The organism is Microbacterium sp. NPDC090225, assembly GCF_044772365.1.
Taxonomy (GTDB): Bacteria; Actinomycetota; Actinomycetes; order Actinomycetales; family Microbacteriaceae; genus Microbacterium.
This window is the reverse complement of sequence record NZ_JBIVYS010000001.1, coordinates 2369665-2424259: the sequence shown is the minus strand read 5'-3', so window position 1 is coordinate 2424259 and position 54595 is coordinate 2369665. Positions and strand designations below refer to the sequence as shown.

Below are 54595 nucleotides of genomic sequence, written 5' to 3'. Positions count from 1 at the left end.
TGGCGATGAGGGTGATGAGGCGGCCCGGGTACGGCAGGCGGTACGGGATCGGGTCTTCGCCGATGAGCGTCAAGACGAAGAGGTAGCCCGAGATGAGGAAGTGGATGACCATCCACTCGTGCCCGAGGTGCTCGAACATCGACCAACGCACGAGGTCGGTGAAGTAGAACGCCCACAGCGACAGGATGAAGATGCCCGCCGCGACGAACGGATGCGTGACCACCTTCGAGAACGGCGAGTGCACCGCCCAGAGGATCCACTCGCGGCCGCCGCGCGTGCCGTCGTCGCGCTTGTGGATCGCGCGCAGCGCCAGCGTCACCGGGGCGCCCGACACCAGCAGCAGCGGGATCGCCATCGACAGCATCATGTGCCCGAGCATGTGCACGCTGAACAGGTACTCCTGGTACGCGTTGATCGGGCCGCAGGTGACCCAGACCAGCAGCAGCATCCCGAGCACCCAGAAGACGGTGCGGTGGATCGGCCAGCGGTCGCCGCGGCGGTGCAGACGGATCACGCCGGCGATGTAGAGGAAGAGCCCGAACCCGGCGGCGACCAGCCACAGGATGTCGAGGTCCCACGAGGTGAACCAGCGGTCGAGGGTGAACTCCGGCGGCACATTCGAGCGGGTCAGCACCTCGGCGGGGGTCTGCGCGAACGCGGCCTCCTCACCGGTCGGCGGAGGCGTGCGGGCGAGGGCCGCGGCGGCACCGGAGGCGAGGCCCATGAGGGCGACCTCGCAGAGCACGAGCATCCAGAACCAGGCGGATGCCCGGGGGCCGTCGAGCTTCGGGATCAAGCGTGCGCGGTACCAGGCGCCGAGCAGGCCCATGCCGCCCAGCAGCACCACCTTGGCGAGCAGGATCGCGCCGTAGGGGGTCCACAGCTGGCTCCAGTCGCCGAGCGCGACGACCGAGCGCGCGACGCCCGAGATCGCGACCACGAAGAACGCGGCGATCGCGAGCGACGAGTAGCGCCGCACGAGCTGCGCACTGTCGATGCCGTGACGTCCGCGCAGCAGCACGATCAGCAGCAGACCGCCGAGCCACACCGCCGCGCCGATCGTGTGCAGCAGGATCGAGTTGACCGCGACCGTGTGGCCGGCGAGGTCGCCCGAGTGCCCCTGCGTCGCGAGCGGGAGGAAGGATGCCGCGGCCAGGAGCGCCGTGATGAGCGTCGGTGTCCAGGTGCGCCACGCGAAGGCGAGCACCGTGATCACGGAGCCGAAGATGGTCGTGATCAACCATGACTGGCCGAGGGCCGTCTCGAGCAGATACCGCCCGAGCTGCGAGCCGAACTCGCGCTCGATGCTGAGCTGCGGGTTGAACGCGGCCATGAACGTCAGGAACGCGGTGAATCCCGCTGAGATCGTGAAGACCGCGGCACCGATGGAGGCGATGTTGAGGGCCGTGTCGAACGACTTCTCACCGCTCTTGAGCGCGAACAGGGCGAGCACGAGCGAGCCGAGCATCGCGGCGGCGGCGACGTTCATCGTGAGCTTGACGATCGGGGTGGCCCACATGACGAAGGGGCCCGGATCCTGCAGCAGCAGCGGCGCCGCTCCCCCACCGACGATCAACGCGGCGACGACGCCCACGATCGCGGCGACGGCGAGGATTCCGATGCCGGCGAGGCGGTAGGCCGACGCGCTCGATCGGGTCGTCGCGGCGCGGGTGTTCACCCCTCCAGCCTAAGCCGCGGCATCCGTGCCGGCTGACGTGGTGCTGGACGCCGTGGGCTCACTGCCGGGAACGCCGAAGGCCGCCACCCCGAGGGGCGGCGGCCTTCGTCAGGAAGCGTCTTACTTGACGGCTGCCTTCAGCTTGGAACCAGCGGTCACCTTGACGCGCTTGCCGGCCGGGATCTTGATCTCGGCGCCGGTCTGCGGGTTGCGGCCGGTACGAGCGGCGGTGTCGACCTGCTCGAACGAGATCCAGCCCGGGATCGAGACCTTGCTGCCCTTGGCAACGGCGTCGGAGACCGTGGAGAACAGCGCGTCGAGGACACCCGAGACGGTGGCCTGGCTCTGGCCGGTGGCGCTGGCGATGCTCGCGACGAGCTCGGTCTTGGTGATGGACTTGTCAGCCATGTCATCCTCCAGCGACGAGGATCTCGTCGCATCGTTGTGTGGATCGGAGCGGATGCCCCTGGTCGAGTGACCGCCTTGAATGTATCAATGACCACCCCCATTTCCGCGTCATTTCGCGGGTTTTGGTCATTTATTGGGCGTGTTGCACGACTTTTGTCACTCCAGTCACAGGTTTTCGGGCGTGTCCCGACCCTTTTCAGGGCCGGTGCGCCGCGATCACGGCCCGCGCCGTGCGCTCGAAAGCGGGCGATACGCGGTCGTCTCCGTCGAGGTATCCGCCCACGAGAGCGGCGTCGCGGAGAAGCACGAGTGAGGCCGCGACCTCGGCCGGGCGCTCGAGACCCGCCGCGCCGGCGACCTGCTCGAGCGTGCTGCGGAACCACTCGCGGTGCTCGTCGATCATGGTGCGCACGGGCCCCTCGCCGTCGGGGTACTCGGCCGCGGCGTTGATGAAGGGGCAGCCGCGGGTGTGCCGCAGGCGGATGTCGGCGACGATGCCGTCGATGACGGCGTCGATGAGACGTGCGGGATCGGTGACGGAGGATCCCGCCTCGGCGAACATGTCGCGCAGCATCCGATCCTCGTTCTCGAGGTAGGCGAGCACGAGGTTCTCCTTGCCGCCGAACTGCTTGTAGAGCGTGGCGCGGGTGACCTCGGCCTCGGCGATCACGCGGTCGACACCGACGGCGTGGATGCCCTCCTCGTAGAAGAGGCGCGTGGCTGCGTCGATCAGACGTGCGCGGGCGGGGCTCGGGCGCTTCGTGGTGTCGGTGCTCATCTTCTCGGTGCTCATCGTGGGTTCTCCCTTCATCGTGGCATCCGTTCGTCGATTTCTCGATCTTCGGGAATATCTTGCAGTAGATAGAACGTTCGGTCTACTATCAGCGTAACGCACTTCAGACCCGCAGGACCGAACCGCACGACCGAACACAGGAGAAAGATCATGAACAGTACCGACAAGACCCCCATCGTCCTCATCCACGGACTCTGGATGACCCCGAAGAGCTGGGACACGTGGGCCGACCGCTTCCGCGCCCAGGGCCACGAGGTCATCGTTCCCGGATGGCCCGGCATCGACGATCGCACCGTCGACGACATCCGCCGCGACCCCTCGGCCCTCAAGGGCATCGGCCTGAAGCAGATCGCCGACAACTACGAGCGCATCATCCGCGCCCTCCCCGTGAAGCCCATCATCATGGGCCACTCCTTCGGCGGCGTGCTCACGCAGATGCTCGCCGACCGCGGCCTCGGCGTCGCCTACGTGGGCGTCGCCCCCGGGCAGACCGCCGGCGTCACCGCCCTCCCCCTGTCGACCCTCTGGACCGGCACCCCGATCCTCTCGAACCCCTTCGGACGCAACGGCGCCAAACCCCTCTCGAAGCGCCACTTCCACTTCACGTTCGGCAACGACCTGCCGCGCGCGGCATCCGACGCCCTGTGGGAGGAGTACGCCGTGAACTCGTACAACCGGGTGTTCTTCGAGGGCGTGACCTCGGTGCTCAACGAGAAGGGCGGCGTCACGCACGTCGACTACGCCCGCGCCGACCGCGCCCCGCTGCTGCTCATCGCCGGCGAGATCGACCACGTCGTGCCCCCGGCCATCGTCCGCGCTCTCGAGAAGAAGTACCTCTCTTCCGGCAGCCCGGCCGTCGTCGACTACATCGAGTACCCGGGACGCACGCACCGCCTCGTCAGCCAGGACGGCTGGGAGCAGATCGCCGACCACGCCCTCGCCTGGGCGGTGCAGCACGCCGAGGCATCCGTGGCGTGAGGGGTGCGTGCCCCCACACCCCGTTGGGCGGAGAACTCACCGTTGGGCGGAGGATCGGCTCTCGATTCTCCGCCCCACACGGAGTTCTCCGCCCGTCTCACGACGCAAGGTGGAGCCTCTGGGCCACGGCGGCCAGAATCTGGGCCTGGACCGATGCCCACTGGTTCATGAGCTGGTCGTATCCGATCCGGATGACGTGATAGCCACGCAACATCAACTCCGCATCGTGAGCGATGTCGCGCGATCGCTGAACCCCGACGTGGTGACCACCATCGACCTGAATCACGAGACGCTCGCCGATCACGAAGTCCACGCGGTGACCGAACAACCACACCTGCGGCGTGATGGGGAGCCGCAGCCACGCGAGCCGAGTGCGGAAGATCGTCTCGGTCCCTGCATCCGCGAACGGCGTCGCATCCGCGAGCAGCCGACGCGCCGCGGGAGGCAGACGCACCCGGGCGAACGCGTCCGGATCGACTACCCGCATCCGCAGCGCGGACTCCCAGGTCGCGAGCGCATCTTCATGCGGCTGACAACGCGCGATGAGGACCAGCGCATTCTCGATCGAATCCTCGAGCACATCCGGATCTCGGAGGAAGAGGGGCTTGCTCCAGTGCACGACCTCCTGGCCGGCGCCGGCGTGACCTGATGCCGGGGGAGCGGCGACGTGCACACCGTCGGCACTCGAGACCCAGAGCCCCCGACGCGCCGCGAGCGTGATGCAGCTCAGCACCACACCGCGCTTCGCCGCCGCGATGAGCATCGGATCGCAATCCGGGCGCGCCACCCAGCCGCGGCACACCGAGAACACGGCACCACTGCGGATCGCCCGCCGCAACGAGTGCTCCGAGACTCCAGCCAGACGCAACGTCGAGATACGGGCGATGCCCCCTCGCGCAACGACTTCTCTCACCGCATGCATCCGTCGAGGATGCCTGTTTCGCACGTCTCTTCAGGCACGATGGCGCGGATTCTGTGGACAAACTGACGTTCACAGCGAATGTGGAGAGCAACACGTCGGGCGGAGAAGTCCTTGTGGGGCGGAGGTCTCGACTCCAAGCATCCGCCCCACGCGGAGAAGTCCGCCCATCGCGGTGCTGCACGAGACCCCAGACACGCAGAAGGGGCGAGGATCCGAAGATCCTCGCCCCTTGTGAAGCGGGTGCTTACCAGCTGGACTTGGTCACGCCGGGCAGCTCGCCACGGTGCGCCATGTCACGGAAGCGGACACGCGAGATGCCGAACTTCGTGAGGACACCACGGGGGCGGCCGTCGATGACGTCGCGCGAACGCACGCGAGCCGGCGACGCGTTGCGCGGCAGCTTCTGCAGGCCGAGGCGCGCGGCCTCACGGGCCTCGTCGGTGGCGTTCGGGTCGACCAGGGTCTTCTTCAGCTCGGCGCGACGCTCTGCGTAACGCTCGACGATGACCTTGCGCTGCTCGTTGCGAGCGATCTTGCTCTTCTTAGCCATTGATCAACGCTCCTCTCGGAATTCGACGTGCTTGCGGACGACCGGGTCGTACTTCTTGAGCACGAGGCGGTCGGGGGTGTTGCGGCGGTTCTTCTTGGTCACGTACGTGTAGCCCGTACCTGCCGTCGAACGCAGCTTGATGATCGGACGTACGTCCTGAGCCTTCTTGGCCATTAGAGCTTCACACCCTTCGCCTGGAGGTCCTTGACCACGTTCTCGATGCCGCGGACGTCGATCACCTTGATGCCCTTGGCGGACACGTTGAGCGTGATCTTACGACCGAGCGACGGAACGAAATAGGTCTTCTTCTGCACGTTCGGGTCGAAGCGACGCTTCGTCCGGCGGTGCGAGTGCGAGACGTTGTGACCGAAACCGGGAACAGCTCCGGTCACCTGGCACACTGCTGCCATGATGACTCCTTCTATACCGTGAGGCCGGACGGCCCCACCCAAGATCCCTTGTCTGCACGCCATCCGCCCGACCCTTCGACGAGCTCAGGGACCCAAACGGAACAGCATGCGAACTGCGCACAGGAGTGTGCACAGACAATCGCCAATGCTATCACAGGCCGAGCGTCCGTTCGGAACGCCGAAAGGCCCGCGGATGCCGGAGCACCCGCGGGCCTTCGGGAACCGGAGAACCTACTCGGTGACCGGGATCGACGCGGACTTCAGCGCGTCGACCGTGGAGGTCTGCGCGTCCTTCAGCGCGTCGGCGAGGGTGCCGCTGCCGCTGACCGCACCCTTGAAGCCGTCGGAGACGTCGGCGTAGGTCTGCGTCATGGTCGGGCCCCACACGAAGTCGGGCGAGACCTGCGTGGCCGCCTCGGCGAACACGTCGTAGATCTTCTGGCCGCCGTAGAACTCGACGCCGTCGGCGTAGACCGGCAGCTTCAGGCCGGCGGTGGTGGCCGGGTAGAGGTTCGCCGCCTCCGCGAGAGCGGTGAGCGCCTCCTCGGAGGTGTTCAGCCACAGCGCGAACTTGGTCGCCTCGTAGACGTGCTCGCTGCCCTTGAGGACCGCGGTCGACGATCCGCCCCAGTTGCCGGCGACGCTGTCACCCGCGCTCCACTGCGGGAGCGGCGCGACGGCCCAGTTGCCGGCGGTGTCGGGGGCACCGCTCGAGATGGAGTTCGCACCCCAGACGGCGGAGTTCCAGGTCCAGACCTCGCCCGAGTTGTAGGCGTTGTTCCACTCGTCGGTCCAGGCCGGGACGGTGGCGACGAGGTCGTCGTCGAGCAGCCCCTGCCAGTAGTCGGCGACCGAGACGGACTGCTCGCCGTCGAGCGAGACGGTCCAGCCCTGGTCGTCGCTCGAGAACCACTGTCCGCCGTCCTGCCAGACGAAGCCGGCGAACTGGTTGATGTCGGACTGCGAGAAGTTGGTGATGTAGCCGCCCAGCGCGCGGATCTGCACCGCGGCCTCGCGGTACTCGTCCCACGTGGTGGGGATCGGGATGTCGTTCTGCTCGAACAGGTCGGCGCGGTAGAACAGCGCCATCGGGCCGATGTCCTGCGGGATGCCGTAGACGCCCTCGGTTCCGAGCGTCACCTGGCCCCACGCCCAGTCGACGAAGTCGCCCTCGGCGGCCACGACGTCTTCGCAGGCGCTGAGGTCTTCGATGCCGTCCTGCACGAGGAAGTTCGGCAGGGCGTCGTACTCGATCTGACCGAGGTCGGGGGCGTCGCCCGCCTGGATCTGGTTGAAGAAGTTCTGATACGTGCCACCGTTGCCGTTGGGGCCGGTCTGCACCTTCACCTGGATCTCGGGGTTCTCGTCGTTCCAGATCTTCACCACGTCTTCGATCCCGGGGATCCACGACGTGAACTCGAGCGTGACGTCGCCGTCCGCCGGGGTGCAGGCGGCGGCGTCGCCCCCTGTCGAGGTGTCTCCGCCACCGGCGGAGCATCCCGTGAGCACGAGCGCCGCGATGGCGATCGCGCCGGCTGCCTTCTTCTTCGAATGCTGCATTTCTGACCTTTCTCGGGTGGTGCATCGCCGGACGGTCCATCCGCCCGGCAACCTGCTCACTTCAGGGCGCCGGCGCCCAGACCGTTACGCCAGAAGCGCTGGAGCAGGAGGAACGTGATGATGAGGGGGATGACCGACAGCAGGGCGCCGATCAGTACGAGGCCGCGCAGCTCGGGGAGCTGGTTCAACTGGTTGTTCCAGTTGTAGAGGCCGTAGACGACGGGGAAGAGCTCTTCGCTGCGCAGCATGATCATCGGCAGGAAGAAGTTGTTCCAGATCGCGACGAACTGGAAGAGGAACATCGTCACCAGCGCCGGGGTCATCAGGCGGATGCTGACGGTGAAGAACGTGCGGATCTCCCCCGCCCCGTCGAGACGGCTCGCCTCGAGGAGCTCGTCGGGCACCGACGACGCCGCGAAGATGCGCGCGAGGTACACGCCGAACGGGCTGACGATCGAGGGCAGGAACACCGACCAGAAGGTGTTCGTGAGGTTCGCCTGGCTGAAGATGAGGAACAGCGGCAGGGCGAGCGCGGTCGCGGGCACGAGCACACCGCCGAGCACGATGTCGAAGAGCGCGTTGCGCCCCGGGAATCGGTACTTGGCGAGCGCGTACCCGGCCATCGCGGCGAGGAGGGTGGCGATCGCGCCGCCGAGCGCGGCGTAGAGCACCGAGTTCAGCATCCACTTCAGGTAGACGCCGTCGCGGTAGGCGAACAGGTCGACGATGTTGTCGAAGAACTTCACGTCGGCGAACCACAGCGGGGCCGTCGTGAGGATGTCGCTGTTGTCCTTGCTCGCCGCGACCAGCAGCCACCACAGCGGCAGCAGGAAGTACACGGTGAACACGGCCATGATGAGCATCGCGGCACCGCGCGAGAGGCCCGATTCGCGGGCGGCGCGTCCGGTCGAGCGGCGCGCGCCGATGATCGTCGCGGTGGTCATGCGTTCTGCTCCTTGCGCTGCATGTACTTCATGAATCCGAACGAGAGCACGAAGGTGGTCACCGCGAGCACGACCGAGAAGGCCGCCGCGAGGTTCGTGTTCGGGATGGATGCCGTCGCGAACACGGTCATGTTCGGCGTGAACGTGCTGGTGACCGCCGAGCTGAACGAGCGGAAGACCTGCGGCTCGGCGAGCAGCTGCAGCGTGCCGATGATCGAGAAGATCGCGGTCATCACGATCGCCGGTCGCACGAGCGGGATCTTGATCGACCAGGCGATGCGCCACTGCCCGGCGCCGTCGAGGCGGGCCGCTTCGTAGAGCTCGGTCGGGATCGACAGCAGCGACGAGTAGATGATGAGCATGTTGTAGCCGACGTAGACCCAGGTCACGACGTTGGCGATCGACCAGAGCACCAGATCGGCGCCGAGGAAGTCGATGTTCTTGGTGATCGCGGTGAAGGGCGACAGGTTCGGCGAGAACAGCGAGCCCCACATGATCGCGGCGATCACGCCGGGCACCGCATAGGGCACGAAGAACGCGAGTCGGAAGAAGCGCTTGCCCTTGACCAGCGGCGAGTCGAGCAGCAGGGCGAAGAGCAGCGCGAGGCCGAGCATGATGGGCACCTGCACGACGCCGAAGAGCAGCATCCGCCCCATCGAGTTCCAGAAGGCCGAGTCCTGGAAGACCTGCACGTACTGGGCGAAGCCGCCGAAGACGAGCTCGGCCTTGCCGAAGGTGCCCTCGCGGCGCACGACCAGCAGCGACTGCCAGAACGCGTAGGCGATGGGGGCGACGTAGAACAGCGCGAACAGCACGCCGAACGGCAGGAACAGGAAGGCGATGGCGCCCTTGTGCGGGATGCGGGATCGACGCCGACCGGGCGCCGCGCCGGTCTTCGCCGGCGCTGTGAGCGTGGTGGTCATACATCCTCCTTGATGATGCGGACCGCCCCGGCGGGGACGGTGATGATGCCGGTGACGGCGGAGCCGGTGAGGAGCTCGGTGCCGGTTGCCGCGACCTCGACAGGGTCTGCGCCGTGGTTGATGACGAAGCGGTAGGCGGCATCCGCTCCGACGCGGCGCACCACGTCGACGTCGGGTCCGGCACCGGGTGCCGCGGCGATGCCCGCCGCGTCGGCGAGCCGCGTGACGAGCGCGCCGTAGGCCTCGGGCGACGGCTGGGTCGCGAGGTACCAGGCCTCGCCGGCGCCCTGGGCGCGGCGGGTGATCGCGGGGTGACCGGCGGAGGGCCCGTCGACGAAGGAGGCGATGGCCTCGGCATCCGTCGTGCGCATCCGCTCGCTCCAGACGGATGCCGTCGAGCCGTCGCTCAGCGCGACGCTCTGCCCCGGCACGAGAGGGGCGAACTCCTCGGAGCGGATGCCGAGCAGCTCGCGGAACGCGCCGGGGTAGCCACCCGTGCGCACGCGATCCTCGGCGTCGACGATGCCGCTGTAGAAGGTGACGAGCACGGTCGCTCCGCGCTCGACGGCGCGGGCGATGACGGCCGCCTCCTCGTCGCGCACGACGTGCAGGGCCGGCACGACGATCAGGCGGTAGTCGTCGAGGGCGGCGCCCGGGCGCACGATGTCGGCGACGATCCCGGCATCCGCCAGCGCGGTGTGCGCGGCGTGCACCTGGTCGAGGTAGCGCACCTCTTCGCTCGGGCGACCCTCGTTCTCGACGGCCCACCAGTTCTCCCACGAGAACAGCACCGCGGCGTCGGCGACGACGCGGGTGCCGGCGACCTCGCCGAGGCTCTCGAGCATGCGCCCCAGGTCGACGGTTCCGCGCCACAGGTCGCTGTCGGTGCCGGCGTGCGGCAGCAGGGCGGAGTGGTACTTCTCGGCGCCCTGGGTCGAGGCGCGCCACTGGAAGAAGCAGATGCCGTCGGCGCCGCGGGCCACGTGCGAGGCGACGTTGCGGGTGAGCTCGCCCGGGGCCTTGGCGAGGTTGACCGGCTGCCAGTTGACGGCGCTGGTCGAGGTCTCCATGAGCAGCCAGGGGTCGCCTTCGGCGAGGCCGCGGGTGAGGTCGGCGGCGAACGAGAGCTCCTGGCGCGGGTTCTCGAGGCGGCGGTCGAGGTAGTGGTCGTTGGCGACGAGGTCCATGTCGGCGGTCCACGACCAGTAGTCGAGCGCGCGGATGTGGGCGGTGACCATGAAGTTCGTCGTCACGGGGATGTCGCTGTGCGCGCGGATGATGTCCGCCTCGGCGCGGTAGAGCGCGAGCTGCTCGTCGGAGCTGAAGCGCTGGAAGTCGAGCACCTGCCCCGGGTTGCGCAGCGAGAGCGCCTGCGCGGGCACCTGCACCTCGTCGAACGAGCCGTAGCGCTGGCTCCAGAAGCTGGTTCCCCAGGCGGTGTTCAGCGCGGCGATGTCGTCGGCGTAGCGCTCGCGCAGCCAGGCGCGGAAGGCGGCGGTGCTGGTCTCGCAGTAGCAGAGGGCGTTGTGGCAGCCGAGCTCGTTCGAGACGTGCCAGAGGGTGACGGCCGGGTGCGAGCCGTAGCGCTCGACGACGCGGCGGGTGACCTCGGCGGCGTAGGCCCGGAAGACGGGGCTGCTCGGGCAATAGGCCTGACGGCCGCCCTGGTGGAAGACGGTGCCGTCGATGCCCTCGGGCAGGATCTCGGGGTGCTTCGTCGTGAGCCACGGCGGCGGGGAGGCCGTGCCGGTGCCGAGGTCGACGCGGATGCCGGCGGCGTGCAGCTGAGCGACGATCTCGTCGAGGCCGGAGAAGTCCCAGCGGCCCTCGCCCGGGTTGATCGTCGACCAGCCGAAGATGTTGATCGCGACGAGCCCCACGCCCGCTTCGCGCATGAGGCGGATGTCTTCGGGCCAGACGCTGCGATCCCACTGCTCCGGGTTGTAGTCGCATCCGAAGACGAGACCCTCCCCCTCGGACAGAGAGGAGATGAGGGTGGGCGCGGCGGCGGGCATTCGGTTTCGCTCCTTTGCGGAAGAGATGTGTGCACGTGCACAGTTTGGTTCACGAAAAGATCGGGATGATTTTCTGTGAACGTGCACACATCGTCACATGTCGGGCGGCTCGACGTCAAGTCCAGTCGCTAGGCTGTGGAGCATGAGCTCCCATCCGCGCCGTCGCAGCACCGTGCACGACGTCGCGCGCGTGGCCGGCGTCTCACGCGGAACGGTGAGCCGCGTGCTCAACGGGGGCTACGTCTCGGACTCCTCCCGCACCGCGATCGAAGAGGCCATCCGCGAGGTCGGCTACGTGCCCAACACCGCCGCGCGCAACCTCGTGCGCCAGCGCACCCAGGCCGTCGCGTTCATCGTGCACGAGCCGCACGCGCTGTTCCTCGAAGACCCCAACATCGGCGCGATCATGCTCGGCACCAACGAGACGCTCTCCGAGGCCGACTACCAGATGGTGTGCCTCGTGGTGGATTCCGACCGGGACACCGAGCGGGTCGCCCGCTACCTCAACGGCGGTTTCGTCGACGGCGCCGTCATCGTCTCGGCCCGCGCGCAGGACCCCATCACGAAGGCCGTCATGCGCCTCGACCTGCCCGTCGCCTACGTCGGGCACCCGCCCGACGTCGACGCGGCGTGGGTCGGCGTCGACAACCACGGCGCCGCCCGTGCGATCACCTCTCGCCTGCACGCGACCGGGCGCCGCCGCATCGGCATGATCGCCGCCGCCCTCGACCGCGACTCGGGCGCCGACCGCCTCGCCGGATTCACCGAGGCGCTGGGCGACGACTTCGACCCCGGTCTCGTCGAACCCGTGCCGCTGTACTCCTACGCCGACGGCGCCGCGGCCATGGGCAGGCTGCTCGAGCGCGCCCCCGACATCGACGGCGTGTTCGCCGCATCGGATGCCGTCGCCGCCGGCGCGATCTGGGCGCTGCGCGAGGCCGGTCGCCGCGTGCCAGAAGACGTCGGCATCGTCGGCTTCGACAACAGCACCTGGGCGTTGCGCACCACTCCCCTGCTCTCGACGGTCGACCAGCCCGCCGAAGGACTCGGCGCGGCAGCCGCGGCATCCGTGCTCGCGCAGCTGCGCGGCGACGAGCCCGCCGCCCGCACCGGCATCATGCTCGACACCCCCGTCGTGTGGCGCGACTCCGCCTGACGGGTGTTTCGGCGCGGGACGCTTCGACAGGCTCAGCGACCCAGTGGTGCGGCGTCCGTCCGGGGCGGGACGCTTCGACGAGCTCAGCGACCCAGTGGTGCAACGGCCGTCAGGAACTGGGTCCCTGAGCCTGTCGAAGGGCCCCACCACGCGACGCGTCCTCGGCGCCGCGGCCCCAGCGGAACGGCGAGACCGTCGGGTCGCCGGCGATCCAGAAACGCCAGGGAAAGGCATCCGTCCCCGCGATCCCGGCCACGCCGACCCGCGGGCCCGACGCGACGTCGACCGGCTCGTCGCTCAGCCACAGCTCGGCGCGCGCGCCGTGCCACTCCGCACCCGTGACCGCGTCGATGCCGTCGTGGAGCGGATGCTTCAGCCCCACCGCCTGCCCGAACCGCCCGGGTCCGCGCGCGAGATCCCGTCGCACCCGGGGCGTCAGCGCCGCGTCGATGCCGCGGCGGTGCGCGACGGCATCCGCTCCTTCGACGACCTCCCCGGCGCGCAGCAGCACACCGCCGGCCACCCCCTCGGGCCCGCAGACGACGTTGACGCACGAGTGGATGCCGTGGCTCAGGTACACGTAGAGATGCCCGGGCTCACCCCACATCGTGGCGTTGCGGGCGGTACGTCCCATGCGGGCGTGGGAGCCGGGATCGACCTGCTCGCCGGTGCCCTGCCCGTGATACGCCTCGACCTCGGTGAGGCGCATCCGCACCTCGACGGCCGGCTCACCGGGCACCGCGACGACCGTGCGCAGCTCGGCGCCCAGCAGCCGCGGGGCGACGTCGACCGGCAGACCGCTCAGCTCGTCGCGGGTCGCCCGGTGCAGAGCTCCGACCATGTCAGAAGCGCGGAGCCGTCTGGCACCACGAGGCGTCGAAGCCGGTGAGAGCCACCATCTCGTCGCCCGTGCGCAGGTCGATGAGGTGCGTCTCCATCTTCTTCGGCAGCGGGAGCAGCATCTCGTCGTAGGGGTTGTCGGTCATGTTCGGGGCGATCACCACCGCCGCGTACTGGCCGCTGGGCGAGGCGCACGCCTGCAGGATCGAATCCGTCGAGGGAACCTCGATCAGCGGGCTCGCCGTACCTTCGTCGTCGACCTTCACGACCGCCTGTCCGGTCGGGATGCCCAGGTCGTTGCGCTGCACGACGTGCCGCAGTGTGCCGCCGGGGAACGGCGTGATGGTCGAGGCGATGCCGTAGTCGGGGTTCGAGGCGGCGAGCGGCTGCTCCGATCCGTCGGCCAGATTGAGCTCGACGACCGTGCCGTCGAGGCGCTCGACGATCGCGGTGTAGGTGCCGCGGCTGATGCCCTGGATGTTCGCGGCCAGGCCGAGCGACTGCACTCCCGCATCGCTCGAACGGTCGACGAGCGACAGCGCGCCGTCGAAATCGATGAACAGCACCGCGGCGCTGTCGGGCACGAACTGCCACGCGAAGATGCTGGCCTCGGCGTCGCCGACCTCGATGATCTGCGGCTCGGAGTCCTTGTCGTTCAGCGACTGGGTCACGAGCACGCTCGCGCGCCCCTCGGTGTCGCTGAGCTCGCGGTCGGAGTAGCTGTAGCCGACGAGTCCGCCGCGCTCCGACACCTGGATCGATCCGACGTACCCCTCGCCGGGCAGCGGCAGCTCGCGCTGATTGCCGCCGTCGTGGTCCATCACGAGGATGTGCGAGCCGTCGTCCTGCTCGACCGTGACGACCAACTGCGACGAGGTCGCCCGGAAGTCGTTGATCTTGTCGGCGGCGAACACCGGCACGCCGTTCTCGCCGGTGAGGTCGGTCTGGAAGATCTTGTCTTCCTTGTCGCTGCGGTTGAGCAGGAAGATGGTCGAGGGCGGCGTGGTGAACGTCGTCGTCAGGTCGTTCTTCGGCCCGCCCGATGCGCCGGTCGCGTCGGCGACCGTGACCGTGTACTCGGTCTCATCGTCGAGCGGGACCGTGAATCGGATGCCGATGCCCCGGCCCGCGGCATCCACCGTGAACGGCACCGACGGCTCGACCGTCACCTGCGCGGGGTCGATCGCCGCGAGCGACTGGTTGGCCGTGAGGATGAGCCGGCTGCCCGAGGCGTCGATCGCGTGCGCCGGGTCGACCTGCACCTCGGTGATGCGCGGACCCTGCGTGAGGCTCACGACGCCGAGACCGGCGCCCACCAGCACCAGGATGCCGAGCACCGCGGCGAGCGCGATCCCGAACCGGCGGGAGCGCTTCGGCGGCTCGGGAGCCGGGCCGCTCGTTTCGGGGGCCGAAGCGACAGATGTCGGACGGTCCGGCTCAAGAGGTCCGACATCCGTCTTCTCGGCCCCCGAAGTGACGGGCGCCTCGTAGGACGAACGGCGCGCCGGTACGGTGTGCGCCTCGGAACCGGGTCCCGGGGCTGCCGCTGAACCGGGTCCCGGGGCTGCCTCGGAACCGGGTCCCGGGGCTGCCGCTGAACTGGGTCCCTGAGCTTGTCGAAGGGCCCCACCCCGAGACTCCTCCGCAGCCGACTCCTCCGCAGCCGCCGCGGCGGCAGCCTCGCGGGCGGCGCGCATCTCGGCGCGCGTGCGCGGGACGGCGGGGCCCTCGGGCCGCTCGTCGTCAGTACTCATACGGGTCTCCCGGCTCGTCGATCGCGACGACCTCGGTGGGGACGATGCTCAGTTTGCCGTCGGCATCCGTCTTCACCGTTCCCGTGACCTCGACCCACTGGCCGGTGTCGTACGCGCTCGCGTCGACGTCGACCGGCAGGGTCGCCGGCTGCGCGTCGATCACGCAGTGCGTGATGACCATGCGGGTGAGGTTGACCTCGCCATCCTTCACCGCGTCGGGGGTGACGAAGCCGACGAGCGAGACGGATGCCCCGTCGTAGGCCGCCGTGTTCGTCGCCGTCGCGAACACGCTGGCCCAGTCCCCCACCCCGAAGGTCGAGGTGTCGGCGATGCCGAGCGTGACGTCGTCGGAACCGGCGAAGAGCGCTGTCTGCTCACCGACGCGCGACATCGCGAGCTCGACCGACAGTGACGCCGGCGGCAGCACGAGCGCCGCCGCGACGACGCCCGTCGCGAGGATGCCGCCGGTCACCGCTCCGGCGGCGGCGAGGGCTCGGCGCGGGGCGGGCGCGGCATCCGCCTCGTCGTGCGCGGTGCCGTGATCATGACCGTGATCGGACTCTTCACCCAGCGGCAAGGTGCACGACCAGATCTCGCCCAGCAGCGTGACGACGGCCGCAGCGCACGCGAACCACACCGACTCGGGGCTGATGTAGAGGGTGAGGCGGCCCGTGACGCCGAGGCCGAGCGTGACGATCGACACGAAGGTCGCGAGTCCGATGCCCAGCCACCGCGTGCCGAGCGCGCGCAGGCGGGAGCGCGAGGGCGCGTTCTCAGCGGTCACTTTCTCAGACAAGGACGTTCACCCCGATCCCGATCGCGAAGGCCGAGGCGACCACGACGCCGACGATGCCGAGCAGCGTGCGCGCCGTGAAGGTCGTACGCATGAGCGCGAGCATCTTGACGTCGACGAGCGGGCCGACGAGCAGGAACGCGACGAGCGCGCCCGACGAGAAAGTCGAGGCGAACGACAACGCGAAGAACGCGTCGACGTTCGAGCAGATCGCGACCGTCATCGCGAGCGCCATCATCGCGACGATCGACAGCACCGGGTTCGCGCCGATCGCGAGCAGCATGTCGCGCGGGATGAGCACCTGCACGGCCCCGGCGAGCGCCGAGCCGATCACGAGGGCGGGCATCACGGCGCGCAGCTCGATGAGGAACTGCGTCAGGCTGCGCTTGACCGGGGTGCCGTGCTCGTGGGTGACCCGGTCGCACGTGTCGATGAAGCGCTGCGTGAGCATGGCGTCGGGCGAGGGGTGGCGGCTGTAGATCCAGCCGATGAGGTTCGCGATCAGGTAGCCGCCGACGAGACGGGCGACGAGAATCCCGCCGTCCCACCCGAACGCCGCGTGGGTGGTGAGGATCACGATCGGGTTCACGATCGGCGCCGCGATGAGGAAGGTCATCGCCTCGGCCGGCGCGAGGCCGCGCATCATGAGTCCGCGAGCGAAGGGCACGTTGCCGCACTCGCAGACCGGGATCAGCATGCCCAGCAGCGACAGCACCGCGCGGCGGGCCCAGGCGCGCTTCGGCAACCAGCGGTGGATGACGTCGGCCGGCAGCCACACCTGCACCACGATCGACAGCAGCACGCCGAGGATCACGAACGGCAGGGCCTCGATCAGCACGCTGAGCGCGAGGGTCAGCCCGTCCTGGGCGCGGGTGGGCAGCGAGGCCGGGAACAGCGACGGCAGGAACGCGTCGACCAGGAACAGGGCCGCGATGATCACGGCCCCCAGAATCAGTCCGATCCACGCCGAACGCGGCGACGCGCTCGGGCGATGCGTGTGGCGCTGCGGAGTGAGCAGGGTCACGCGGTCGCGGCCCTCTCGGCGTCGCGCTTGTTGGTGCAGGGGGCGCACAGTCCGAAGATGTCGACGACGTGCGCGGCATCCGTGAATCCGTGCAGCGCGGCCGTGCGGTGCGCCCACTGCTCGACGTCCTTGGCCTCGATCTCGACCGTGAGACCGCAGTTGCGGCAGATCAGGTGGTGGTGGTGACCCTGCGTGGTGCAGGCGCGGTAGAGCGCCTCGCCCTCGGGGCTCTGCAACGAGTCGGCGTCGCCCGAGGTCGCGAGGCCCGCGAGCGCACGATAGACGGTGGCGAGGCCGATGCCGGTGTTCTCGTCGCGCAGCGAGGCGTGCAGGGTCTGCGCGCTCACGAAACCGCGCGCGTCGGCGAGTGCTTCGCGCACGCGTTCGCGCTGCCAGGTGTTCCGCTGAGCCATACCGACGATTCTAGGCGTCGGGGATCGGCGAGGGCTGGGAGTCGCTCACGTCAGACCCGCACCCGCCGTACGCGCGCCCGAGCCTTCTGCACCACCCAGCACACGACGTAGATCGTGAACGAGAGCGTCGTGATGTACGGGCTGACGGGCAGGGTGCCGGCCAGGGCGAGCAGGATGCCGCCCACCGCCGAGACGAAGCCGAACAGTGCGGCGAGCAGCGGCACGGCCACCGGTCCCGCGGTCACGCGCATCGCGGCAGCGGCGGGGGTGACCAGCAGCGCCATCACGAGCAGCGCACCGATGATGTGCACGCTGACGGCGACGATGAGGCCGAGCAGCACCATGAACAGCAGGCTCACGGCGCGCGTCGGCACACCGCGGGCGGCAGCCGACTCGGGGTCGAGCGAGTCGAAGCGCAGCGGGTTCCACATGATGAGCAGCCCGAGCAGCACGACCAGGCTGATGCCCATGAGCCAGCCGAGGTCGGGGCTCGACACCGACACGATCTGCCCGGTGAGCAGGCTGAACCGGTTGGCGCTGCGGCCGTCGTAGAGCGACAGGAACAGGATGCCGAGGCCGAGGCCGAACGGCATGAGGACGCCCACGATCGAGTTGCGGTCACGGGCCTTCGCTCCGAGGACGCCGATCAGTATCGCCGCGACGAGGGCTCCGCCGAGCGAACCGAACACCACGCTGCCGCCGAACAGCAGCGCGGCCGCGGCGCCCGCGAACGACAGCTCGCTCACGCCATGCACGGCGAAGGCGAGGTCGCGCTGCATCACGAAGACCCCGATGAGTCCGCCGACGATGCCGAGCACGGCCCCCGCGATGATCGAGTTCGAGAGCAGGGCCACGAGCTCGCCGTAGTCCTGGAACGAGAAGACGTCGCTCCAGTCGACGAGGGGCCTCATGCTGCTCCTCCGTGCGCGTGCTCGTGGTCGCCATGGTCGTGGTGGGGCTCGGCATCCGGAACACCGACGACCACCAGCCGGTCGCCCGCGCGGAGCACGAACACCGGGGTGCCGTAGAGGTCGGTGAGCACACGGGTCTGCAGCACCTCGTCGGGGGTGCCGAGCAGGAACCGCCCGCCGGCGATGTAGAGGATGCGGTCGACCTTGCCGAGGATCGGGTTGATGTCGTGGGTGACGAACATCACGGCGGCCTCGCGCTCGCGGCGCTGCCGGTCGATGATGTCGGTCACGGCGACCTGGTTGGCGAGGTCGAGATTCGACAGCGGCTCGTCGCACAGCAGCAGGGCCGGCTCGTCGGCGAGGGCCTGGCCGACACGCAGCCGCTGCTGCTCACCGCCGGAGAGGAGTCCGACGCGGCGATCCGCGAAGTGCGCGGCCCCGACCGACTCGAGCAGGCGGTCGACCTTCGCGCGGTCGCCGCGATGCGGCACCGGGAACCCGAAGCGACTGCCGTGCACGCCCAGGGCGACGAGGTCGCGGGCCCGCATGCTGGTATCGGGGGCGAGCGAGCGCTGCTGCGGGATGTAGCCGATGCGGGAGTTGCCGCGGTGCACGGGCTCTCCCGCGACGCGGATGGTTCCCGATGACAGCGGCTGCAGCCCCAGGATGCTGCGCAGAAGGGTGGTCTTGCCCGAACCCGAAGGGCCCAGCACGGCGATGAACTCGCCGGGCTGGACCGTCAGATCGAGTCCCGACCAGAGTTCGCGGTCTCCACGGTGGAGCGAAGCATCCGCGATCTCGAGGACGGGGCGCCGACTCACGACTCGGTCGCGGCGGCGAGGCTCTGGATCGCGTCACTCATCCACTCAGAGTACGACGATCCGTCCTCGAGCAGCTCCGTGAAGGCGACGACGGGGATGCCGGCGTCCTTCGCGGCGTCCTCGACGCGCTGCGTCTCGGAACCACCGGTCTGGGCGTTGGTGAGCAGCGCGGTGACCTCGCCGCTCTCGATCACGTCGAGCGCCTGCAGCAGAACCGCGGGGGCGACATCCGTGCCCTCCTCGACCGACTCGGCGAAGCCCTCGGGCGTGACGTCGGTGAATCCGGCGGCCGCGGCGAGGTAGCCCGGCAGCGGCTCGGTGATGAAGACATTGACGCCCGTGGCATCCGCCTTGATGGTCGCGAGGTCGGCCTCGAAGCCCTCGAGCTCCGCCGTGAGCTCGGCCGCGTTGGCGGCGAACTCCTCGGCGCCCTCGGGGTCGAGCTCGGTCAGCTCGTCGGAGATCGCCTCGACGACGTGGATCATCGTGTGCGGATCGAACCACACGTGCTCGTTGAAGCCCTCGATGTGGTCGTGGCCCTCGTGGCCTTCTTCGCCCTCGGCGTGCTCGTGGTCGTGCTCCTCCTCGGCGGGCGCCTCCGTCGCTTCGTCCTCGTCGGCGTGGTCGTCGTGCGCCTCGTTGCCGGGGTAGTCGTGCGAGTACTCGACGGCCGTGACGACATGGGGGTCGTTCGCGTCCTGCAGGAGCGTGTCGATGAATGCGTCGTAGCCGCCGCCGTTCTCGATCACGAGGTCGGCCTTCTGCACCGTGAGGCGGTCGCGGGCGGTGGCCTCGTAGGAGTGCGGGTCCTGCGAGGCCGAGGTGATGATCGACTCGACGTCGATGCGGTCACCGCCGATCGTCGAGGCGATGTCGCCGTAGACGTTGGTGCTCGCGACGACCGTGATGGTGCCGTCGTCGCTCGCGCCCTCTCCCGCAGCGGCGGTGGAGCATCCGGCCAGCGTCAGGGCGGCGACGGATGCGAGGGCGAGAACGATCACGGGCTTCTTCATGCTCTCACTCTAAACGCTAATGAGAACCATTATCAAATCGGCGCTCACGCCCTTCGTCTCGCTCCTCTCGCTCAGGAACCGAGGAGACGACCCGGTTCCTGAGCGAGGAGCGGAGCGACGAGACGAAAGGCCCGCCGAGAACGTCAGGCGAGCAGCGACGCCGGGGCGATCCAGACCGTCGCCTCACCCGGCAGCATCGCGCCGTCGAGCGCCCTGCTCGTGAGCACGACGTCCGCGGCCTCCGCTCCCAGATCGAAGGGCTCGGTGCCGAAGTTCGTGACGATCTGCCAGCCGTTCGGACGCGCGAAGCGCAGCACGTCGGCGCGACCGGTCTCGACCCACTCCAGCGTCTCGGCCGTCTGCAGCGGATGCCGCAGGCGCAGCGCCTCGCGGTACAGCGACAGCGTCGATGCGGGATCGGATGCCTCGGCATCCACCGCGTGATCGGCGAACCACTCCGGCTGGGGCAGGTGCGCGGCAGCCGCGCCGAAACCGAACGAGACGCCGTCCGCGGTCCACGGCAGCGGCACGCGGCATCCGTCCCGACCCAGCCCGTCGAACTCGGCCCCGCGGAAGAACGCCGGGTCCTGTCGCTGCTCGGGCGAGATCTCGGCGACCTCGTGCAGTCCGAGCTCCTCCCCCTGGTACAGATAGGCGCTGCCGGGCAGGCCGAAGAGCAGCAGCGAGGCGGCCTTCGCGCGACGCAGACCGCGCTCGCGATCGAGCAGCTCGGCCGGGCCGCCGGCCGCGACCCACTCCGTGCCCTGCTTCACCGCGCGACCCTGCAACGGCGCGAGTCCGTAACGGGTGGCGTGCCGGGTGACGTCGTGGTTGGAGAGCACCCACGTGGTCGACGAGCCGCTCTGCTGCGCCTGCTCGAGGTTCTCGACGATGACCTCGCGGAACTGCGCGGCGTCGAAGTCGGCCTCGAGCAGGTCGAAGTTGAACGCCTGCCCGAGCCCCTCGGCCGAGGCGTAGCGGGCGCGACGCTCGGGCGTATCGACCCACGCCTCGGCGACCGCCGTGCGCGGCGGGTCGTACGAGTTGAAGACCTGCCGCCACTCGGCGTAGATCTCGTGCACGTCGTCGCGGTCGATCAGCGGGTGCGAGCCCGAGGAGCGATCCATCGCGTCGAGCTCGGCGCGCGAGGGCAGCGGCTCGCTGAGGTCCTTGGTGAGCATGTGCGCGACGTCGATGCGGAAGCCGTCGACTCCGCGGTCCGACCAGAAGCGCAGGGTCTTCAGGAAGTCCGCGCGCACCTCCGGGTGGTCCCAGTTGAAGTCGGGCTGCTCGGTGGCGAAGTTGTGGAAGTACCACTGGCCGTCCTCGACGCGCTCCCACGCCGAGCCGCCGAACACCGAGACCCAGTCCGTGGGCGGCTCGGCGCCGTCGGGTCCCGTGCCCTCGCGGAAGATGTACCGCTCGCGCGCAGCCGAACCGCGGCCGGCGGCGAGCGCCTCCTGGAACCACGCGTGCTGATCCGACGAGTGGTTCGGCACGATGTCGACGACGACGTGGATGCCGCGGGCGTGCAGCGCCTCGACCATCGCGTCGAAGTCGGCCAGGGTGCCCAGGCGCGGGTCGACGTCGCGGTAGTCGGCGACGTCGTAGCCGCCGTCGGCGAGCTCGGACGGGTAGAACGGGCTCAGCCAGACCGCATCGATGCCGAGCGCCGACAGGTAGTCGACGCGCGACAGGATGCCGGGGATGTCGCCGAGTCCGTCGCCGTTGGCATCGGCGAAGCTGCGGGGGTAGATCTGGTAGACGGCGGCCTGCCGCCACCACGCTGCCGTCTTGTCGTCTTCGCGGGTCTCGGTGAGAAGCGAATCGGTCATATCGGGGAGTGCTCCTTCGTTTCTTGCGGTGGTTCTCGTGGGGCCCTTCGACAGGCTCAGGGACCCAGTGTTGGGTTGCTGAGCCTGTCGAAGCATCCCTAGCCCTTGACGGCGCCCTGCGTGACGCCCTCCATGACGAAGCGCTGCGTGAACAGATAGGCCAGGATCGCCGGGGCCATCGCCATCAGGTACGAGGCGAACGACACGTTGTAGTTGTTGCTGAACTGGGTCTGGAACAGGTTCTGCCGCACCGGCAGCGTCTGCAGCGCCGGGTCGGAGATAATGAGCGACGGCATCATGAAGTCGTTCCAGGCGTAGAGGAAGGCGAAGATGCCGACCGTCGCGCTCATGGGGGCGAGCAGCGGGAAGATCAGCTTCCAGAACGTCTGCCACGTGGTGGCGCCGTCGATGCGGGCGCTCTCCTCGAGCTCGATCGGGATCGACCGCAGGAACGCCGTGAACAGCAGCACGCTGAAGCTCAGCTGGAACATCGTCGCGAGGATGATCACGCCGAACGGGTTGTCGAGCCCGAAGCGTCCGGTGAGCTGGATCTGCGGCAGGGCGACGACCGGGAACGGGATGAACATCGCCGCGAGCAGGTAGAAGAACGAGTAACGGAAGAGGCGGCGGTCCCAGTTGCGCACGATCGCGTACGAGGCGAAGGCCGCGAGCACGATGGTCGCGATCACGGTGCCGGCCGTGACGAGCAGGGAGATGCCCGCGCCGACCGGGAACTTCGTGAGGTTCCACGCCTCGACGAACCCGTCGATGCTGAACGGCGCCGGCAGCGAGAACGCGTTGCCGTCGACCGCCTGGCCCGTGGTCTTGAACGCCATCGAGAGGGTGACGTAGAGCGGGAGGAGAACGGTGACCGCGCACAGGATCAGGATGATCGTGCCCGACCAGTTGACCCGTTCCATGCGCACGCGGGGCTTCTTGCCCGCGACCTGTGTGGTGATCGTCTGCGTCGACATCAGAGTGCGTTCCTTCCGCGCGTCAGCGACAGCTGGAGGAGGGAGATGAGCACGGCGACGATGAAGAAGATGGTCGCGTTGGCCATCTGATAGGCGTAGTCGCCGCCGTTGAAGCCCGCGATGATCGTCATCGCGACGCTGCGGGTGGAGGTTCCGGGGCCGCCGTTGGTGAGGCCGACGATGATGTCGTAGGCGTTCAGGAAGCCCTTGAACCCGAGGATGACGTTGATCACGACGTAGCCCATGACGAGCGGGAGCGTGATGCGGGTGAGCTGCTGCGTCTTGCTCGCGCCGTCGATGCTCGCCGCCTCGTAGACCTCGCCGGGCACCGAGAGCAGGCCGGCGATGTAGATCAGCAGCGTGCCGGGAACGGCCTGCCAGGCGGTGACGATGACGATCGCCACCCAGGCCAGGTCGGGGTTGGCGAGCAGGCTCGTCTGCAGCCACGGGATGCCGGTGGCCGCCCCCGCGGCGGGGATCGAGTTCGAGAACAGGAAGTTGAAGACGTAGGCGATGATGATGCCCGAGATCACCATCGGGATCACGAAGATCGTGCGCAGCCCCGTCTTGAAGCGGATGCGGGAGGTGAGGCCGACCGCGAGCAGGAACGCGACCACGTTGACCACGATGACCGTGGCGATCGAGAACCCGAACGTGAAGAGGTAGCTCTGCAGGATCGCCGGGTCGCTGAACATGGCGATGTAGTTCGTGAAGCCGTTGAAGCTCCACTCGCCGATGCCGATCGAGTCGGTGAAGCTGAAGAAGATGCCCATCACGCCGGGCACCGTGATCGCGAGGGTGAAGATCACGAGCGTCGGCAGCAGGAACAGGTAGTAGATCGGCTCGACCCGGCGGCTGCGGGGACGGATGCCGCGCTTGCTGCCCGTGACGATCGCGGTCGTGTCGGTGAGTGCGGTCGGAGTGGTGGTCATGATGCCGGCTCCTCTGCCGAGGCGTTGTCCTGCGTCGACGGGATCGGCGCACGGAACGCGATGCGCGCCCAGTCCGCATCCATGGTGCGCAGGGTGTTCTGCGTCGAGGCGCCCAGCACCATCGCCTGCGCGTAGTTGAAGATCGGCAGGGTCTTGGGCACGAGCACCGAGGGGCCCTGGTAGATCTTGCCCTCGTCGTAGTACTCGATCATCCCCTCGATGCGCGGGTCGTCGGGGGCCGGGGCATCCGTCGTCGGGGTGAAGCCGAGCTGCGAGGCGTTGTACTCCTCGATGTTCTCGGGCTGATACAGGAACTCGAGGAAGTCGCGGGCGGCCTCCTGGTGGCGCGACCCCTCGGGGATCATCGCCGCGAGGTCCATGTTGACGCGCACCTCGAGGTCGTCGGGGTCGTCGGTCATCGGCAGCGGGAACGTTCCGAGCTGCAGTTCGGGTGCGGTCTTCGCGATCTCGCTGAACGCCCACGGCCCCTGCAGGTACATGGCCGCCTCGCCCTTCGCGAAGGCGAGATTGCCGTCGCCGTACGCCCTGCTCGCGGCATCCGCGTTGGTGTAGTTCTCGGCGAGCTGCATCATGCGATCCATGGGCTCGGCGAAGTCCTTCTCGAACGAGACCGGGGCGTCGGGCCCGACCTCGGTGCCCTCTTCGGCGAGCGCGTCGAAGAAGTCGATCACGTCGACCGATCCGCCGGCGGTGTAGTCGTACCAGCCCTGACCGACCGTCCAGTCGTCCTTGAAGGTGCCGTAGAACGGGTCAATGCCCGCGGCCTTGAGCTGATCGCAGACGGCGATGAGCTCGTCCCACGTCTTCGGCACCTCGAGGCCCTGGGCGTCGAAGATCTCCTTGTTGTAGATGACGGATGCCGCCATGACCGAGTACGGCAGCGCGCTCGTGCGGCCCTCGCAGGAGCCGTACTGGTCCATCAGCGGCTGCAGGTCGTCGCGGATGGTCGCCGCGGCGTCGGTGCCGGAGAGATCGGTGAGTGCGCAGCGCTGCACGAACCGGGCGATCTCGTAGTTGTAGTTGCCGAGCATGATGTCGGGCGGGTTGCCGCGCACGAAGCTGGCCGAGACGACGTCGACGCCCGAGGTGTCGATCTCGACCTTCACGTCGTCCTGCGAGGCGTTGTACTCGGCGACGCGTTCGGTCATGAACTCGATCGCCTCGCGCTTGCTGAAGGTGAAGCGGATGGTCTCCGCTCCCGAGCCGGCTGCGCAGCTCGTGAGGGCGGCACTGACCAACGTGAGGGCGAGGCCCCCGGCGATCAGCCGCAACGCGCGTGTTCGTTCTCCAGACACCGTCGTCCTTCCGGTTCTTAGATCCGACTACTAAATCTAATGAGCGAATTTACTCCGCTGGAAGGTACTCTCTCATTCAGACGACAGGAAGGCAAGGGCGTGGCAGAGATCTCCGCGGGGCTCGGCACGGGGCGCGCCAGCGTCGGCGCCGTGCTCGACTTCGCCTGGAGTGCGGGCGAGTTCACCGCCACCGATGTCATGGCCGCGACCTCGCTGACCCGCTCCACGGCCATCGACGCGATCGACACGCTCGTCGGTGCGGACGTGCTGCGCGAGCTGCCGAACGCCCGCGTGGCCGGCAGCTATCGCTCCGGCCGACCCGCCCGGCGCTTCGCGCTCTCCCCTGACCTCGGCGTCGTCGTCGGGATCGACGCGGGCGACACGCACCTCTCCGTCACCGTCGCCGATCTGCGCGACCGGAACCTCGTGCACCATCGCGTCGAGGTGTCGCAGACGCAGCCCGCCTCCGAGCGTCGCGCGCTCATCATCGAGCACCTGGGCGCCGCCCTCGACGAGGCCGGGGTGTCACCGGAGCAGGTGCTGGCCGTCTGCGCCGGTGTCGCCGCCCCCGTCGACCGCAACGGCATCTCGCCCCCGCACCCCGACGGCTTCTGGGAACGCACGAACCCCGGGCTCGCCGAGGCGCTGAGCGGCTGGGCACCGGTCGTGCACGTCAAGAACGACGCCCAGCTCGCGGCGATCGCCGAGGGCGCGGTCGGCGGAGCGATCGGATGCCGCGACTACGTCGCCCTGCTCGCCAGCGAACGCTACGGCGGCGGCGTGGTCGTCGACGGGCACGTGCTGCACGGCGCCCACGGCGGCGTCGGCGAGGGCGTCGTGTTCGACCACATCATGGGGGTCGGCTCGGCCGTCGGCCTCCCCTACTCGGTTCAGGATGCCGCGCGGGATGCCGTCGCCTCGGGGATCGTTTCCTCTTCATCGGCGCTGGGGAAGCTCGTCGCCGAAGAACGCATCGACCCCCGCCTCGTGCTCACGCTCGCGGCGTCGGGCGACCCCGATGCCCTGCTCGTCACCGAGCACGTCGGAGCCGTCGTCGCCCGCATCGTCGGCGTGCTCGGCAGCATGTACGACCCGGCCCGCGTGATCGTGTGCGGTGCGGTTGCCGAGAGCATCGAACCCGTGCTCGAGGTCGCGCGGCGACTCTTGCCCTCGGAGCTGCACCTTCCCGCGCCCGTCGTCCTCGCCTCCGACCTCGGGGCCGAGGTCGTATCGGTCGGCGCCGTCGCCACCGCCCGCCGCGCGGCGCACGAACTGTCCGTGCCGCGCCTGGCCGAAGAGCGGCTGTCGGTGCTCGCCTAGCGTCTCGGTATCCGCTTCCGACCGTGAGGGGTCACGACACGCCTCGAGCGGATGCCGCGGCACGGCGTGTCTTGACCCCTCACGGCATAATCGGGTCGTGCAAGAGACGCAACTGCGGAGGTCGCCGTCGACGATCGAGCTGCTCCTCGACGCCGACGCCGAAGACGCGGTGCGGGCCGAGTGGGACGCCCTCGCCGCACTCGGGGTGTCGAGCCTGGCGGGCCACACCTCGCCGAGCAACCGCCCGCACATCACCGTACTCGCCCGCGTCGACCTCCCTCCGCTCGACGACGGCGTTCTCGACGGCATCCGGTCGTTCCCGATCACCCTGGGCGCCCCGCTGCTCTTCGGCTCCGGCGATCGACGCGTGCTGGCGCGCGGCGTCGTGCCCACCGCCGAGCTGCTCGACCTGCACGCGCGGGTGCTCTCCCTCGCCGGCCCGGGAGAGGATGCCCCGCACATCGCTCCGGGCGAGTGGACCCCGCACGTCACCCTTGCCCGCCGGTTGCGCGTGGCCGACCTCGAGGCTGCGCTCGCGGTCGTCGGCGGCGACATCCGCGGTCACGTCGTGAGCGTGCGGCACTGGGATCCCGGCACCGCGAGGATCACCACGCTCGCGACGCTGCCGCTGGGTCAGGTGGAATAGCCCCGCGGAGACCCGTCTGCCTTGTCACTGCGATCCACCCCCGGCCAGGATGGATCCCATGAGGCGCGTGCTGGTCGGAATTCTCGCCGCGGGCGCCTTGCTGCTCACCGGATGCGGCACGACCCAGTCCGCGGCCAACGAGGTCGTGCAGGGTCTGCCGGATGGCTGGAGCGGGCCTCAACCCGACCTCATCGCGACAGAGCCCGTCGCGGGATGGGTCGACGGCGACGACTCCTTCGGGATCGTGACGTTCGGCAGTTCGAGTTGCCCGCTCGTCGCCACCTCGGTGTCGGCCGAGGACGCCCGTACGGTCACCGTCGAGTTCCGATACTCGTCGAACAACCCCTGCACGGCGGACATGGCGATGACCACTCACGTCTTCACGCTCCCGGCGGACATCACGCAACGGCCCGTGACCGTGGACTTCGTCCTCGATGGCGAAACCGTCGGCCTGGACCTCCTGGGCTGAGCCGGGGCCCTCGGCGGGCCGGGTCGTCCCGCGCCGTCGATGAGGTATCAGTCGACGAGCAGCGCGGGCTCCTCCAGCACCGACGCCACGTCGGCGACGAAACGGCTCATGGCGTCGCCGTCGACCACGCGGTGATCGAACGATCCGGCCACCGTGGTCACCCACCGGGGGCGCACCTCGCCGTCGACGACCCACGGCTTCTGGCTGATCGTGCCCATGGCCACGATTCCGGCCTCGCCGGGGTTGATGATCGGGGTTCCGGCGTCCATCCCGAACACGCCGATGTTGGTGATCGTGATGGTGCCGCCCTGCTGGTCGGCGGGCGAGGTCTTGCCCTCGCGGGCCGTGAGGGTGAGGCGGTTGAGCGCCCGGGCGAGGTCCTTCATGCCGAGGTCCTGCGCGTCCTTGATGTTCGGTACGAGCAGTCCGCGGGGCGTGGCCGCGGCGATGCCGAGGTTCACGTAGTGGCGCACCGCGATCTCTGCACCGTTCTCGGTTTCGACCCACGCGGCGTTGATCATGGGCGTGCGACGCGCGGCCCAGATCACGGCGCGGGCCATGATCAGCAACGGCGACACCTTGATGTCGGCGTACTCGGGCGCGGCCTTCAGGCGCTTGACGAGCTCCATCGTGCGCGAGGCGTCGACCTCTTTCCACACGGTGACGTGCGGGGCCGAGTAGGCGCTCTGCACCATCGCCGACGACGTGGCCTTGCGCACGCCCTTCACGGGGATGGACTCGGTGCGATCGGCGTCGGAGGCGGAGGCGGATGCCGCGGCCGGGGCGACCCCGCGGGCCAGGCCCGCCGGGGCGATCTGCGGCGCGGGAACGGTCTCCTCGCGCACGGCACCCCACTCGGGGGTCTCGATGTTGCGGAAGACGCTCGCCTGCGAAGCGTGCTTCATCACGTCGTCGCGGGTGACCTCGCCGTCGGCGCCGCTCGGGGTGACCGTGGTGAGGTCGACACCGAGGTCGCGGGCGAGCTTGCGGATCGGGGGCTTCGCGATCACGCCCACCGAGGAGCGCACCGGGCGCTCGGCGGGGCGCTTGCGGCGCGAGGTCGCTCCCCCGCCGGTGCCGTAGCCGACGAGCACCGATCCGCCGCCCTCTTCGGGTGCGGGGGCTTCGGCCGTCACGACCTTGCCGGCGCCGGCGTCGTCGTGCTCGTCCGTCACGAAGGTGATGATCGGCGCGCCGACCTCGACCGTCGCCCCCTCGGCGACGAGCAGCTCACCGACCGTTCCCGCATGCGGCGAGGGCAGCTCGACGAGCGACTTGGCCGTCTCGATCTCGCAGATGACGTCGTTGATCGCGACCCTGTCGCCGGGCGCGACCTTCCACGTGACGATCTCGGCCTCGGTCAGGCCTTCGCCGACATCCGGAAGGGTGAAGTTCTGCGTGCTCATCTGCGGTCCTTTCGGAACGTCTCAGTACTTTCGGAACAACTCAGTAGGCGAGTGAACGGTCGACGGCCTCGAGGATGCGGTCGGCATCCGGGAGGTACGAGCCCTCGAGCTTGGCGGGCGGGAACGGGGTGTCGAAGCCCGACACCCGCAGCACCGGCGCCTCGAGGGCGTAGAACGCGCGCTCCATGACGGTCGCGGCGACCTCGCTGCCGATGCTGCCGAAGCCCTGCGCCTCCTGCGCGTAGACCATGCGTCCGGTCTTGCGCACCGAGTCGAGGATCGGCGCGTAGTCGATCGGCGAGATCGAGCGCAGGTCGACGACCTCGCAGCTCGTGCCCTCGGACTCGGCCAGCGCGGCCGCCTGCAGCAGCGTCGTGACCATCGCGCCGTGGCCGACCAGGGTGACGTCGGAGCCGGTGCGCACGACCCGCGAGGAGTGCAGTGGGGCAGCGGATGCCTCGAGCTCGACGTCGCCCTTGGGCCAGTAGCGGCTCTTGGGCTCCATGAAGATCACGGGGTCGTTCGAGGCGATCGCCTCCTGGATCATCCAGTAGGCGTCGTTCGGCGTCGACGGTGACACGACCCGCAGGCCCGGGGTGTGCGCGAAGTACGCCTCGGGGCTCTCCTGGTGGTGCTCGACCGCGCCGATGTGCCCGCCGTAGGGAATGCGGATCACGATAGGCAGGCTCAGCGCACCCTCGTGGCGGTTGGTGAGCTTGGCGAGCTGCGTGGTGATCTGGTCGAAGGCGGGGAACACGAAGCCGTCGAACTGGATCTCGACCACGGGGCGGAACCCGGCCATGGCGAGGCCGATCGCGGTTCCGACGATGCCCGACTCGGCGAGCGGGGTGTCGAGCACGCGCTTGTCGCCGAAGTCGCGCTGCAGGTGCTCGGTCACGCGGAACACACCGCCGAGCTTGCCGATGTCCTCGCCCATGAGCAGGACCTTGGCGTCGTCTTCCATGGCCTTGCGCAGACCGGCGTTCAGAGCCTTGCTGAACGGCATCGTCTCGAGGGTCACTGCGCTCCTCCTTCGAACGACGCTTCGTAGCGCGCGAGCCATTCCTTCTGCTCGGCGATCAGCGGGTGCGCCTCGCTGTAGACGTGGTCGAACATCCTGCCCACGGGCGGCGGGCCGAGTTCGACCGTGCGGGCGCGGAGATCCTCTGCGGCATCCGCGCCTTCGGCGTCGACGTCGGAGAAGAAGGATGCCCCTGCTCCCCGGTTCTCGAGGAACGCGCGCATGCGGGTGATCGGGTCGCGCTGCGCCCACGATTCCTCTTCGTCGTTACCCCGGTACTTGGTGGGGTCGTCGCTGGTGGTGTGGGCGCCCAGGCGGTAGGTGACGGCCTCGATCGCGCGCGGCCCCTGGCCGGTGCGCGCCTCGTCGAGCGCGGCGCGCGAGACGGCGTAGCTGGCGAGCACGTCGTTGCCGTCGACCCGCACGCTGGGGATGCCGTAGCCGGCGCTGCGCTGCACGAGCGGAACCCGGGACTGCGTCGCGACCGGGACGGAGATCGCCCAATGGTTGTTCTGCAGGAAGAAGACGGTCGGCGACTGGTAGCTGGCGGCGAAGACCATCGCCTCGTGCACGTCGCCCTGGCTGGAGGCGCCGTCGCCGTAGTAGACGATGACGGCCTCGTCGCGGTCGACGTCACCGCTGCCGGAGCGCCCGTCGAACGACAGGCCCATCGCGTAGCCCGTGGCGTGCAGCGCCTGCGACCCGAGCACCAGCGTGTAGAGGCGGGTGTTGCCGTTCTTGGGGTCGGTGGGATCCCAGCCGCCGTGCGAGACGCCGCGCATCAGCTTGATGATGTCGAGCGGGTCGACGCCGCGGATGCGGGTGACCGCGTGCTCCCGATAAGACGGGAAGAGCGTGTCCTGCGCGCGCGCGGCGCGACCGGAACCGACCTGCGCCGCCTCCTGACCGCGGCTCGGCGGCCAGAGCGCCAGCTGTCCCTGTCGTTGCAGGTTGGTGGCCTGGGTGTCGATGGCGCGGATGACGACCATGTCGCGGTAGAACTGCTCGAGTTCTGCGTCGCTGATCGATTCGATCAGCGACAGGTACCGCTCCGCAGCGGGGGTGGGGGCGAATCGGCCGTCCGCCTCGAGGACGCGGACGATTTCGTTCTCTGACGAGCTCACCGTTCCACGCTATCCGAGGAACGGTGCCTAGGGCTGGAGAGTCCGCACAACGGATTCAGAAACCTGTAGGACCTTGTCCACCGATTCATGCTCTCCGACGGATATGCGGATGCCGTCACCCGAGAACGGTCGCACCACGATGTCGCCCGCGACGAAGGCCGCGGCGACCTCGTCGGTGCGGTCGCCGGCGGGCAGCCAGACGAAGTTGCCCTGGGAGTCGGGCACCTTCCAGCCCTGGGCGCGGAGCCCCGCGACGAGGCGCGTGCGACGGGCGACGATCTCGGTGACGCGCTCGAGCAGCTCGGCCTCGGCGTCGAGGCTCGCGATCGCCGCGTTCTCGGCTGCAGCCGTCACGGAGAGCGGAACGCCGGTGACGCGGGCGGAGTCGAGCACCTTCTCGTGGCCGATCGCGTAGCCGATGCGCAGCCCGGCGAGACCGTAGGCCTTCGAGAAGGTGCGCAGCACGACGACGTTCGGATGCCGGTCGAAGATGCGCTCGGCGAGACCGTCGACCGCGTCGGGCGCGGTGACGAACTCGGCATATGCCTCGTCGAGAATGATCAGGATGTCGGCGGGAACCCGCTCGACGAAGGCCGCGAACTCGCCGCTCGTGATGATCGGACCGGTCGGGTTGTTGGGCGTGCAGACGATGATCGCGCGGGTGCGGTCGGTGACGGCATCCGCCATCGCGTCGAGGTCGTGACGGGAATCGTCGGTGAGCGCGACCGGCACTCCGGTCGCTCCGGAGATGAGCGGCAGGCTCGGGTACGCCTCGAACGACCGCCACGCGTAGATGACCTCGTCGTCGACGGATGCCGTGGCGAGGATCAGCTGGTGCAGGATCGACACGCTGCCCGCGGCGACGTGCACCTGGTCGGGCTCGACGCCGTACCGCGCGCCGAGGCGCTCGCGCAGGCGCAGCGCGGTGGCGTCGGGGTAACGGTTGATCGGCGTGATGTGCTGCATCGCCTCGACCACCGACGGCAGCGGGTCGAAGGGGTTCTCGTTGCTCGACAGCTTGAACGCATCGGGTCCCGCCTGCTTGCCCTGGCGGTACGGCGCGAGCGCGGCGATGGCGGGGCGGATGCGGGGAAGGATCGGGTCGGTCACGAGGACGAGTCTACGAGTGCTCGGAGGAAGCGCAGCGGACGAATCCTCCTGACAACCACCACCCGCACGTGGAAGACTGGGCGGACCATGCGCTTCATCATCCGAGTCGTCGTCAACGCGTTCGCCCTCTGGGTCGTGACGCTGATCCCCGCGCTGCAGGTGAGCGTCATCGCTTTCCCCCCGGGAGAGACGCTGCAGCTCGTGCTCACGCTTCTCGCGGTCGCGGCGATCTTCGCCCTCGTGAACACGATCATCGGCACGGTCGTGAAGATCGTGGCGTTCCCGCTGTACATCCTCACCCTCGGGCTCATCGGGTTCGTCATCAACGGCTTCCTGCTGTGGCTGACCGCCTGGATCACGAGCGGCCTGGACTGGGGCCTGCGCGTCGAGCACTTCTGGTGGGGCGTCGTCGCCGCGCTGATCATCTCGATCATCAACGGCATCTTCGGTTTCATCCTGCGCCCGCAGGCCAAGAAGCCGCGCCGCCGCGACTGACCTCACAGCACGTCCTTCCGACGCCACCACTCGTCTCCGATGACCGGTGCGGGCGTGGTCGAGCCGCCCGGTGCCACCACCTCCTCGGGCAGCACCCGCTGGGCCCGGTAGTCGGTCGACGTGACCGAGGTCGCCTGTCCGAGGTCGTTCCACAGGTCATCGAGTCCATCGACCCGCGGGTCACCCGACTCCTCGACCATCTCGGCGGTCTCGACGTAGGTGTCGAGCACGTGAGGTTCGAGCGTGAGATCCTGCAGCCCCTGCGCCGGGTCGCCGACGCGCTCTGCGGTGAAGCTGTCGGGAGACCCCGTACCCCCGGGCGATCCCCCGCCCGCCAGCGACGACACCACGTCGTCGGTGTGCCGCAGCTGCACTAGCGTCTGGTCGTCGTCGAGCGTCGGCTCGACCGGGCTGCCCGCCGTGATCTCCACCCCGACGTCGTAGACGTCGTCCATCGCGAGATGCGAGGCGATCGTCCCGCCCTGGGAGTGCCCGACGATATCGACCCGGTCTCCCGGTTTCGCACCGGACGCCTTCAATGCGTCGAGCGTCGCCTGGTAGGAGGCGGACTTCTGCTTCGAGTAGAGCTCGACGTTGGACTTCATGTCCCACGGCTCCTTCCCCCCGCTGAGGAGCGACTGCGTGCCCTTCACATACGTGACGAACCGGTTCGAGCCATCGGGCATCGTGTACTTCTCGACCCGCACCTGCGCTCCCCCGGAGTTCGGGAACCGCTGGAGGGCGTCGGGCAGCGACGTCGGCGGAGCCTTCGGGGTCGTCGTCGCCACCGGAGTGACGCGCACGGCATCCGCCCTGCCCTGCAACGTCGCGCCCTTCGGGATCACGCCCTTGCCGAGCAGAGCAGCGGCCAGCCCGATCCCGCCGAAAACTCCACCGAACGGCGTACCGAACCCGACCTGCGCATCGAGTCCGTCGAACCGGTGCGTGCCCCAGTCCAGAACGAGGGCAGCGACGAGACCCTGGACACGGGGGTCGGCATCCACGATCTCGTCGGCCCGAGCGTTCAGGGCTGCGGCCGCAGCGGCATCGCTCGCGGCGAGCGCCTCCGCCCGCGCGCGTAGCTCGACCACCTCGTACGCATCCGCCATGAGCAGCGTCGAGGACGCCGTCGTCTCGGCCGTGATCCGCAGCTCGTCGAGTCGCGTGCGGCTGCGTCCGAGCGCGTCGAAGCCGCTCCACGAACGGCACGCGGCCGAGCCGATGAGCAGCGCATAGGCGTTACCCGCAGCGGCCGCGCCCTGCGCCAGCGACCCCGCGAGGCCGGCCAACCGCGTGCCGATGTCGCGCAGCACCTCGGTGTCGACCGAGATCGCGCCGCCGTAACGGATGTCGAGGTCGTCGCTCATCCGAGCCCCGCCGCTCGCTGCTCTGCCTCGGTCGACTCCAGGATCATGACCTCGAGGGCGATGAGACCGCGCTGCTCGGCCATCGTCGTGTGCAGCGATCGCATCCCGTCGGACGCCCACTCGGTCTCGTCGACGAGGGGATCGAGAGTCGCCGCGGCGGTCTGCGTGAAGTCGAGGGCGACGCGGAGCTGAGCCCCGGCCTGCTGCCACATCGACACGTCGTACGGGGTCCACCCATCGGTGGTCGGGAGCGCGATCGAGGAGTACATGCCCACAGCCTCCGCCGCAGGAGCACCCGGCGTTGACCGCGAGCGCACGAGCGGTGCAGAGCGTCGCGCAATCGGATGCTGTGCAGGATCAGTGAGCCCGCGAACTGTGCACGACGGCCCGAGAGCGGCAGAATGTATCTGTGACATCCCCGGATCCCTTTCGCGTGATCTTCGTGTGCACGGGGAACATCTGCCGATCCCCCATGGCCGAGGTGGTTTTCCGCGACCTTGCCGACCATCAGGGACTCGGCTCGCGCATCGTCTCGCGCAGCGCGGGCACGGGCGACTGGCACCTCGGCGAGCGCGCCGACCACCGCACGATCGACTCGCTCGCCCGCCGCGGGTACGACGGGTCGCAGCACCGCGCGAAGCAGTTCACCGCGGCATCCTTCCTCGAGAACGACCTCATCGTCGCCCTCGACCGCACCCACGAGCGCATCCTGCGCGAATGGGCGCGCGACGAGGATCAGGAGGGCAAAGTCACCCTCCTCCTCGGCTTCGACCCCGACGCCTCGACCCACGATGTGCCCGACCCCTACTACGCCGGCCCCGAGATGTTCGATTCGGTGCTCGGTATGATCGAGACGGCGACTCGCGGGCTGTTCCGTCAGCTCGAACCCGCCCTGCGCCAGCCCCGCACGCCCCGTATCTGACGGGCCCGATCAGGAGGATTCCCCTGACTTTCCAGCCTTCGCTTCCGCCGCAGCCCCTGAGCCCCCTCGACGGTCGCTACCGCGGCGCCGTCACCGGGCTCGCCGACTTCCTCTCGGAGGCCGGCCTCAACCGGGCCCGCGTCGAGGTCGAGGTCGAGTGGCTCATCGCCCTCACCGACCGCTCGCTGTTCGAGACCTCCCCCCTGTCGGATGCCGATAAGGAGCGCCTCCGCGCCCTCTACCGCGACTTCGGCCAGGCCGAGATCGACTGGCTCGCCGAGAAGGAGGCGGTCACCCGCCACGACGTCAAGGCCATCGAGTACCTCGTGCGCGACCGCCTCTCGACGCTCGGCCTCGACGCGATCGCCGAGCTGACGCACTTCGCCTGCACGAGCGAGGACATCAACTCGGTCTCGTACGCCCTCACCGTTAAGCGCGCGGTCGAGAGCGTCTGGCTCCCCGCCCTCGATTCCGTCATCGCCAAGCTCCGCGAGCTCGCGGTCGAGCACGCCGACGCCGCGATGCTCTCCCGCACCCACGGCCAGCCCGCCACCCCGTCGACCATGGGCAAGGAGATCGCCGTGTTCGCGTGGCGTCTCGAGCGCGTGCGCGCCCAGATCGCAGCATCCGACTACCTGGCCAAGTTCTCGGGCGCGACCGGCACGTGGTCGGCGCACCTGTCGGCCGACCCCGACGCCGACTGGCCGACCATCGCCCGCGAGTACGTCGAGGGCCTGGGACTCGGCTTCAACGTGCTCACCACCCAGATCGAGTCGCACGACTGGCAGGTCGAGCTCTACGACCGCGTGCGTCACGCCGGCGGCATCCTGCACAACCTCGCCACCGACATCTGGACGTACATCTCGCTCGGCTACTTCGCGCAGATCCCCGTCGCGGGCGCGACCGGGTCGTCGACCATGCCGCACAAGATCAACCCGATCCGCTTCGAGAACGCCGAGGCGAACCTCGAGCTCTCGGCCGCCCTGCTCGGTTCGCTCTCGCAGACCCTCGTCACGAGCCGTCTGCAGCGCGACCTCACCGACTCGACCACGCAGCGCAACATCGGCGTCGCGTTCGGGCACTCGCTGCTCGCGCTCGACAACCTGCGCCGCGGGCTCAACGAGATCTCGCTCTCGCGCGACGTGCTGCTCGCCGACCTCGACGTGAACTGGGAGGTGCTCGCCGAGGCGATCCAGACGGTCATCCGCGCCGAGGTCGTCGCCGGCCGTTCGAGCATCACCGACCCGTACGCGCTGCTCAAGGAGCTGACCCGCGGACACCGCGTCGGCGGCGCCGAGCTCGCCGAGTTCGTGCAGGGCCTCGAGATCGGCGACGCGGCCAAGCAGCGCCTGCTCGCGCTGACCCCCGCCACCTACACGGGAATCGCCGAGCGCCTCGCGCGCTGACGCGTCTCCCCCACGCCGAAACGCACCCCAGGCCCATCGGGCGGGGTGCGTTTCTGTGTTCGGCCTCGACTCGCGGGTGTACCTAACTCAGGAAGATCGCGCGCTCGCGCGCGAGGCCGCCCGAGAATCCGCGCGGTTCTCCTCGACGCACCCGCAGTCTTCCTGAGTTGGGTACGCCCTCGGCCGAGCTCCCCGAGACCGACCGACGCGAGAGCCTCGGCCTAGCCCTCGACCGAGCCCGCCGCGTCGCCCGCCTCGCCCCCGGCCTCCCCCGACCGCGACTCCACCCGATCGCGGGGCATGAAGGCCGCCGCGATCAGCGTGAGCACGGCGGTCACGGCCGCGGCGACGAACACCCACACCGAGGCCGCGATGATCGTGTCGGGATCGTCCGGCCCGGCGCCCTGCGCGATGACCGCGTTCGAGATGGCCCCGAAGATCGCGACGCCCACGGCGCTGCCGGCCGAGCGGGCGAACGCGTTCATGCCGGTCACGGCACCGCGCTCACCCCAGCCGACGGATGCCTGCGCGGCGATGAGCGTGGGAGCGGCGGTCCATCCGAGACCGAAGCCGAACACGAAGGCGATGAGCGCGATCGTGTACGGGTTGGGCCACGGAGAGGAGGCGGCGAGCGCGATCGCGGCGACGGAGGTGATGCTCATGCCGATCAGCGCCGTGCGGCGGAAGCCGATGCGCAGGTACAGCCGCCCGGCGTTCGCGGCAGAGACGGGCCAGCCGAGGGTCAGCGCCGCGACGGCGAGGCCGGCGAGGAGGGGCGGGATGCCGATCGATCCCTCGAGGTAGGCGGGGGCGAAGCTCGTGACGCCGATCATCAGCGCCCCGACGCCGAGCGACACGATCGTCGTGGTCAGGATCAGCGGGCGCGCGGCGAGGCGCAGATCGACGATCGGTTCGGCCGCCCGCCGCTCCACCACGACGAACACCGCCAGCGCGATCACTCCGATCCCGAAGCAGAGCGCGCTCTGCAGCGAGATCCACTCCCAGGCGTTCCCGCCCTCGAGCATGCCGAGGATGAGACCGGTGAGTCCGATCGTCAGGAGCACCGCGCCGACGTAGTCGATGCGGTGCTGCGCCACGACCTTCTTCTCGGTGTACTTGCGCAGGAGCATCCATCCCGCGATCAGGCAGAGCGGGATGTTGACGAAGAAGATCCATCGCCAGGCGTCCAGCTGTGCGAACAGTCCGCCGAGCGCCGGGCCGACCACCGAGGAGATCGCCCAGACGCTGGCGATGTAGCCCTGCACCTTGGCCCGCTCGGCGACCGTGTAGATGTCGCCGACGATCGTCATCGCCATCGGGGCGACGGCTCCGGCACCCAACCCCTGCACGATGCGGAACACGATGAGCGCGGGCATGCTCCAGGCGATGCCGCAGAGGATCGAGCCGAGGAGGAAGAGCCCGATGCCGAGCAGGATGACGGGCTTGCGCCCGATCGTGTCGGCGAAACGCGAGTAGATCGGCACGCTCACGGCCTGCGCGAGCAGGTACACCGAGAACAGCCAGGGGAACTGCTGGTAGCTACCGAGGTCGTCGACGATGCTGGGCACCGCGGTCGCGAGGATCGTCGCGTCGATCGCGATGAGCCCGGTCGAGAGCATGAGCGCCCCGAGAACGGGTCCCCTCGCCGAGCGGAGTCCGATTGAGGCGCGATCGACGGGAGTGCTCACCACAGGGACAAGCCGCCCGCCACCGCGACTATTCCGTACGGTCGGTGCGGGCGTCGCCCGCGGCAGTGCCGTCGTCGTCGGACTCGGGGTCGTAGAGCACCGGACGGTCGACCGTCTTGGTGACATCGGCCGGGTCGACGGCCAGGATCAGCATCGCCAGCATCAGCAGCGTCACGATGAACGCACCACCGCCGACGACCAGTCCGAGCATCACCGGGGTGAGGCCCTCGTAGCTGCCGTTCGCGATCGCGGTGTTCACGCGAGCCGTGAAGGCACCGGTCGAGACGAGCGTCACGATCATCGCGAACACACCGCACGCCAGGGCGATGCCCAGCAGGTGCAGGGGCCGGAGGATGTCGCGGCGGGTGGGCTTCTCTTCGCTCATCGGGCGTCTCCGCTCTCAGCGGGAACGGATGCCGGGGCGACGGCATCCGCCTTCTTGGGCGTGAGTCCGGCGATACCGAGGAAGACGGCGACGAGCGCGGCGTAGCCGCCGAGCATCCCGACCCCGAGGATGATGCCGGTCAGCTCGAAGGTGCCCGCTTCCTTGATCGTGTAGTCGTGGGTGAAGCCGGCGGGGATCACCCAGAGCAGCACGGTGAGCAGGATGCCGAACGACCCGATGATGATGGAGTCACGCGCCGTCGGGTCCGTGCCGATACGGCGGGCGCGGATGCCGGCGAGCAGTTCGGTCAGCCCCGTCGCGAGCGCCCAGGCGCCGACGACGATGAAGAAGACGTCGTTGGTGCGCCACACGGGGATGCCGGTCGCCATGCCGGCCGCGACGCTGAGCAGGCCGATCACGACCGCGGGCCACCGCGATCCCGCGGGGAACACCAACCACACCGACAACAGCATCACGAGTGCCGTCGCGATCGCGAAGCCGCTGAAGACCGAGAGCCCCACAGCCGCGGAGTGATCGGACGAGAACGTGATCATGAGGGCCGCGACGGCGGCGAACAGCGCGCGCAGCAGTTGCACGTTGCGCACGGTGAAGGTGCGGGAAGGGGCAGACATGAAGATCCAGAGTCCTCCGGGGTTGTGCTCCCAGTCTACGCGGGGGCGCCGGGCCGGACGGACGGGGCTGTTCGCGGGGCCCGATGGATCTCCCCAGATCGATCATCGGGCCCCACGAGTACGCAGCACGGGGGCATCGCTGCGCCCGATCATCCTCCGCAAGGTCGGGCACCCTGCCTGCGTCGAGACGATCACGTCGACCCCACTTCGTCACCCAGGTCCCCAGGGGTGGCCTCGTGCGGTCGTAAGCTCACTCTAAACAGCAGTTCTTCACATACCGGAGGGGGTCTGTGATGGAGAGTGAAGATTTTCTGAAGCCGTCGACCGGGCCCGGCTTCCCCGCCGCGTTCCGAGATGCGATCAACGCGCGCCGCGTGACGCTGTCGTGGGTGCAGGAGCGTCTGCGCGCCCGCGGCAACCAGGTATCGATGGCGACGTTGAGCTACTGGCGCTCGGGGGCACGGCATCCGGAGGGTGCGCAGTCGCTGGCCGCGGTCGCCGACATCGAAGAGCTTCTGCACCTCGAACGCGGTGCGCTCACGGGGCTCCTGCGGTCATCGCGCACCGGCCCGCTCGGGCCGAACCTCTTCCCTCTCGAAGAGCATGCCATCGAGGACGCGGTGAAGGAGGCATTCGCGGCGCTCGGCGCGGAGTACCCCGACACCTCGCGCGAGCTGACGACGCACTCGGTGACCGACGTCGGCATCGAGGGGCACGTCGTGCACAGTCACACCCGCAGCATCGTGCAGTCGACGATCGGCACGATCACGGCGATCCCGTTCCTCGAGCTCACCCCCGGCGTCTCCACTCCGGCGCCGGAGTTCGCCGCCGACTTCGGGGGCCGCATCGCGAGCCGCTATTCGCACCCCAACGGCGAGGTGCACGGCGTGCTGTTCGAGCTCGACGCCCCGCTCACGGCACCGAGCACCGCGATGGTCGAGTGGTCGGTGTCGTACCCGCCGGGGTACCCGCCGCAGCTCGAGACCGGGCACGCCGTCGCCCGGCAATGCCGTGAGCTGCTGGTGTGGACGCGGTTCCACCCCGAGGCTCTCCCGGACTGGTTCGAGGAACAGGTCGACACCCCCCAGAGTCAGACGGCGACGCCGCTGACGCTGGAGTCGGGCACGTCGATCCACCAGGTGCGCCGCGCCTTCGGTCCCGGTGCTCTGCTGCTGCGCTGGGGCTTCGGCGAGCGCGAACCCGAGCCGGGCCAAGCGGGTCAGCCGGGCTGATCGCCCGTGGCGACCGGACGCCCCGGCGTGTTCGACCACTGGCTCCACGAACCCGGGAAGACCTTCGCCTCGATGCCGACCTCGTCGAGCACGAGCGCGGTATGCGCGGCGGTCACGCCCGACCCGCAGTACGCCGCGACGCGGGTGCCCTCGGCGATGCCGACCGTCGCGAGGTTCGCGCGCACGGTCGCCGCGTCGAGGATGCGTCCGTCGGCGTCGAGGTGCAGCATCGTGGGCAGGTTGACGGCACCGGGGATGTGCCCGGCGATCGGGTCGAGCGGCTCGGTCTCGCCGCGGTAGCGCTCGGGAGCACGCACGTCGAGCAGCACTCCGGATGCCGGGAACGCCGCCGCCTCGTCGATCGACAGGGCGTCGCCGCCGATCTCTCGGAGCACCGCGTTGCCCGGCTCGGGCGACTCGTCGGCGGTGTCGACGTCGTGGCCCGCGGCGATCCATCCTCGGATGCCGCCCTCGAGCACGTGCACGTCGATGCCCGCCTGGCGCAGCAGCCACCACGCCCGCGCAGCGGCGAGGCCCTTCGCATCGTCGTAGGCGACGACCAGATCGCCGTCGTGCACACCCCAGCGGCGTACCGCCTGCTGCAGCGTCTCGGTCGAGGGCAGCGGGTGACGGCCCTCGGAGGCCTCGCCGTGCGTCGCGAGCTCGGAGTCGAGCGGCACGTAGACGGCGCCCGGGATGTGGCCCTCGAGGTACTCCGCGTGGCCGTCCGGACGGTCGAGCCGCCAGCGCACGTCGATCACGTGCACGGGGGCACCCTGCTCACGCAGGTCGCTCAGTTCGTCGGGGCTCACGAAGTTGCTCATGGTGCGAGGCTACCGACGCGTTCGATGCATCCGCTCGGAGCCGACATTCTTCGTGATCTTCCGGCATCCCGCTCGGCGATATCCTCGATGAGGCAGCCGTCGAGAAAGGGCCCCACGATGCCCACTCGTCTGCGCTGGATGCGCTTCCGGCCACAAGAAGCCGCCCTCATCGCCATCACCGCGGTCTGGGGCAGCACCTTCCTGCTCGTGCACTGGGCGATGCAGTACTCGGGTCCGTGGTTCTTCGTGGGGTTGCGCTTCCTCGTGGCGGGACTCATCAGCGTCGTCATCTTCCACCGCGTGCTGCGCGGCATCCGCTGGCGGGATATCGGCGCCGGTGTCGCGATCGGGGTCATGATCTACCTCGGCTACGGTCTGCAGACCGTCGGGCTGCAGACGATCGATTCGAGCACCTCCGCCTTCATCACGGCGATGTACGTGCCGCTGGTGCCGCTCGCGCAGTGGGCCGTGTTCCGTAAGCGTCCTCCGGCGATGGCGTTCGTCGGGGCGGCGCTCGCCTTCGTCGGACTCGTGCTGATCGCCGGCCCCGACGCGTTCACGCTCACCCTCGGCGCGGGAGAGATCGCCACGATGATCAGCACGCTGCCGATCGCGGCCGAGATCATCCTCATCAGCGTGTTCGCCGGGCGGATCGACCTCGGGCGCATCACGATCGTGCAGCTGCTGACCGCGGGCGTTCTGGGACTGCTGACGATGCCGGTGGTCGGCGAGGGTATCCCCGCGTTCTCCTGGGTGTGGGTCGTGTGCGCGGTCGGGCTCGGGGCGGCGAGCTGCCTCATCCAGCTCACGATGAACTGGGCGCAGAAGTCGGTCTCCCCCACGCGCGCGACCATCATCTACGCCGGCGAGCCGGTGTGGGCGGGGGTCATCGGACGCATCGCCGGCGAGCGGCTGCCCGCGCTCGCCCTGGTCGGCGGCGGACTCGTGGTGCTCGGCATCCTCGCGAGCGAGCTGAAGTTCGTGCGGCGGCGGGACCGGATGCCGTCACCCGAGGAGCCCCGGGAATAGACCCGGCCGCGCCGCGTTCTACCTCACATGATTGAAAGTTCAACGGTCATTCCGGTCGTCTCCGAGCGGACCCGCGTGCGCGTGCCGATGGCCTTCGCCGACGGCTACTCCACGACCGCCGACGTCGTCACCTTCGACGGCCTCGTCGACGGACGCGAACACCTGCTCCTCGGCCTCGGCGACTGGCGCGCGGCGCTCGACCGCGCGGCCGACGGCGGACCCGCACCCCTCGTGCGCCCCCACAGCGAATGCCTCACCGGCGACGTCTTCGGCTCGCAGCGCTGCGACTGCGGCCCCCAGCTGCGCGAGGCCGTCGAGCGCATCGCCGACGAGGGCGGCTTCCTGCTCTATCTGCGCCAGGAGGGTCGCGGCATCGGCCTCTACGCCAAGCTCGACGCCTACGCGCTGCAGGACTCCGGCCTCGACACCTACGAGGCCAACGTCGCCCTCGGTCGCGGTGAGGACGAGCGCGACTACACGGTCGCCGCCCAGATGCTCACGGCGGTCGGAGTCGACGGCATCCGTCTGCTCAGCAACAACCCCGACAAGGCGCGGCAGCTCGAGGCCCTCGGCATCCGCGTGACCGAGCAGGTTCCCACCGGGGTGCACCTCTCGGAGGCGAACACCCGCTACCTCGAGGCCAAGCGCGACCACACCGCGCACACCATCGACCTCTCGGCGGCGTGAACATGGACGCGCCGATCGACGGACAGCCGGATGCCGTGCGGCACCCGCGCCGGCTCGACGATGCCGAGATGCAGACGTGGCTTCCGGTCATCCGCTTCGTGCAGCTGCTGCCGCAGGTGCTCGATCGCGCGCTGAAGGACGAGGTCGGCCTCAACCACGCGCGGTACGCGATCCTCATCATGCTCGCCGGACAGATCGACGGTGGGGCGACGACCATGACCGAGCTCGCCCGCATCGCCGGGCTGAGCCGCTCGCGCCTGAGCCACGCCATCGACTCGCTCGAGGAGCGCGGATGGGTCGAACGCACCTCGTGCGGCGCCGACAAGCGCACGCTCTCCGCGACCCTCACCCCGGCCGGGCGCGACCTGCTGCGCGAGGCGGCGCCCGTGCACGTCGAGCAGATCCGCGAACTCGTGCTCGACCCGCTCACCGACGAGGAACGCGGTCAGCTCGCCGGCATCCTCACGAAGCTGCTGCCCGGGGTGACGGCGGCGTTGTAGTCCGGTCGGCCCTGCGGACATGCGCGAAAGCCGGTCACCGCGCCCGCACGGTCAAGCTCTGCATCGAGACACCGAACGGACCCGAGGCGTCGTTGAGCACCGTGTGCGTGAGCCCCACTCCGCCCGCACCGAAGGTGACCGTGGTGTCGAGGCCGATCCACCCCTCCTCCGGCTCCCGGAAAAGATGAGCGGTGAGGTCGACGTTCGGGAAGAACGCCTCGTCGATCGGCACGCGCGGGGTCATGCCATTGGCGAGATCGACGAGTCCGAGGGCCCGCGCCGTCGCGCTGATCGGTTCATCGGCGAGCAGAACGTGACGCGGCAGCACCCATGCGGATGCCCGACCCGCCTCGTGTTCCCGATGCCGGAAGTCTGCGGTGCGGACGAACGCGCCAGGCCAGATCGATCCGGCATCCCACGGAGCGTGAGCGTCGAGCGACGGCATCACCGGAAGCGCCCCACCCGCGATCTCGCTCGTCGAAGACCTCTGCATCAACCACGCCCGCAAGATCACGGCGACGCGACCGTCATGGCTGAGCGTCGCTTCGACGAGTTCGATCGTGCGACCGGGCCGGATCACGCGCACATCGACCGCGACGCGTTCGATCGGCAGGACGCCGAGGATGTCGTAGGAGACCCGCGCCACCGCGAGGGAATCGTCACGACGGTGGTCGCGGTCGACCTCGACGAGGTGGGCGAGAAGTCCGATCGTGGGGGCGATGTGCTGCTCGGCCGTGTTCCACGCCCCCTGCGTGGCTCCCGTCGCCTCGAATTCACGGTCGGACAGGCGACTGAAGTAAGCGGTCACCATCGGATCGTAGAACGTCATGCGTGCACGAGCTGAGTGATCAGCAGAACGCCGCCGATCACGATCATGGCGACACCCGAGATCACACTCACCGTGCGCGCGGCGGTCGGCCGTGAACGCAACACCGATGCGGCGCCGAAACCGACGGCGAAATACACGACGGCACACGAGATCACGTGCACGGCCCCAAGGACGGCGATCTGCACCCCGATCGGCCATGGCGAGGCGGATGCCGTGAACTGGGGCAGGATCGCGAGGAACAACAGGAAGACCTTCGGGTTGAGTCCGCTGACTCCGAACCCCTTGGCCATCCAGCGTCCCGGCGACGCTTCGACCAGATCAACACCTTCCTGCACGACCGCGGGGCTGCGGAGCGTGCCGATTCCGAGCCAGACCAGATACAACGAGCCCGCGACGGTGAGGACGGTGAGGGCGAGCGGATACCGCGCGACCGCCGCGCCGACTCCCGCAGCGACCAGCGCTGCCGCACCGACGTGTCCGGCGAGCATGCCCACCACGGCGGGAGTCGTCCTCCGACGCAGACCCGCCGAGATCGCATACGCCCAGTCCGCGCCGGGCGTCACGATGAAGAGCATCGACATCCCCCAGAATGCGGCGACCGCAGCGATGGTCATGGCTCCTCCTTCCGACGGCATCCGATTGCCGTAGACAAACTCTAGGAAGGTTCGGGCCGAAAGTGTTTGTGTTTCTTGCGCGACGAACACGTAAATGCGCAAGAATCTCTCTCATGGATGCCATCGACCGTAAGATCCTTGCCGAACTTCAGCGCGATGGGCGCCAGACCATCACCGAACTGGCCGAACGGGTGCAGCTCAGCGTCTCGCCCTGCCATCGCCGACTGCGGGAACTCGAACGTTCGGGCGTGATCACGGGATACCGCGCGACGCTCTCACCGGAAGCGCTCGGACTCGGGTTCGAGACCCTCGTCTTCGTCACGATGCGCGAGGCGACGCGTTTCTCGATCATGGCTTTCGAGGAGGCCGTGATCGAGATCCCGAACATCACTCTCGCGCAACGCCTCTTCGGCGACCCCGACTACCTGTTGCGCGTCGTCACGGTCGACCTTCCGCACTTCCAACGCCTCTACGACGAACAGCTCACCGCCCTCCCCGGCGTGCAGCGCGTCAGCTCGACGCTCGTGATGCGCAAGGTCGTCGACGACCGCCCGCTACCGCTGGGGTGAGCGTTCTGCTCTGAGCAGAAACGATGGATGCCGCCGAACCGTGCGTCGTACCGTGAGGCATGGCCGACATCGTCCCCTTCCCGCGCACGCCCCGCCCGAGCGGCCCCGAGCCGCTGTGGCGCCACCTCCTCGGCGAGCAGTTGCGTCGACGCCGCCACGAGCGCGGCGAGACGCTCACCGAGACCGCCGACACCGCGGGCGTCTCGCCGCAGTACCTCTCCGAGGTCGAGCGTGGGCGCAAGGAGCCGTCGAGCGAGATGATCGCCGCGATCGCGGGGGCCCTCGACACCAGCCTCATCGAGCTCACCAGCGCGGTCGCCGATGAGCTGCGCACGGCGTCGGTGCCGGCATCCGCTCGTGCATCGGTCTTCGCCCTCGCGGCCTGAGTTCTCGCGGGGACTGGGCGCTTCGACAGGCTCAGCGACCCAGGGTGGTGGCCCAGCGACCCAGGGTGGTGGCCCAGCGACCAAGGGTGGTGGCCCAGCGACCAAGGGTGGTGGCTCAGCGACCCAGGGTGGCGGCTCAGCGCCCCAGGGTGGCGGTCCCTCCGCTGGGTCCCTGAGCCTGTCGAAGGGTCCCACCCCGCGCCTACCCCCGCGCCCCCAGCACCGTGTCGATCAGGCCGTAGGCCTGGGCGGCGGATGCCGTGAACACGCGGTCGCGGTCGGTGTCGGCACGCAGCTCCCGGGCCGTGCGGCCGCTGTGCCGGGCGAGGATCTCCTCCATGTCGGAACGCACCCGCACGACCTCGTCGGCCGCGAGGATCAGGTCGGGGATCGCCCCGCGCGACTGCCCCGCCGGCTGGTGCAGCACGAGTCGGGCGTGCGCGAGCGCGGCCCGCTCCCCCGGCGCTCCGGCGGCGACGAGCAATGCGGCCGGTCCGATCGCCTGACCCACGCACGTCGTCGCGATGCTCGGGCGGATGTGCTGCATGGTGTCGTAGATCGCGAGCGCCGCCCCCGGATCGCCGCCCTCGCTGTTGATGTAGAACTGAATCGCGCTCTCGGGGCTGTCGGCGTCGAGGTGCAGCAGCTGGGCGATCAGCGCGTTCGCGACGCCCGCATCGATGCCCGAGCCGAGGTAGATGACGCGTTCGGCGAGCAGGTGCGAGTAGACGTCCATGACGCGCTCGCCCCGCGGATGCTGCGCGATCACGTTCGGGATCGTGTAGCCGCTCATGCGCCCGCCCCCAGCCCGACCCGTGCCCGTCGACGCGGCATGACGTCGGCGAGAGACGACACGAGCTCGTCGATGAAGCCGTAGTCGCGCGCCTGTTCGGCCGTGTACCAGCGGTCGTGCAGCGAGTCCTCGAAGATGCGCTCGCGGGTCTGCCCGGTGTCGTCGGAGATGAGTCCGAGCACCGTGTCGCGCATGTGGCGGAGGTCGTCGGCCTGGGTCTCGATCTCGCCCGCGGAGCCGCCGATCCCCGCCGACCCCTGGTGCATGAGGATGCGCGCGTGCGGCAGCGCCCGACGCTTGCCCGCGGCGCCCGCCGAGAGCAGGAACTGCCCCGCGCTGCAGGCGAGTCCGAGCGCGAGCGTCGAGACGTCGTTGGGGATCAGCCGCATGATGTCGCGGATCGCGAGCATCGACGGCACGGAGCCGCCGGGCGAGTGGATCCAGAGGGCGATGTCGGTCGCGGCATCCTCGGCCGACAGGGTGAGCAGCTGCGTCATCAGCAGCGTGCCGTTGTCGTCGTCGAGGGCGCCGTCGAGCACCAGGACGCGTTCGTGGAACAGGGCGCGTCGGGCCTCGGGCCCGAACTGCGGGAGGGGGTTCTCTTCGCTCATGCCCCCAGCATCCGTCGGTCTCCTGCGCCGTGCGCCGGAATCCGCCCTCAGCCGATCCGCCCTCAGCAGACGGCCCCTCCACAGCCCGTAACACCGCCGACTCACGCGGTTCTTAGGCTGGAGGCATGGCCAAGCATGAAGAGAACTCGTGGTCCGAGGACGGCATCAACTTCCGCACCCGCAAATGGGTGCGCCCGGAAGACCTCAACGCCAACGGGTCGCTGTTCGGCGGCAGCCTGCTGAAGTGGATCGACGAGGAGGCCGCGATCTACGCGATCGTGCAGCTCGGCAACTACCGCGCGGTGACGAAGCTGATCTCGGAGATCAACTTCGAAGCCTCGGCCGTGCAGGGCGACCTGATCGAGATCGGCCTGACGGCGACGCACTTCGGCCGCACCTCGCTGACGATGCGGGCGGTCGCGCGCAACATGATCACGCGCAAGCGCATCCTCACGATCGAGAAGATCGTGTTCGTGAGCCTCGACGAGGACGGCAACCCGACCCCGCACGGCTACCGCGACATCACCTACAACCGCGACCGGATGCCCACCGAGCGGCTCGCGACGGGCACGGTCACGCTGCCCAAGCTCTGATCGGCGGGCGTGAGGGCGGCGAACGCACCGGCGAGGTCGGCGATCAGGTCGTCGGCGTCCTCGAGGCCGATCGACAGGCGTAGCACGTCGGCGGCGGGGCGCGCCTCGGCCGGCACCGGTCGGTGCGTGAGCGCGGCGGGGTGCTGGATGAGCGAGTCGACGCCCCCGAGCGAGACCGCGTGGGTGAAGAGGGTCGTGCTCGATGCGACGACGGATGCCGCGGCGTACCCGCCCCGTACCCGCATCGCGATCATCGCCCCGGTGCCGCGCATCTGACGGTCGAGGATGCCGTGCGGGTCGCCGTCGAGGCCCGGGTAGAAGACCTCGTCGATCTCGGGCCGGTCGAGCAGCCACGACACGATGCGGCGGGCGTTCTCCTGCTGGCGCTGCATGCGCACGGGGAGGGTGGCGAGGCCGCGGTGCAGCAGGTACGCGCCGAGCGGGTGGAGCAGGCCACCCGTCACGGCGCGTACGCGTCGCAGCGCTTCGGCGGTGCCCTCGCCGCAGGCCACGACTCCGGCGAGCACATCGCCGTGCCCTCCCAGGTACTTGGTCGCGCTGTGCAGCGACATCGCCGCACCGAGATCGATCGGGTTCTGCAGGATCGGCGTCGCGAACGTATTGTCGACGACGACCGGCACGTCACCCGCCCGCCGCACGACCTCGGCGATGTCGCTGAGGTCGAGCGTCGGGTTGGCCGGCGTCTCGAGCACTACGAGCCCGGTGTCGGGGCGGATGCTGTCGCCCACCTCGTGCGGATGGCAGTAGGTGACCTCGGCGCCGAGCAGCCCCGAGCCGAGCAGGTGGTCGGTGCCGCCGTAGAGCGGGCGCACCGCGACGACGTGGCGCTTGCCGACCGCGTTGGTGTGCGCGAGGATCACTGCGGTCATCGCCGCCATGCCCGACCCGAACGCGACGGCCGCCTCGGCGTGCTCCATCTCGGCGAGCGCCTCTTCGAAGCGTGCGACGGTCGGGTTCCACAGGCGCGCGTAGACGAGGCTACCGTCGGCGGGCGGCCGCCCGCCGGTCGCCATCGCCTCGTAGGAGGCACCGCCGCGCTCGACGTCCGGCAACGGGTTCGTCGTCGACAGATCGATGGGTAAGGCGTGCACCCCGAGATCCGCGAGGTCGGAGCGGCCGCTGTGAACGGCGACGGTGTCGGGATGCAGCGGAGCGGTCATCCCTCCATGTTGCGGGAATCACCATTTCTGTGCTGATGATCGACAGGATCCGCTATTGAACAGCGCAATCTCGCTATTCTGAGCAAGAACGGATGCCGAGGAGGACCCCGCGTTGCCCAAACCCCCAGGATCACCGCTCGACGAGACCGACCTCGCGCTGCTCGCCGTGCTCACCCGCGAGGCCGACATCACGAACAAGGCTCTCGCCCACCGCCTCAACCTCGCCGAATCGACCTGCGCGCACCGCGTGCGGGGGCTGCGCGAGCGCGGGATCATCCGCGATACGCGAATCCGCCTCGACGAGGCATCCGTCGGCTATCCGTTGCAGGCGATCATCAAGGTGCGCCTCGCCAACCACACCGGCCCCACGGTCACCGCCCTATTCGACGCGCTGGCGAGTGTGCCGCGGGTGCTGCAGGTCTTCCACGTCGCCGGGGTCGACGACTTCCTCGTGCACGTCGCCGTCGAAGATGCCACGGCGCTGCGCGACATCGTGCTCGAGCACATCACCGTGCACCCGGTCGTGCGCGGCACCGAGACCCAGCTCGTGTTCGAGCTACGCGACGGCGCGGGCCTGCTGTCGCCCTCTTCCTGAGCGCCCTTCGTCTCGTCGCTTCGCTCCTCGCTCAGGAACCGGGTTCCTTCGACCGGATCCTGAGCGAGCGAAGGGAGACGAAGCCCGCGCCGGTACCGACGAACGTGCGCGAGGATGGAACCCATGACCCGCAGTGCCACCGCCGCCACGCAGTCCATCCGCGAGATGCGCGACTTCCTGTTCGCGCACGCGACCGATTATGACGCCGCCCGCGCCGGATTCTCGTGGCCGCAGGTCGACGAGTTCAACTTCGCGCTCGAGTGGTTCGACGTGATCGCCGGCGAGACTCCCGACCGCCCCGCGGTGCAGATCGTGGAGGCCGACCTCTCGCTGCGGTCGTGGACCTACGGCGAACTCTCCCGCCGGTCCGACCAGGTCGCCGCGTGGCTGACCGGTCTCGGCATCCGTCGCGGCGACCACCTGATCGTGATGCTCGGCAACACGATCGAGCTGTGGGAGGTGATGCTCGCGATCACCAAGATCGGCGCGGTGTCGATCCCGACCTCGACGCTGCTGTCGGCATCCGACCTCGCCTACCGGATCGAGCATGGGCGCGCCCGCGCCGTCGTCACGCTCGGCACCCTCGGAGACCGGCTCGCGGGCATCGACGACGGCATCCTGCGCATCGGCATCGGCGACGGAATCCCCGACGGCTGGGAGCGGTTCGCCGACTCGGCGGACGCCCCGACCGCCTTCGAGCCCGACGGCCCGACGCCCGCCTCCGACACCTCGCTGCTGTACTTCACCTCGGGCACCACGAACCGCCCGAAGCTCGTGCAGCACACCCATGTCTCGTACCCGATCGGGCACCTGTCGACGATGTGGTGGCTGGGCCTGCGGCCCGACGACGTGCACCTCAACATCTCGTCGCCGGGCTGGGCGAAGCACGCGTGGTCGAGCTTCTATTCGCCGTTCCTCGCCGAGGCGACCGTGTTCGTCTACAACTACGCGCGCTTCGATGCCAACACGCTCATGCAGGTCATGGACACGCACCACGTGAGCACGTTCTGCGCGCCGCCGACCGTGTGGCGGATGCTCATCCAGGCCGACCTCACCCGCCTCACGCACCCGCCGCGTGAGCTCGTCGGCGCCGGAGAACCGCTCAATCCCGAGGTCATCGACCGCGTGCGCGACGCCTGGGGCGGCACGATCCGCGACGGCTTCGGGCAGACCGAGATGACCTGCTGCGTGGGCAACTCCCCCGGCCAGCCCGTGAAGGTCGGCTCGATGGGGCGGCCGCTGCCCGGGTACCCGGTGGTGCTGCTCGACCCGGTGACCGGCGAGGTCGTCGATGGGGCGAGCGAGGGCGAGATCGCGCTCGACCTGTCGCAGCCGCCGCTGGGGCTCATGGCCGGGTACTACGACGACCCCGAGAAGACCGCGGAAACCCGCGTCGGGGGCTACCACCACACCGGCGACATCGCGGTGCGCGACGATGAGGGGTATCTCACCTACATCGGGCGCGCCGACGACGTGTTCAAAGCATCCGATTACAAGATCTCCCCGTTCGAACTCGAGTCGGTGCTGCTCGAGCACGACCTCGTGATCGAGGCGGCCGTCGTGCCCAGCCCCGACCCGACGCGCCTGTCGGTGCCGAAGGCGTACGTCTGCCTGACGGCGGATGCCGCGGCCGACGGCGAAGCCGCGCGCTCGATCTTCGCCTACGCGAACGAGCGTCTGTCGTCGCACCTCTGGGTGCGGGTCATCGAGTTCGTGGACGAGCTGCCCAAGACGATCTCGGGCAAGATCCGCCGCGTCGAACTGCGGGCCCGCGAGGCCGCGCGCGTCGAGGCCGGGGAAGCCGCGGGTCAGCACTGGGAGCGCGACTACCGCTGAGGCGATGCGCCTCGCCCGACTGCGACTTCGGGGGCCGATACGACGGATGCCGGCCAGAAGGCGGTGTTTCGTCCGACATCTGTTCTTTCGGCCCCCCGATGTGACGGCCGCGAAGAGCTCGCGACCTCCGGAGAGAAACCCGCGAGCGTCGCGAGCGGACGCCGGGAGCTCAGCGAACGACGGCGATCGCGCCGGTCGCGGTGCTCGACGTGCGCGCCGGAACCAGGATCGTGGTCGTGGTCGGTGCGGGCTGCGTAGCCTCGACCACCGCTGCCGCTCGTGCCGCGCTGCGCGTCATGCGTCCGTTGTCAGCGACGCTGATGATCGCGCGCACGATGCCACCGAGCACGAGCATCGCACCCAGCGCCGCGCCCGAGATGATGAGGGGCAGCCACTGGTGGGCGAACGATGCCGTGGAGCTCAGGAGCGCCGCGGGAATCCACACCCCGACCGCTCCGCCGCTGAGCCCACCGGCACCGCGAGCGATCGCGGCCCCCGCCACGATCGCGCAGACGACGGCGATCGCCGTGCCGATCCATCCGATCGGAACCAGAAATCCGGCCAGGTCCCTGGCAATGGCAGCTGTCGTCATGATGACCCCCCGGTCTGCGGACTCTCCGCACTCTCCACAGTAGAAAAGCGTACGCGGATCCCCATCCGTCTCACGCATGATCTTTGTCATCCTTTCGGAGGACAACGATCGAAACCCTTCTTCTACTAGACGACCGAAGCGCTCATTTCTGACGCGGTTTCCGCGTTTCGATTCGCGAGGATTCCGGATGCCTCAGCGGCGCGCCTTGCGACGCGACGGGCGCAGGGTCAGCCGACGCAGGCCGCGCTTGCGCACGACGGGGATCGGCTGGGTGACGACCGCGTCGACGACCATCGATCCGTCGGTCGGTCCGACGATCGCCATCGCCGAGGTCTCGGTCGCCTCCGCCGGCGCGACGGGCAGCTTCGCGAGCGCGCGATGGGCCTTCACGTACGCGGGCACCAGCAGCACGATCGCACCGACCCAGGCGAGCGGGTTGCTGAGCGCGACGCCCGCGAACCCGATGACCGCGCCGAGCGCGACCGCCGCGACCACGCGCATGACCAGCTCGATGACACCCGTGACCGTCGGCACGAGCGTGTGGCCGAGCCCCTGCAGGGCGCCGCGCAGCACGAACAGGATGCCGAGCGCCCAGTAGCCGGCACCGTTGATGATCAGCATGAGGTGCGCGAGGTCGACGACCTCGTCCGACCCCTCGCCGACGAACAGCCGAACCATCGGCGCACCGAACGCGACGAGCAGTCCGCCGAGCACGAGACCCGCGGCGATCGCCATCCACGTCGCCTCCTTGACTCCGCGCCGGATGCGGTCGGGGCGGCGTCCGCCATGGTTCTGCGCCGCGTACATCGAGGTCGCCAGCCCCAGCGACGAGAGCAGGGCGACGGCGAGACCGTCGACGCGCGAGGCGGTCGTGTAGGCGGCGACGGCATCCGATCCCAGCGTGTTCAAAGCAACCTGCACGGTCAGCGTGCCGATCGCGATGATCGAGGCCTGGAAGCCCATCGGCAGGCCGAGGCGCAAGTGCTCGGCGATGTCGGCGCGGGTGACGCGCCAGTCGCTGCGACGCAGGTGCAGCATCGGCAGGCGACGGCGCACGAACTCGAGGCACAGCACGACCGAGATGGCCTGCGCGATGACGGTGGCGAGGGCCGCTCCGCCGACACCCCATTCCAGGGGACCGACCATGAGCACGACGAGTCCGACGTTGAGCGCGCACGAGATCGTGAGGAACACGAGCGGGGTGCGCGAGTCTCCGATTGCACGGATGATCGCCGACAGGTAGTTGAAGAACATGGTGGCGCTCGCGCCGAGGAAGCTGATCTGCGTGAACGCCGTGGCCTCGGGCATGAGTTCGGCGGGCGTCTGCAGGAGGGCGAGCAGCGGACCGGCGATCAGCGGCGCGCAGGCGGTGAGGATCACGCTCGTCGCGCCGCTGAGCAGCACACCGGTCGCGACCGAGCGACGGACGGCGGCATCGTCACGCGCACCGAACGCCTGGGCGATCGGGATCGCGAACCCGCTCGTGAGTCCCCACGCGAACCCGAGCAGCAGGAACAGCAGGGGTCCGGTCGCGCCGACGGCGGCGAGCGAGGTCACGCCGAGATGCCGCCCGACGACGATCGCGTCGGCGAACTGGTAGAGCTGCTGCACGACGTTGCCGAGCAGCAGGGGGATCGAGAAGGCGAGGATGACGCGCCACGGACGGCCCGTCGTGAGGGAGGTTGCCATGAGGGAGGACTCGCAGGGCTGGAGTACGGATGCGGGGATGGCGGCACTGCTCCGTGTCGCGGGGAAGAGTCTATCGAATCGATTCGGCAGATCGCACGCGAATCGGCTGGATAGGGTGGGCGGATGGGCAGGTATCCGGCGACGATCGCGGATGCCGTCGACCACGAGCTCGTCATCAAGAAGTCCCGGTTCCTCACGCACATCGCTCCGGTCGGCTCGGTCGAGGAGGCCGAGGCGGTGATCGCCGGCATCCGCAAGCGGGCGTGGGATGCCGCGCACAACTGCACCGCGATGGTGACCGGTCTTCTCGGCGATCAGGCCCGCTCGTCGGACGACGGAGAGCCCTCGGGCACCGCGGGGATCCCGATGCTCGAGGTGCTGCGGCGCCGCGAGCTCACCGATGTCGTCGCGGTGGTCACCCGCTACTTCGGCGGCGTGAAGCTCGGCGCCGGCGGGCTCGTGCGGGCCTACTCGACCGCGACCTCGGAGGCGCTCGATCTGGCGCGCCTCGTGCGGCGCGAGGCGCTCACGCAGGTGCGGATCGAGGTCGCGCACGCCGACGCCGGGCGCTTCGACAACCTGCTGCGCGACTGGGCGGGCCACCACGGCGCCACGCTGGGCGAGCCCGCGTACGGCGCGGCGGCCACGCTCGAGGTGTGGGCGCCGGCGGGCGAGATCGCGCACCTGACGGATGCCGTGGCCGCGGCATCCGGAGGGGGCGTCGTGCCCGTGGTCGGCGTCGAGCGGGTGGTCGACGTCGTCGGCTGAGTCGCGCGTGGCGGGCCCCTTCGACAGGCTCAGGGACCCAGTCGCGCGCTCAGGGACCCACCACCCTGGGTCGCTGAGCTTGTCGAAGCGCCTCACGCCCCGCGGATATTCTGAGGGGATGTTCGACAGCCCGCTCTCGGCCTCGGCGTACGAGGTGCTCGGGGTGACGCCGGGCACCGACGACGACGAGCTGCGCCGCGCCTATCGCGCGCGCCTGCGCGAGGCACACCCCGACACGGGCGGCGATGCGGCGGTGTTCATCCGGGTGCAGCGGGCGTGGGAACTCATCGGCACCCCCGCAGGCCGGGCGAGC

Annotated in this window: 59 protein-coding genes (2 of these 59 running past the window's edge); 19 read left to right on the top strand and 40 right to left on the bottom strand. The window is 69.4% G+C overall.

The window, feature by feature from the left end; genetic code table 11:
* From ACIQTT_RS11695 to ACIQTT_RS11685, 3 genes are all read right to left on the bottom strand, one after another.
* Positions 1-1678, bottom strand: partial view of a cytochrome c oxidase assembly protein gene (locus ACIQTT_RS11695; protein ID WP_402789885.1) — the 5' portion only. 335 nt of this gene lie to the left of the window's left edge; 1678 of the gene's 2013 nt are visible here — the first part of the coding sequence; its start codon is at positions 1676-1678; its stop codon lies beyond the left edge, outside the window.
* Between the two features lie 120 nt (positions 1679-1798).
* Complete coding sequence (locus ACIQTT_RS11690; RefSeq protein WP_247624225.1) at positions 1799-2086, bottom strand: HU family DNA-binding protein; 288 nt, start codon at positions 2084-2086, stop codon at positions 1799-1801.
* Positions 2087-2282: 196 nt separating this feature from the next.
* Entirely contained in the window at positions 2283-2879 is a 597-nt protein-coding gene (locus tag ACIQTT_RS11685; RefSeq protein ID WP_402789882.1) for a TetR/AcrR family transcriptional regulator, read from the bottom strand.
* A gap of 150 nt (positions 2880-3029) precedes the next feature.
* Between ACIQTT_RS11685 and ACIQTT_RS11680 the strand changes: the two genes are divergently transcribed.
* Complete coding sequence (locus tag ACIQTT_RS11680; RefSeq protein WP_402789879.1) at positions 3030-3857, top strand: alpha/beta hydrolase; 828 nt, start codon at positions 3030-3032, stop codon at positions 3855-3857.
* Between the two features lie 97 nt (positions 3858-3954).
* Here the strand turns inward: ACIQTT_RS11680 and ACIQTT_RS11675 are convergent, their stop codons facing one another.
* From ACIQTT_RS11675 to ACIQTT_RS11640, 8 genes are all read right to left on the bottom strand, one after another.
* Positions 3955-4779 (bottom strand): endonuclease domain-containing protein, encoded by an 825-nt coding sequence (locus ACIQTT_RS11675; protein WP_402789876.1) that lies wholly within the window; start codon positions 4777-4779, stop codon positions 3955-3957.
* A gap of 244 nt (positions 4780-5023) precedes the next feature.
* A complete protein-coding gene (gene rpsN, locus ACIQTT_RS11670; RefSeq protein WP_046014936.1) occupies positions 5024-5329 on the bottom strand; it encodes a 30S ribosomal protein S14 in 306 nt (101 codons plus the stop codon).
* Positions 5330-5332: 3 nt separating this feature from the next.
* A complete protein-coding gene (rpmG, locus tag ACIQTT_RS11665) occupies positions 5333-5503 on the bottom strand; it encodes a 50S ribosomal protein L33 (RefSeq protein ID WP_046014935.1) in 171 nt (56 codons plus the stop codon).
* Entirely contained in the window at positions 5503-5739 is a 237-nt protein-coding gene (gene rpmB / locus ACIQTT_RS11660) for a 50S ribosomal protein L28 (RefSeq protein ID WP_017203559.1), read from the bottom strand. Before rpmB ends, rpmG begins: the two co-directional genes overlap by 1 nt.
* A gap of 231 nt (positions 5740-5970) precedes the next feature.
* On the bottom strand, positions 5971-7299 hold the full coding sequence (locus ACIQTT_RS11655) for an ABC transporter substrate-binding protein (RefSeq protein ID WP_402789871.1): 1329 nt from the start codon (positions 7297-7299) through the stop codon (positions 5971-5973).
* A gap of 56 nt (positions 7300-7355) precedes the next feature.
* Positions 7356-8243 (bottom strand): carbohydrate ABC transporter permease, encoded by an 888-nt coding sequence (locus tag ACIQTT_RS11650; RefSeq protein ID WP_402789868.1) that lies wholly within the window; start codon positions 8241-8243, stop codon positions 7356-7358.
* Positions 8240-9166 carry a carbohydrate ABC transporter permease gene (locus ACIQTT_RS11645; protein WP_247624219.1) on the bottom strand — a complete coding sequence of 309 codons (927 nt, stop codon included), beginning with the start codon at positions 9164-9166 and terminating at the stop codon, positions 8240-8242. The genes ACIQTT_RS11650 and ACIQTT_RS11645 overlap by 4 nt, the downstream gene beginning before the upstream one ends.
* The gene (locus tag ACIQTT_RS11640) at positions 9163-11181 is read right to left on the bottom strand and encodes a beta-galactosidase (protein WP_402789865.1); all 2019 of its coding nucleotides are present in this window, start codon (positions 11179-11181) and stop codon (positions 9163-9165) included. The genes ACIQTT_RS11645 and ACIQTT_RS11640 overlap by 4 nt, the downstream gene beginning before the upstream one ends.
* A 142-nt stretch (positions 11182-11323) precedes the next feature.
* Here ACIQTT_RS11640 and ACIQTT_RS11635 point away from each other — a divergent pair, with 142 nt between their 5' ends.
* Entirely contained in the window at positions 11324-12337 is a 1014-nt protein-coding gene (locus ACIQTT_RS11635; RefSeq protein WP_402789862.1) for a LacI family DNA-binding transcriptional regulator, read from the top strand.
* A 109-nt stretch (positions 12338-12446) separates the two neighbouring features.
* Here the strand turns inward: ACIQTT_RS11635 and ACIQTT_RS11630 are convergent, their stop codons facing one another.
* The 12 genes from ACIQTT_RS11630 to ACIQTT_RS11575 all read right to left on the bottom strand — a co-directional run bounded on the left by ACIQTT_RS11630 (position 12447) and on the right by ACIQTT_RS11575 (position 24963).
* Entirely contained in the window at positions 12447-13178 is a 732-nt protein-coding gene (locus ACIQTT_RS11630) for a DNA-3-methyladenine glycosylase (protein ID WP_402789859.1), read from the bottom strand.
* 1 nt (position 13179) lies between these two features.
* The gene (locus ACIQTT_RS11625) at positions 13180-14514 is read right to left on the bottom strand and encodes a hypothetical protein (protein ID WP_402789856.1); all 1335 of its coding nucleotides are present in this window, start codon (positions 14512-14514) and stop codon (positions 13180-13182) included.
* 406 nt (positions 14515-14920) lie between these two features.
* Positions 14921-15715 carry a TIGR03943 family putative permease subunit gene (locus ACIQTT_RS11620; RefSeq protein ID WP_402789853.1) on the bottom strand — a complete coding sequence of 265 codons (795 nt, stop codon included), beginning with the start codon at positions 15713-15715 and terminating at the stop codon, positions 14921-14923.
* Between the two features lie 4 nt (positions 15716-15719).
* A complete protein-coding gene (locus ACIQTT_RS11615; protein ID WP_402791186.1) occupies positions 15720-16742 on the bottom strand; it encodes a permease in 1023 nt (340 codons plus the stop codon).
* A gap of 2 nt (positions 16743-16744) precedes the next feature.
* Positions 16745-17161: a Fur family transcriptional regulator gene (locus ACIQTT_RS11610; RefSeq protein ID WP_402789850.1), complete on the bottom strand. Its 417-nt coding sequence runs from the start codon at positions 17159-17161 to the stop codon at positions 16745-16747.
* Between the two features lie 50 nt (positions 17162-17211).
* Positions 17212-18072 carry a metal ABC transporter permease gene (locus ACIQTT_RS11605; RefSeq protein ID WP_247633555.1) on the bottom strand — a complete coding sequence of 287 codons (861 nt, stop codon included), beginning with the start codon at positions 18070-18072 and terminating at the stop codon, positions 17212-17214.
* Positions 18069-18893 carry a metal ABC transporter ATP-binding protein gene (locus tag ACIQTT_RS11600; protein ID WP_247624211.1) on the bottom strand — a complete coding sequence of 275 codons (825 nt, stop codon included), beginning with the start codon at positions 18891-18893 and terminating at the stop codon, positions 18069-18071. Before ACIQTT_RS11600 ends, ACIQTT_RS11605 begins: the two co-directional genes overlap by 4 nt.
* Positions 18890-19906: a metal ABC transporter solute-binding protein, Zn/Mn family gene (locus ACIQTT_RS11595; RefSeq protein ID WP_402789846.1), complete on the bottom strand. Its 1017-nt coding sequence runs from the start codon at positions 19904-19906 to the stop codon at positions 18890-18892. Before ACIQTT_RS11595 ends, ACIQTT_RS11600 begins: the two co-directional genes overlap by 4 nt.
* Before the next feature lie 143 nt (positions 19907-20049).
* A complete protein-coding gene (locus ACIQTT_RS11590) occupies positions 20050-21741 on the bottom strand; it encodes a glycoside hydrolase family 13 protein (RefSeq protein WP_402789843.1) in 1692 nt (563 codons plus the stop codon).
* A 98-nt stretch (positions 21742-21839) separates the two neighbouring features.
* The gene (locus tag ACIQTT_RS11585; RefSeq protein WP_247633552.1) at positions 21840-22715 is read right to left on the bottom strand and encodes a carbohydrate ABC transporter permease; all 876 of its coding nucleotides are present in this window, start codon (positions 22713-22715) and stop codon (positions 21840-21842) included.
* The gene (locus ACIQTT_RS11580; protein WP_402789840.1) at positions 22715-23647 is read right to left on the bottom strand and encodes a carbohydrate ABC transporter permease; all 933 of its coding nucleotides are present in this window, start codon (positions 23645-23647) and stop codon (positions 22715-22717) included. The genes ACIQTT_RS11585 and ACIQTT_RS11580 overlap by 1 nt, the downstream gene beginning before the upstream one ends.
* The gene (locus ACIQTT_RS11575) at positions 23644-24963 is read right to left on the bottom strand and encodes an ABC transporter substrate-binding protein (RefSeq protein WP_402789837.1); all 1320 of its coding nucleotides are present in this window, start codon (positions 24961-24963) and stop codon (positions 23644-23646) included. The genes ACIQTT_RS11580 and ACIQTT_RS11575 overlap by 4 nt, the downstream gene beginning before the upstream one ends.
* A 99-nt stretch (positions 24964-25062) precedes the next feature.
* Between ACIQTT_RS11575 and ACIQTT_RS11570 the strand changes: the two genes are divergently transcribed.
* From ACIQTT_RS11570 to ACIQTT_RS11560, 3 genes are all read left to right on the top strand, one after another.
* The gene (locus ACIQTT_RS11570; protein WP_402789834.1) at positions 25063-26283 is read left to right on the top strand and encodes an ROK family protein; all 1221 of its coding nucleotides are present in this window, start codon (positions 25063-25065) and stop codon (positions 26281-26283) included.
* A gap of 97 nt (positions 26284-26380) precedes the next feature.
* Entirely contained in the window at positions 26381-26929 is a 549-nt protein-coding gene (locus tag ACIQTT_RS11565) for a 2'-5' RNA ligase family protein (RefSeq protein ID WP_402789831.1), read from the top strand.
* 58 nt (positions 26930-26987) lie between these two features.
* The gene (locus tag ACIQTT_RS11560; RefSeq protein WP_402789828.1) at positions 26988-27398 is read left to right on the top strand and encodes a hypothetical protein; all 411 of its coding nucleotides are present in this window, start codon (positions 26988-26990) and stop codon (positions 27396-27398) included.
* Between the two features lie 47 nt (positions 27399-27445).
* Here the strand turns inward: ACIQTT_RS11560 and ACIQTT_RS11555 are convergent, their stop codons facing one another.
* The 4 genes from ACIQTT_RS11555 to ACIQTT_RS11540 are packed head-to-tail and all read right to left on the bottom strand — an operon-like array spanning position 27446 to position 32059.
* Positions 27446-28804, bottom strand: coding sequence for a dihydrolipoamide acetyltransferase family protein (locus ACIQTT_RS11555; RefSeq protein WP_402789825.1), 1359 nt, complete (start codon positions 28802-28804; stop codon positions 27446-27448).
* A 40-nt stretch (positions 28805-28844) separates the two neighbouring features.
* Complete coding sequence (locus tag ACIQTT_RS11550) at positions 28845-29867, bottom strand: alpha-ketoacid dehydrogenase subunit beta (protein WP_402789822.1); 1023 nt, start codon at positions 29865-29867, stop codon at positions 28845-28847.
* On the bottom strand, positions 29822-30949 hold the full coding sequence (locus ACIQTT_RS11545; RefSeq protein WP_402789819.1) for a thiamine pyrophosphate-dependent dehydrogenase E1 component subunit alpha: 1128 nt from the start codon (positions 30947-30949) through the stop codon (positions 29822-29824). Before ACIQTT_RS11545 ends, ACIQTT_RS11550 begins: the two co-directional genes overlap by 46 nt.
* 27 nt (positions 30950-30976) lie before the next feature.
* Complete coding sequence (locus tag ACIQTT_RS11540; protein WP_402789816.1) at positions 30977-32059, bottom strand: histidinol-phosphate transaminase; 1083 nt, start codon at positions 32057-32059, stop codon at positions 30977-30979.
* An 87-nt stretch (positions 32060-32146) separates the two neighbouring features.
* Between ACIQTT_RS11540 and ACIQTT_RS11535 the strand changes: the two genes are divergently transcribed.
* Positions 32147-32554, top strand: a complete 408-nt coding sequence (locus tag ACIQTT_RS11535; RefSeq protein ID WP_402789810.1) for a phage holin family protein — start codon at positions 32147-32149, stop codon at positions 32552-32554.
* Positions 32555-32556: 2 nt separating this feature from the next.
* Here the strand turns inward: ACIQTT_RS11535 and ACIQTT_RS11530 are convergent, their stop codons facing one another.
* Together ACIQTT_RS11530 and ACIQTT_RS11525 are read right to left on the bottom strand one after the other, a co-directional pair.
* Positions 32557-33921, bottom strand: coding sequence for a hypothetical protein (locus ACIQTT_RS11530; RefSeq protein ID WP_402789807.1), 1365 nt, complete (start codon positions 33919-33921; stop codon positions 32557-32559).
* Positions 33918-34190: a hypothetical protein gene (locus tag ACIQTT_RS11525; protein WP_402789804.1), complete on the bottom strand. Its 273-nt coding sequence runs from the start codon at positions 34188-34190 to the stop codon at positions 33918-33920. Before ACIQTT_RS11525 ends, ACIQTT_RS11530 begins: the two co-directional genes overlap by 4 nt.
* Before the next feature lie 164 nt (positions 34191-34354).
* Between ACIQTT_RS11525 and ACIQTT_RS11520 the strand changes: the two genes are divergently transcribed.
* Both ACIQTT_RS11520 and purB read left to right on the top strand, forming a co-directional pair.
* Positions 34355-34843 carry a low molecular weight protein-tyrosine-phosphatase gene (locus ACIQTT_RS11520; RefSeq protein ID WP_402791183.1) on the top strand — a complete coding sequence of 163 codons (489 nt, stop codon included), beginning with the start codon at positions 34355-34357 and terminating at the stop codon, positions 34841-34843.
* A 23-nt stretch (positions 34844-34866) separates the two neighbouring features.
* Complete coding sequence (gene purB / locus ACIQTT_RS11515; RefSeq protein WP_402791180.1) at positions 34867-36249, top strand: adenylosuccinate lyase; 1383 nt, start codon at positions 34867-34869, stop codon at positions 36247-36249.
* Between the two features lie 221 nt (positions 36250-36470).
* On the opposite strand, the gene ACIQTT_RS11510 is transcribed toward purB, so the two are convergent.
* From ACIQTT_RS11510 to ACIQTT_RS11500, 3 genes are all read right to left on the bottom strand, one after another.
* Positions 36471-37868, bottom strand: a complete 1398-nt coding sequence (locus ACIQTT_RS11510) for an MFS transporter (protein ID WP_402789801.1) — start codon at positions 37866-37868, stop codon at positions 36471-36473.
* A 97-nt stretch (positions 37869-37965) separates the two neighbouring features.
* Complete coding sequence (locus ACIQTT_RS11505; protein WP_336641495.1) at positions 37966-38322, bottom strand: hypothetical protein; 357 nt, start codon at positions 38320-38322, stop codon at positions 37966-37968.
* Positions 38319-38954, bottom strand: a complete 636-nt coding sequence (locus ACIQTT_RS11500; protein WP_402789798.1) for an acyl-CoA synthetase — start codon at positions 38952-38954, stop codon at positions 38319-38321. The genes ACIQTT_RS11505 and ACIQTT_RS11500 overlap by 4 nt, the downstream gene beginning before the upstream one ends.
* 293 nt (positions 38955-39247) lie before the next feature.
* Between ACIQTT_RS11500 and ACIQTT_RS11495 the strand changes: the two genes are divergently transcribed.
* On the top strand, positions 39248-40186 hold the full coding sequence (locus ACIQTT_RS11495) for a hypothetical protein (protein WP_402789795.1): 939 nt from the start codon (positions 39248-39250) through the stop codon (positions 40184-40186).
* Here ACIQTT_RS11495 and ACIQTT_RS11490 read toward each other — a convergent pair.
* Positions 40174-41010: a sulfurtransferase gene (locus ACIQTT_RS11490; protein ID WP_402789792.1), complete on the bottom strand. Its 837-nt coding sequence runs from the start codon at positions 41008-41010 to the stop codon at positions 40174-40176. The genes ACIQTT_RS11495 and ACIQTT_RS11490 overlap by 13 nt on opposite strands.
* Positions 41011-41127: 117 nt before the next feature.
* Between ACIQTT_RS11490 and ACIQTT_RS11485 the strand changes: the two genes are divergently transcribed.
* The 3 genes from ACIQTT_RS11485 to ACIQTT_RS11475 are packed head-to-tail and all read left to right on the top strand — an operon-like array spanning position 41128 to position 43226.
* On the top strand, positions 41128-42039 hold the full coding sequence (locus ACIQTT_RS11485) for a DMT family transporter (RefSeq protein ID WP_402789789.1): 912 nt from the start codon (positions 41128-41130) through the stop codon (positions 42037-42039).
* A gap of 27 nt (positions 42040-42066) precedes the next feature.
* Positions 42067-42726 carry a GTP cyclohydrolase II gene (gene ribA / locus ACIQTT_RS11480; RefSeq protein WP_402789786.1) on the top strand — a complete coding sequence of 220 codons (660 nt, stop codon included), beginning with the start codon at positions 42067-42069 and terminating at the stop codon, positions 42724-42726.
* 2 nt (positions 42727-42728) lie between these two features.
* The gene (locus ACIQTT_RS11475) at positions 42729-43226 is read left to right on the top strand and encodes a MarR family winged helix-turn-helix transcriptional regulator (protein ID WP_402789784.1); all 498 of its coding nucleotides are present in this window, start codon (positions 42729-42731) and stop codon (positions 43224-43226) included.
* A 34-nt stretch (positions 43227-43260) separates the two neighbouring features.
* Here the strand turns inward: ACIQTT_RS11475 and ACIQTT_RS11470 are convergent, their stop codons facing one another.
* Positions 43261-44034, bottom strand: coding sequence for a thioesterase family protein (locus ACIQTT_RS11470; protein ID WP_402789781.1), 774 nt, complete (start codon positions 44032-44034; stop codon positions 43261-43263).
* Between the two features lie 17 nt (positions 44035-44051).
* Complete coding sequence (locus ACIQTT_RS11465; protein ID WP_402789778.1) at positions 44052-44669, bottom strand: LysE family translocator; 618 nt, start codon at positions 44667-44669, stop codon at positions 44052-44054.
* Between the two features lie 113 nt (positions 44670-44782).
* Here ACIQTT_RS11465 and ACIQTT_RS11460 point away from each other — a divergent pair, with 113 nt between their 5' ends.
* The gene (locus tag ACIQTT_RS11460; RefSeq protein ID WP_402789775.1) at positions 44783-45238 is read left to right on the top strand and encodes an Lrp/AsnC family transcriptional regulator; all 456 of its coding nucleotides are present in this window, start codon (positions 44783-44785) and stop codon (positions 45236-45238) included.
* Positions 45239-45297: 59 nt separating this feature from the next.
* Positions 45298-45624: a helix-turn-helix domain-containing protein gene (locus ACIQTT_RS11455; RefSeq protein WP_402789772.1), complete on the top strand. Its 327-nt coding sequence runs from the start codon at positions 45298-45300 to the stop codon at positions 45622-45624.
* Positions 45625-45826: 202 nt separating this feature from the next.
* On the opposite strand, the gene ACIQTT_RS11450 is transcribed toward ACIQTT_RS11455, so the two are convergent.
* Together ACIQTT_RS11450 and ACIQTT_RS11445 are read right to left on the bottom strand one after the other, a co-directional pair.
* On the bottom strand, positions 45827-46417 hold the full coding sequence (locus tag ACIQTT_RS11450; protein ID WP_402789769.1) for a ClpP family protease: 591 nt from the start codon (positions 46415-46417) through the stop codon (positions 45827-45829).
* Positions 46414-47028: a ClpP family protease gene (locus ACIQTT_RS11445; protein WP_402789766.1), complete on the bottom strand. Its 615-nt coding sequence runs from the start codon at positions 47026-47028 to the stop codon at positions 46414-46416. The genes ACIQTT_RS11450 and ACIQTT_RS11445 overlap by 4 nt, the downstream gene beginning before the upstream one ends.
* A gap of 125 nt (positions 47029-47153) precedes the next feature.
* On the opposite strand from ACIQTT_RS11445, the gene ACIQTT_RS11440 reads away from it, so the two are divergent.
* Entirely contained in the window at positions 47154-47621 is a 468-nt protein-coding gene (locus tag ACIQTT_RS11440; RefSeq protein WP_400442694.1) for an acyl-CoA thioesterase, read from the top strand.
* Here the strand turns inward: ACIQTT_RS11440 and ACIQTT_RS11435 are convergent.
* Entirely contained in the window at positions 47555-48802 is a 1248-nt protein-coding gene (locus ACIQTT_RS11435) for a trans-sulfuration enzyme family protein (RefSeq protein ID WP_402789763.1), read from the bottom strand. The two genes, ACIQTT_RS11440 and ACIQTT_RS11435, sit on opposite strands and share 67 nt — an antisense overlap.
* 112 nt (positions 48803-48914) lie before the next feature.
* Here ACIQTT_RS11435 and ACIQTT_RS11430 point away from each other — a divergent pair, with 112 nt between their 5' ends.
* A complete protein-coding gene (locus ACIQTT_RS11430; RefSeq protein WP_402789760.1) occupies positions 48915-49397 on the top strand; it encodes an Lrp/AsnC family transcriptional regulator in 483 nt (160 codons plus the stop codon).
* A 123-nt stretch (positions 49398-49520) separates the two neighbouring features.
* Positions 49521-51233, top strand: coding sequence for an AMP-binding protein (locus tag ACIQTT_RS11425; RefSeq protein ID WP_402789757.1), 1713 nt, complete (start codon positions 49521-49523; stop codon positions 51231-51233).
* Positions 51234-51402: 169 nt separating this feature from the next.
* Here ACIQTT_RS11425 and ACIQTT_RS11420 read toward each other — a convergent pair whose 3' ends face one another.
* Both ACIQTT_RS11420 and ACIQTT_RS11415 read right to left on the bottom strand, forming a co-directional pair.
* On the bottom strand, positions 51403-51825 hold the full coding sequence (locus ACIQTT_RS11420; protein WP_402789755.1) for a hypothetical protein: 423 nt from the start codon (positions 51823-51825) through the stop codon (positions 51403-51405).
* Positions 51826-52017: 192 nt separating this feature from the next.
* Complete coding sequence (locus tag ACIQTT_RS11415; protein ID WP_402789752.1) at positions 52018-53514, bottom strand: MATE family efflux transporter; 1497 nt, start codon at positions 53512-53514, stop codon at positions 52018-52020.
* 123 nt (positions 53515-53637) lie between these two features.
* Between ACIQTT_RS11415 and ACIQTT_RS11410 the strand changes: the two genes are divergently transcribed.
* Both ACIQTT_RS11410 and ACIQTT_RS11405 read left to right on the top strand, forming a co-directional pair.
* On the top strand, positions 53638-54282 hold the full coding sequence (locus ACIQTT_RS11410; protein ID WP_402789749.1) for an IMPACT family protein: 645 nt from the start codon (positions 53638-53640) through the stop codon (positions 54280-54282).
* A 118-nt stretch (positions 54283-54400) separates the two neighbouring features.
* A protein-coding gene (locus tag ACIQTT_RS11405; protein WP_402789747.1) for a J domain-containing protein crosses the window boundary here: on the top strand, positions 54401-54595 show its beginning. Its footprint extends 723 nt past the window's final position; 195 of the gene's 918 nt are visible here — the first part of the coding sequence; its start codon is at positions 54401-54403; its stop codon lies off the right edge, out of view.

Bases quoted from the DNA above. Each gene is read 5' to 3' on its own strand.
- ACIQTT_RS11560 (WP_402789828.1), top strand. From the start codon at position 26,988: ATGAGGCGCGTGCTGGTCGGAATTCTCGCCGCGGGCGCCTTGCTGCTC.
- ACIQTT_RS11675 (WP_402789876.1), bottom strand. From the start codon at position 4,779: ATGCATGCGGTGAGAGAAGTCGTTGCGCGAGGGGGCATCGCCCGTATC.
- ACIQTT_RS11455 (WP_402789772.1), top strand. From the start codon at position 45,298: ATGGCCGACATCGTCCCCTTCCCGCGCACGCCCCGCCCGAGCGGCCCC.
- ACIQTT_RS11420 (WP_402789755.1), bottom strand. From the start codon at position 51,825: ATGACGACAGCTGCCATTGCCAGGGACCTGGCCGGATTTCTGGTTCCG.
- ACIQTT_RS11465 (WP_402789778.1), bottom strand. From the start codon at position 44,669: ATGACCATCGCTGCGGTCGCCGCATTCTGGGGGATGTCGATGCTCTTC.
- ACIQTT_RS11555 (WP_402789825.1), bottom strand. From the start codon at position 28,804: ATGAGCACGCAGAACTTCACCCTTCCGGATGTCGGCGAAGGCCTGACC.
- ACIQTT_RS11475 (WP_402789784.1), top strand. From the start codon at position 42,729: ATGGACGCGCCGATCGACGGACAGCCGGATGCCGTGCGGCACCCGCGC.
- ACIQTT_RS11640 (WP_402789865.1), bottom strand. From the start codon at position 11,181: ATGCCCGCCGCCGCGCCCACCCTCATCTCCTCTCTGTCCGAGGGGGAG.
- ACIQTT_RS11685 (WP_402789882.1), bottom strand. From the start codon at position 2,879: ATGAGCACCGAGAAGATGAGCACCGACACCACGAAGCGCCCGAGCCCC.
- ACIQTT_RS11415 (WP_402789752.1), bottom strand. From the start codon at position 53,514: ATGGCAACCTCCCTCACGACGGGCCGTCCGTGGCGCGTCATCCTCGCC.
- ACIQTT_RS11690 (WP_247624225.1), bottom strand. From the start codon at position 2,086: ATGGCTGACAAGTCCATCACCAAGACCGAGCTCGTCGCGAGCATCGCC.
- ACIQTT_RS11500 (WP_402789798.1), bottom strand. From the start codon at position 38,954: ATGTCTGCCCCTTCCCGCACCTTCACCGTGCGCAACGTGCAACTGCTG.
- ACIQTT_RS11525 (WP_402789804.1), bottom strand. From the start codon at position 34,190: ATGTACTCCTCGATCGCGCTCCCGACCACCGATGGGTGGACCCCGTAC.
- ACIQTT_RS11655 (WP_402789871.1), bottom strand. From the start codon at position 7,299: ATGCAGCATTCGAAGAAGAAGGCAGCCGGCGCGATCGCCATCGCGGCG.
- ACIQTT_RS11550 (WP_402789822.1), bottom strand. From the start codon at position 29,867: ATGGCTCGCGCGCTACGAAGCGTCGTTCGAAGGAGGAGCGCAGTGACC.
- ACIQTT_RS11440 (WP_400442694.1), top strand. From the start codon at position 47,154: ATGGCCAAGCATGAAGAGAACTCGTGGTCCGAGGACGGCATCAACTTC.
- ACIQTT_RS11535 (WP_402789810.1), top strand. From the start codon at position 32,147: ATGCGCTTCATCATCCGAGTCGTCGTCAACGCGTTCGCCCTCTGGGTC.
- ACIQTT_RS11610 (WP_402789850.1), bottom strand. From the start codon at position 17,161: ATGGCTCAGCGGAACACCTGGCAGCGCGAACGCGTGCGCGAAGCACTC.
- ACIQTT_RS11645 (WP_247624219.1), bottom strand. From the start codon at position 9,166: ATGACCACCACGCTCACAGCGCCGGCGAAGACCGGCGCGGCGCCCGGT.
- ACIQTT_RS11585 (WP_247633552.1), bottom strand. From the start codon at position 22,715: ATGTCGACGCAGACGATCACCACACAGGTCGCGGGCAAGAAGCCCCGC.
- ACIQTT_RS11530 (WP_402789807.1), bottom strand. From the start codon at position 33,921: ATGAGCGACGACCTCGACATCCGTTACGGCGGCGCGATCTCGGTCGAC.
- ACIQTT_RS11445 (WP_402789766.1), bottom strand. From the start codon at position 47,028: ATGAGCGAAGAGAACCCCCTCCCGCAGTTCGGGCCCGAGGCCCGACGC.
- ACIQTT_RS11490 (WP_402789792.1), bottom strand. From the start codon at position 41,010: ATGAGCAACTTCGTGAGCCCCGACGAACTGAGCGACCTGCGTGAGCAG.
- ACIQTT_RS11450 (WP_402789769.1), bottom strand. From the start codon at position 46,417: ATGAGCGGCTACACGATCCCGAACGTGATCGCGCAGCATCCGCGGGGC.
- rpsN (WP_046014936.1), bottom strand. From the start codon at position 5,329: ATGGCTAAGAAGAGCAAGATCGCTCGCAACGAGCAGCGCAAGGTCATC.
- ACIQTT_RS11580 (WP_402789840.1), bottom strand. From the start codon at position 23,647: ATGACCACCACTCCGACCGCACTCACCGACACGACCGCGATCGTCACG.
- ACIQTT_RS11590 (WP_402789843.1), bottom strand. From the start codon at position 21,741: ATGACCGATTCGCTTCTCACCGAGACCCGCGAAGACGACAAGACGGCA.
- rpmG (WP_046014935.1), bottom strand. From the start codon at position 5,503: ATGGCCAAGAAGGCTCAGGACGTACGTCCGATCATCAAGCTGCGTTCG.
- ACIQTT_RS11635 (WP_402789862.1), top strand. From the start codon at position 11,324: ATGAGCTCCCATCCGCGCCGTCGCAGCACCGTGCACGACGTCGCGCGC.
- ACIQTT_RS11595 (WP_402789846.1), bottom strand. From the start codon at position 19,906: ATGAAGAAGCCCGTGATCGTTCTCGCCCTCGCATCCGTCGCCGCCCTG.
- ACIQTT_RS11425 (WP_402789757.1), top strand. From the start codon at position 49,521: ATGACCCGCAGTGCCACCGCCGCCACGCAGTCCATCCGCGAGATGCGC.
- ACIQTT_RS11680 (WP_402789879.1), top strand. From the start codon at position 3,030: ATGAACAGTACCGACAAGACCCCCATCGTCCTCATCCACGGACTCTGG.
- ACIQTT_RS11435 (WP_402789763.1), bottom strand. From the start codon at position 48,802: ATGACCGCTCCGCTGCATCCCGACACCGTCGCCGTTCACAGCGGCCGC.
- ACIQTT_RS11495 (WP_402789795.1), top strand. From the start codon at position 39,248: ATGGAGAGTGAAGATTTTCTGAAGCCGTCGACCGGGCCCGGCTTCCCC.
- ACIQTT_RS11460 (WP_402789775.1), top strand. From the start codon at position 44,783: ATGGATGCCATCGACCGTAAGATCCTTGCCGAACTTCAGCGCGATGGG.
- ACIQTT_RS11630 (WP_402789859.1), bottom strand. From the start codon at position 13,178: ATGGTCGGAGCTCTGCACCGGGCGACCCGCGACGAGCTGAGCGGTCTG.
- ACIQTT_RS11650 (WP_402789868.1), bottom strand. From the start codon at position 8,243: ATGACCACCGCGACGATCATCGGCGCGCGCCGCTCGACCGGACGCGCC.
- ACIQTT_RS11505 (WP_336641495.1), bottom strand. From the start codon at position 38,322: ATGAGCGAAGAGAAGCCCACCCGCCGCGACATCCTCCGGCCCCTGCAC.
- ACIQTT_RS11605 (WP_247633555.1), bottom strand. From the start codon at position 18,072: ATGAGGCCCCTCGTCGACTGGAGCGACGTCTTCTCGTTCCAGGACTAC.
- ACIQTT_RS11510 (WP_402789801.1), bottom strand. From the start codon at position 37,868: ATGCTCTCGACCGGGCTCATCGCGATCGACGCGACGATCCTCGCGACC.
- ribA (WP_402789786.1), top strand. From the start codon at position 42,067: ATGATTGAAAGTTCAACGGTCATTCCGGTCGTCTCCGAGCGGACCCGC.
- rpmB (WP_017203559.1), bottom strand. From the start codon at position 5,739: ATGGCAGCAGTGTGCCAGGTGACCGGAGCTGTTCCCGGTTTCGGTCAC.
- ACIQTT_RS11410 (WP_402789749.1), top strand. From the start codon at position 53,638: ATGGGCAGGTATCCGGCGACGATCGCGGATGCCGTCGACCACGAGCTC.
- ACIQTT_RS11485 (WP_402789789.1), top strand. From the start codon at position 41,128: ATGCCCACTCGTCTGCGCTGGATGCGCTTCCGGCCACAAGAAGCCGCC.